The sequence below is a fragment of the Mesorhizobium sp. P2_E6 genome (assembly GCF_056403835.1).
The window spans coordinates 55,653-108,974 of record NZ_JBFUEQ010000012.1; the positions used below are offsets into that span (position 1 = coordinate 55,653).

Genomic DNA, 53,322 nt, shown 5'->3' on the forward strand with positions numbered 1-53,322 from the left:
CCGCTGCGACTTTCGACAAGATGCGTCAGATGATCAGCCCTGATCAGAAGCCAGCGCCGGTCAAAAGCGGCGGTTGAGCGGAACTGCCACCTCGCACGAGCCATGACACACCCAGTGATTTTCGCAACCCCGCGCCGGCACCCATCCTGACCGGTCGAGAAACAATCCAGATCCGTCTCTGTGTCGAGCCAGGATGCTCCTGTCGGTGCCTGTCAAGGCGTTGCCGAATCGCTTATCGTGAAGCGTCAAGCAGTCCGGCCAGTGCCGTCGGCGGGCCGATTGCAGATTGATCGCATTTTAATAAAATCTGGCGGAACGACCAGACGGTAAGCTCACCATTCGGTTTTCATGAATTTTAATAAGTGAAGTCTAATGTTCCTGCGTATGTGGTAGCGAGCAGTCGCTTACGCGGCGTGAAAGCGACGAAAGCAAAGTATGTCGCAACGCGCCTTTGGCAGGGGACATCTTATGAAAAATTCCGCAATGGGCGCGTTTCGCTCGGGCAAGAACAGCGCATTCATGATTGTGGCTGCGGTGGCGATCGCGATGGTTTCGGGTTGCCAGAGCGTCGATGCAACCAAGACCAATTCGGTCCTCGTCAAGCCTTTGGTCCACTCGCTTGGCAGCAAACCCGCGGTCCAGCCAGTCCGCGCCACGTTCATCGCTCATTCGTCCAGAAGCGAGCCTCTTGTCTATATGACGAGCGCGGTGCGGACCATTGAAAGAGCCTACGCTTTTGCATCGCCGCCGCGGATCAAGGTGCGTACGCCGGCGCCGGTGAAGGCCTCTTACAATCCGGGCAATGGCGGCACGTTCCTGGGGAACTCGCCGTATATCTGCAGCCCTAGCGGATTTGGCCAGCGCGCGAGCTGCCGCCCCCGCTATTCCTGAGCCACCGAGCGGCGACAGGCGCTGCCGTCTTGGTAGGCGGCAGTCTCGTCGGTTTCGCCTTCAGGCCAAAGAAGGGGGCAGCCGTCCTGACGATCGTGTCGATGTCGGAAAGCTCCGGCACGAAGCCGAGACGTTCGCGTGCGCTTCCCGGATCGGCGTAGAGCTCCGCCGGGTCTCCCGGGCGCCGGGTCCTGAAGACGGCCGGAACCGGTCTTGCCGTCATTCGGCTGACCGCCTGGACAATCTCCTTGATGGACACGCCCCGGCCAGTGCCGAGGTTGACCGCCAGGCTTTGTCCGCCGCCCTCGAGATGCATGAGAGCTTTCAGATGGGCGCGGGCCAGATCGCTTACGTGGATATAGTCCCGTACGCACGTGCCGTCCGACGTGTCGTAGTCCGTGCCGAAAACCTCGATCTCGTCGATGATGCCTGATGCGGCCATGAGCACTCTGGGAATCAGGTGCGTCTCGGGCGAATGCCACTCACCAAGCTCGCCGTCGGGGTCGGCGCCGCAAGCGTTGAAATAGCGCAGGATGGCAAATTTCATTCCGTATGCGGACTCATAGTCGCCGATGATCTGTTCGCCCATCAGCTTGGTGCGCCCGTAAGGGCTGATCGGATTTTGCGAGGACGTCTCGCGAACAGGCAACGCGTCCGGCACGCCGTAGGTTGCGCAGCTGCTGGAGAAGATGATGTTGTCGATGGCGTTCGCTCGCGCCGCATCGAGCACCGCGATGGTGCCGGTCACATTGGTCGAATAGTATTCAGCCGGCTCCTGAACGGACTCGCCGACATAGGCCAGCGCCGCAAAGTGGATGACCGCTGTCGGCCGGTACGTCTTGATTGCCCCCTGCAGCGCATCCCTGTCCCGGATATCGCCGACGACAAGCGGACCCCAGGCGACGGATTTCTCGTTACCGCGGCTCAGATTGTCGAAAACCACAGGCAAATAGCCGGCGCCGGCCAACTGCTTGCAGGTGTGGCTGCCGATGAAGCCGGCCCCGCCCGTCACCAGGATTGCCGGGCGAGTCATGACGCCGCGGCTCCTTTGACCAGTTTGCTTCCGTAGAGCAGGGTCTCAAAATAGTCGACGGTCTGCGCGAGCCCCTGGCTCAGGCCGATTTTCGGCTCCCAACCGAGATTGGCCCTGGCAAAGGAAATGTCCGGCTTGCGCTGTCTGGGATCGTCGACCGGCAGAGGCCGATGCACGATCTTCGATCGCGAGTTGGTATAGCTGATGACCAGCGTCGCCAGTTCCATGATGGTGAATTCGCCGGGATTGCCGAGGTTGACCGGATGCGCGGGCGCACTCGGCGCATTCATCAGCCGGACGAAACCCTCGATCAGGTCGTCGGCATAGCAGAAGGAACGCGTCTGCATGCCGCTGCCATAGACGGTCAGGTCTTGGCCGCGCAGCGCCTGGACGATGAAGTTCGAAACCACGCGCCCGTCATCGGGCTGCATGCGGCGGCCATAGGTGTTGAAAATGCGGGCGACACGGATATCGAGGCCATAAGTCCTCGAATAGTCGAAGAACAGGGTTTCGGCCGAGCGCTTGCCCTCGTCATAGCAGGACCGCGGTCCGTGCGTATTGACGTTGCCGAAGTAGCTCTCAGGCTGTGGGTGCACGAAAGGGTCGCCATAGACTTCGGACGTCGAGGCCTGGAATATCTTGGCGTTGTTCTGTCGCGCCAGTTCCAGAAGGTTCAGCGAACCAAGCACGCTTGTCTTGAAGGTATGGATCGGGTCTTCCTGGTAGTGCGGCGGAGAGGCTGGGCAGGCGAGATTGTAGATCTCATCGAACTGAAGACCCAAAGGCAGCGCATTGACGATGTCGTGCTCGATGCACGTGAATCTCGGATTACGCAGAAGGGCATTGAGATTGTATCTCTTGCCGGTGTGAAAATTGTCCAGCGCGACAACGTCATATCCGTCCCGCAAAAGACGTTCACACAGATGCGATCCCAAAAATCCCGCACCTCCGGCGACCAGGGCGCGGCTTCGGTTTTGGTTGGCGCCCCTTTGACCGCTCCCGGACTCCAGTTTCAGAACCTTGATGAGCTTACTCATGCTTTCCTCTCACGCACCGCGCACGCTACCGCCCGGGCCGGGACAAAAGCATTGCCCGGCCACGTCCTTCAGAACGTGGCAAACCTCCGCATCTGCGGAACCGCCATCATTGATGTGCGCTAATGTTCTTGGGCTCGCGGAGCTTGTGCTGCTACACGATCTGTATGCTGCTGTTCAGCATTTCTCTGCGCCCCGAAATCGCGATCACACGCCCAGTGTCATCATCGTCGATTGCTCGCCCAAATTGCACATCCCAACGCATTGAAAATATACCTGTGGAAATCCTAGTCAACTAAATTAGCGAAACCTTAACCGTGTCTGTTCGCGAATGGTTAATCATCAGCCGGTCGGACCCGCGCTGTTCCGGAAGCGGATCCTCGTTGTGAATCAATGTATTGGTTGGCTGCCGAAAAATCCGTCGACAGGCCTGGCAAGCTGTTTCCAGGCGATGTCGAAGCCCTGACGGCGAGGAAATGCCGGGATCGGCACCCATGGTCCAATTCAGCGTATAGTCCAGGAAAAATACAACTGAAAATAGACTTAAGCGATCTGGAGCGATCGTCAGACCTTCAGCGTGCAATGGGATTGTTGCCCAAAACCGCTCGGGATACAAATATAAAGATTCTGATGTCCATATTTCATCAATGCAGCTTGATAAAAAGCTGACGCATCACAGCCTGATATTGCAGAAATTATACAAAAAGCCGAAAAGCGATAAAAAAATTGCTGACCGGCGGTGAAGTTGGCTCTCACGCATTTTCCCAGTGTTGCTTGTAATACTCGTGCATCAAGCCACCTCTTCGCCAAGGCCGTGGCAATGGTCTCATTTTGTGGCAATGCGCGCATAGGTATACATTTCACAGGGGAGTATCGGTCATTTTAGCATGGCTTTTGAGCGCATAGGTAGAGTGTCGTATTCCACGGTTCCTTCGATCGGGCAGTGGGCGGAACGGCAGCCGGGTGCGACTGTGCGAAGGGACGGTGATGGCCGCATCCCGCGGGCCATCACAATCAGGAATAAGCGACGAACAAAGGCGACCACGCTATCTCGGATCGGTCCGGAATCGCTGCCCGTTTCGAGGGTCGGGATATGCTACTCCCCGCCCATTTCCTTCTTGAACGTGTCGAAATCGACCTGCATTCCGTTGAAGATGGTGCTCCAGTGGCGGGTTAGCGCAGCCATTGTCACGGCTTCCTGGATCTCTTCGTCGGTGGCGCCGGCGCGCTTGGCGTCCTGGGTGTCCGACCAGATGCAGTAGTTGCAAGGTATCTGCGCCGCCACTGCCAGCGAGATCAGCGACTTGACCTTTGGTGGCAGCGCTGTCTTGTCGCTGAGTTGGATGGCCTTGACCTCGGCCCAGGCCCCAGGCAGGCCGGCTTTGGGGAACTGCTTCACAAAGCTGGGCACACCGCCCATGGTCGACTGGATGTCCTTGATGGTTGCATCGTATTCATCGGCATGGGCCGGAGCCGCGCCGAGCGACAGGATGCAGGCTGCGGCGGTGAGCAGGAACGCACGGCGGATGGACGACTGCACGGATTTGAAAATGCGACGGTTCGACATGGTTTTCTCCTCTGGTCTTTGTTAGCCTTACTGTGTAAGGTAATGTCGAAGGTGAACCTTACAGTGTAAGTTGTCAAGCGACGCCATGGACTCATCGATCAAGAAAAAGAGAGTGCGCGGTCGGCTGTCTCGCGAGATGATCGAGGACGCGGCCTTCCAGGTGATCGAGCGTGAGGGGCTTGCCGGCTTTTCGATGCGCAAGCTGGCGGCCGCGCTCGGCTGCGAGGCGATGAGCATCTACCATCACTTCCCTTCGCAGGCGCATCTCTACGAGGCGCTGGTCGACCGGCAGATCAGCGCGATTGTTATCCCCGACGCCAGCATGCCCTGGCGCGAAAGGATCCGCGTCGGCATGCAGGAATACCGTCGCGTCGCGACCGAGCATCCGGCCTTCGCCCCGTTCGTTGTCGTCTACCGCATGAATTCGCCAGCATGTCTTGCCAAGCTGGATAGTGTCATCGGCCTGTTCGAAGCTGGCGGCTTCGGTCCGGAGCTGAGTGCAAGGCTGTTCCGCGCTGCGAGTTACTACCTTATGGGTGCGATCCTCGACGAGACAGCTGGTTACGCCAAGGGTCCTTCGGCGGTGACCACGGTCAGCGACGAGCAGCTGGCGCGGGATTTTCCCAGCGTCATGACAGCCGGGGCCTATTTTGGTAGGGCCGGTTTCGACAAGACATTCGAGCTCGGCCTTGAGATGCTGCTGGATGAAATGGAACGCCTGCGCGACAGCACCAATGCGAGCTAGTTGTCCGGCAGGGTACGATTACAAGGTGGCTGTCTGAATGCGCTTTCTGTTTGTCCTGATCTTGCTCGCCGGCATCGGCACCGGTTTCATCTATCCCTGGGCGATGAGCAATTTCTCCGGCCACGAGATCGGCACATGGCGTGTCTACGAGCAGGGCCGCTTCAAGCCGCTGACGGTGCCGCTCAGCAGCCGCGACGCACCGGTGCGGGTGCTGGTGGATCTGACCGCGAGGGCCGAGCGCATCGTCTCGCAGCAGCGCACGGTGTTGACGCTGACATCGGCCACCAATGGCCGAACGGTGCTTGCCTCGACGCTGCAGTTCAACCATTCGGACAACCCACGCCAGGCCAGCCCGCAGCTGCCCGACAAGATTTTTCGCGATGAGGCTGGCGTGATCGCGAGCGTCAGCCCGGGTCCGTATCTCTTCACCGTCGGCCCGGGTGATGCCGATGACATTCCGATGCGCGCGGTCGACCTGATCCTGCGCTCCGGTGCCGGCGAGATCGACGGCCGCGCGCGGCCGGTCGGCTACGCGCTGATGGCGGTCGGCCTGATCGGGTTTTTGTTCTCCCTGCGCAGTCGTGGCGGCCGGCCCGAAAATCCGAATTCGCAGCCGCCCCCGCCGCGCTGGGGCAGGGGCTCTAAGTGAACTACCGCCACGCCTATCACGCCGGAAATTTCGCCGATGTCGTCAAGCATGTCGTGCTGACGCGATTGCTCGACTACCTGAAGCAGAAGGACAAGGCGTTTCGCGTCATCGACACCCACGCCGGCATCGGCCGCTACGATCTGTCCTCGGTCGAAGCGCAAAAGACCGGCGAGTGGCAGGGCGGCATCGGCCGGCTGATCGATGCCTCGTTCGCCGCGCCGGTGACGGCACTGCTCGCGCCCTATCTGGAGACCGTGCGGTCGCTCAATCCCGAGGGCGGCATCCAGAAATATCCGGGCTCACCGCTGATTGCGCGCCATCTCCTGCGCAAGCAGGACCGGCTGTCGGCGATCGAGCTGCATCCCAAGGATGTCGCGAAGCTGAGAACCCTCTTTGCCGGCGATTTCCAGACCCGTGTCATCGAGCTCGATGGCTGGCTGGCGCTCGGCGCGCATCTGCCGCCGAAGGAAAAGCGCGGCCTGGTGCTGATCGATCCGCCATTCGAGGAGGCTGGTGAGTTCGAGCGCCTCGTCGACGGGCTCATAAGGGCGCACAAGCGCTGGCCTAGCGGCATCTACGCGCTGTGGTATCCGATCAAGGACCGCAAGGCGATCATCGCTTTCCGCAAGGCGCTGAAGCAATCCGGCATCCCGAAGCTGCTCGACATAGAATTCGAGATCAGGCCCGCCTCTTCGCAGCCCAGTCTCGACGGCAGCGGCCTGCTGGTGGTCAACCCGCCTTTCACGCTGGAGGGCGAACTGCGGACATTGATGCCTGCCTTGCACAGGGTGCTCGCCGTGGAAAAGCCGGCGCACTGGTCGCTGGAATGGCTGGCCGGCGAGTAGAGAGGGCGCGGGGGCTCGAGCTCTCTTTTCCGTCCGGGTCCCCACGTGCTGGAGCCGTTCCGGTTCCATGCGGGGTTCGGCTTTGGCCAACGTCGTTCCGAACTGGGAAACCATTGTTTCCGCAACCGCTTGACCACCGCCAAGCGAATCCGCAGAGTGCGCGCAATCGACCTTGAGAGGCTGCCATGACTCGCTTCGCCAAATCCGCACTTGCTGCCCTGATTTCGCTCTGCACTCCGCTTGCCGTGCCTCTCGGTCTTACCCAGGCCGTGCAGGCGGCCGACCTTGGCGTCTATTCCGACGACGATGGCGGCGTCTGCGGCGAGGCCTGGGTGTTGAACAAGATCACCAGCCGCTTTTCCCATCAGGTGCATCACGTGCCGCACCTGCCCAACGTGCAGATCACCGATTTCCGGCGCATCCACCAGCATCTGTATCTGGCGGCCAACGAGACCTGGCCGATCGGCCGCCGCTATTGCGGCGCCACCGTCAGCCTGTCCGACGGGCGCGATCGCACCATCTGGTACCTGATCGAGGAAGGCCAGGGATTCGCATCGATCGGCGACAATGTCGAATTCTGCGTCTCGGGCTTCGACCGCTGGATGGTCTACAACGGCCGCTGCCGCATCCTGCGCTAGAGCGCGGATCTCCGTTCCGATTCCTTTTCGCGCCTGCGGCTCTACCCGCTGCGGGCGCTCTTTTTGTGCTGTGTTGACAGAAGAGGCGATCCGTCGCATAAATATGAGACAGACCTGTCTCATCACTGGTAAGCGCCATGACATCGTCGCCTGCTTCCGACAAACGCCAGCACGTCGTTGAAACGGCCTACGGGCTGTTCAAGCGCGCCGGTTTCCATGCCACCGGCATCGATCGGATCATCGCCGAGGCCGATGTGGCCAAGATGACGATGTACCGTCACTTTCCCAGCAAGGACGAACTGATCGTCGAGGTGCTCGACTATCGCGCCAGGCGTTTTGATCGCCAACTCGACCGCCTCGCCGAGGAGGTCGCGACGCCCGGGAAGAAAATTGCAAAGATCTTCGACTGGCACGATCGCTGGTTCCGCAGCCCGGATTTCCATGGCTGCCTGTTCGCGCATGCGCTGGCCGAGTTCGGCGATCCGGAACATCCGGTGTTCAAGGCTGTCGCCAGGCAGAAGAACGGCCTCAAGAAGCGCATGCAGTCAATCCTCGAAGAAGAGATGCCGCGCGGTCGCGCCGAAAGCGTGGCTGCGGTCCTGCTGATGCTGATCGAAGGTGCGACGCTGCTGGCGCAGATGGGGCAGGCGGACACCGCCATTCGCGCCGCCCGCAAGACGGCCCTGGACATCATCGCCGCTTCGCGCAGGCCGCGATGAGCCCGCTGGTCATCGGGCTCGCGCTGTTTGCCGCGATCCTGCACGCCACCTGGAACGCCTTCCTGCGAACCGGGGGCGACAGGTTGTGGACCGTCACCGTCATGAGTTTCTCCAGTACGGCGCTCGCCATTCCCTTCGCCATCTTCCTCACCCTTCCGGCCGCGCCGGCCTGGCCCTATGTCGTGCTCTCGGCCTGCTTGCAGGTCGGCTACAGCGTGTTCCTGGTGGCCGCCTACCGATATGGCGAACTGGGACAGGTCTATCCGATCGTTCGCGGCAGCGTGCCGCTGCTTGTCGCGCTCGGTGGATTCCTCCTGGCCAACCAGCAGCTCACCCAGCCGCAGACCGTCGGTGTTGCGTTGGTCGCCGGCGGCATCATGGGCCTTTCGCTCGGCAGAGGCCGGGCCGCCACGACATCGATACTCTATGCACTGGCAACGGGAGCGATCATCGCCGCCTATGCGACGGTCGATGCGATCGGCGTCCGCGCGGCGGGAAATGCCGGCGCCTACACCGCCTGGGTTCTCGTGATCTATGGTGCATTGCTGTCGGCGACCTTCCTTGCCTGCCGTGGCCGGCTCATTGTCGACCTGCGGGCGCCGGAAACCTGGAAGGCGCTGGCGGGCGGCCTGTTCGCGCTTTTGGCCTATGGTGTCGTGGTCGCGGCCTTCGCGCTCGGGCCGGCCGCTCCCATCACCGCGATCCGCGAAACCAGCGTCGTCTTCGCCGCCTTCATCGGACGCCTGTTCCTCGGCGAGATGCTGACGCCGCGGCGGGTCGGCGCCTGCGCCGTTGTCGCCCTCGGCGCCATCTGCCTCGGCTATCAATGACCAAAATGCGCGTCGTGCGGAACCCGATAATTCCTGATGTTGCCGACAGGCAAAATCGGCTAGCCTAAACGCCCGAGAGCAACAGATCACTTTCGGGAGTCCTCATGGACCTTGCCACCATCCTTGCCTTCACGGCTGCCTTCTTCGTGTTCGCGGCCAGTCCCGGTCCGGACAACATGACGATCCTCGCCCGCACGATCTCCAACGGTGCCGCGTCGGGTATTGCCTATGGCGCAGGCACTGTGGTCGGCATCCTCATCTTCCTGGTCCTCGCCGTCTTCGGCCTGTCTTTCATCGCAGCCAAGATGGCGATCGCCATGACGGTGCTTCGTTATGGCGGAGCGATCTATCTGATCTGGATGGGCATCAGCTTGTGGACCGCCGTGCCCGTGGTGCCGGACCTGCAACCCATCTCTGGACGGCGCGGGCTGCTGGCGATCTTCGCGACGGGTATCGCGCTGAACCTCGGCAATCCGAAAATGCCGCTGTTCTACGTGGCACTGCTGCCGAACGTGGTTGGCACGTCGCTCGACGCTGGTCATCTCGGTGTGTTGACGATGGTGATCCTGGCTGTCGAGGTCGTGGTGATCGGCGGTCATGTCATCCTGGCGGGCCGCGCCCGCAGCCTGCTGCGCACGCCGAAGATCGTGCGCCGGGTCAACCGCGCGGCGGGCGGTGTGATGATCGGCGCCGGCCTCGCCGTGGTCGCCACGCGCTAGAGCAATTCCAGGAAAAGTGTGAAAAGCGCATAGCGCTTTCCCTCAGGGAATTGCGTCAAAACAAGAGATACAGAGATGTCGCGCAATCGCAGGGCTATTTTCTGCGCTGTGACGCTTCGGCCTGATCAATGATCTTGCGCAGGAAAGCGACGTGTCCGCGGAACGCGCGCCGTCCGCTCGTCGTTGCCTTGACGCGTGTCTGCGGCCGGCGGCCGACGAACAGCTTTTCGATATCGACATAACCGGCCCTGACCAGCGTATCGAGATGCGCGCCAAGATTGCCGTCGGTGGCGCCAACGATGGTCTTCAGCCGGGTGAACTCCAGCATCTCGCGCCTTTCCAGCGTGTTCAGGGTGGCCATGATCCTGAGTCGCGTGCTCTGGTGGATGATTTCGTCGGCGCTCATCGAGCGGCTCCGGTGCGGTCAAGCCAGACATTGTCATCGACGCGGCAAACGCCATGGCGCGCCGTCTCGACCGTCCCAGATAGCGCCGCCTGCTGTTGTGCGATCGACATCGAAGCGCTCCTGCGTCTGATGCAGAATACTCTGCAATCCAGAGCTATCTGTCAATTCATTTGCAAGGGTGGCGGGATCATGCTTGACAAGGTGATGCTGCGATCGGTCATCGCATTGCTCTCGTGATCTATGTAGATCGTCCGCCTGCACGAGATGATCAATCCAAACAAGCAGCAGGTGTTGATGTTCGCGGCCGAGGATCAATGCACAAAGCCGCTCGCTGACCTTCTGAGCTTCGCGGCGCGATCGGTCTAGCGGGGTGCGGAGAATGTCGGCGGTGAACTGCTGGCAATGATTGAAGATCAGCAGCGGATTTTTGTGATGATCAGCATGATCGTGAGCCATCGGTAACCAAAATTTAAGCTGCGAAAATCAGTCTATTGCTTCGCTGGCTAGAGAGCCGCGAGTCAGATATGCATTGCCCGTCGAGGTCATTCACGGCCGTCGGCGTAACGCAAGGGGCATGACATGGCGAAGCAGTCGTCTAAGGCGCCGGCATCCAAGACACCGGCAAAGAAAGCACCTGTGAAAGCAGCAACGGCGAAGGTCGCGGCAGCAGTGAAGAAAGCTGCACCCGCGGCCAAGCCGAAGGCAGCACCGGCAAAGGCAAAAGCAGCACCGGCCAAGAAGCCGGCAGCAGCCAAGGCCGTGGCCAAACCGGCAGTGAAAAAGGCAGCGCCGGCGAAGGCCGCGGCAAAGCCGGCCGCCAAGGCAGCACCGGCCAAGAAGCCGGCAGCCAAGCCGGCGGCGAAACCGGCAGCCAAGAAGGCAGCGCCCGCGAAGGCCGCGGCCAAGCCCGCCGCCAAGGCAGCACCGGCCAAGAAAGCGGCAGCGGCAGCGACAAAGCCCGCCGTGAAGAAAGCCGCGGCCCCCAAGGCCAAGGCAGCGCCGGCAAAGGCGAAGGCGCCGGCCAAGAAGTAGACCAGGTCTAGTTGGAGCGCTGTGTGTCCTGCTGGATGCGCGGAGAACGCTTTGACACTTGCGATCGACGCATGATCATTCCGGAAACCGCAACTGGTTTTCGGGCCGTGCGCAAGACGGTCGGCGAAGGGGGCCAGGGCAGCAAAGCGAGGCGCCGGACAGGCTGCCTCGCTTGCTCGCGCGGTTTGGTCTTCTTTCACACCTGGCCATGAAACGAATGCCCCGCCGCGAAGCCGGGGTTGCGGAGGATCAAAAGCAGATCGGATGTTCCGCTCTGCTGTAGTCTTCTTGCTCGATGTGGATCGCGTATCCGTCTGTAGCCAGGTCACGATGGTCATGGCAGGAAACCATCACCGGTTTTCTGGCAGTCGGTTTTTTGTTGCCTGGCCATTGCCGGGCAGCCGCTCCCGGTCAAAAGTGCCGGCCGGCAAACAGGAACCCGATCATGTCCAGACTGCTCTACGCTTCCACTTCTCCCTACAGCTCCAAGGTGCGTATGGCCGCGGCCTATGCCGGCATCGCCATCGATGCGGTGCCGGTCAAGACCGAGGACAAACCGGCGGTGCTGATCGAGGCCAACCCGCTCGGCAAGATTCCGGTGTTGGTGCTCGACGACGGACGCTCGATCCATGACAGCCGCGCCATTACCCAGCACCTCAACCGTGTTTCGAAGAACGCACTGTTTCCGCGCAACCCCGACAAGCGTCTCGAGGCGGAGGTGCTGGAGGCGTTGGCAGATGGCATTTGCGACTGCGCGCTGTCGATGGTCTATGAACGACGCACGCGGCCTGAAGAGATGGTCTATCAGCCCTGGCTCGACCGGCAGTGGGCGAAGATCACGGCAGCACTCGATATGCTCAACGCCAACCCGCCAAAGCTGCCGAAGAAGATCACCGCCGGGCAGATCGCGTTGCGCGCCTGCCTTGGCTATCTCGCCCTGCGCTTTGCCGGAAAGTGGGAAAAGGGCCGCGCCCGGCTGACGCGCTGGGCAGCGCGCTTCGATGAGAAATTTCCCGAGCTGAAAGGCTCCATCCCCGGGTGATCGATTGATTGCCCAAGGGTGATCGATTGATCACTGGGGATCGCCAAAGTGACCCATTGGACACAAAAAAAGCCGGGCGCGAGGCCCGGCTTTTTCGTGTCGTGGCTTGAACGACTTAGAACTTCATACCGACGCCGAAAGTGACGCGGTTGTCGGTGGCCTTGACGTTGCCGATGCCACCACCGAAGTCCTTGCTGCCGAAGTCGGTGTAGCGATACTCGACGCGGCCGAAGACATTGTCGGTCAGCTTGATGTCGGTGCCAAGACCGGCGGTCCAGCCGAGCATGGTAGCGCTATCGCTGGTGCCAAGGACATTATCTTCCACCTTCAGGTTTCTGCCGGCGAGACCGCCGGTGCCGTAGAGCAGGATTTCCGGGGTCACGGCATAGCCAAGACGGGCACGCAGCGAGCCTTCGAAGCCGGCCTTGGAGTCGATGCCGTTATCGTCGCCCTTGACGCCATTGTAGCCGAGTTCGGCTTCAGCACCGTAGACGAAGTTCTCCTGCTGCCACTGGTAGCCGCCGAAGGCACTCCCGACGAAACCCTTGGTATCGGTTTCAACGCCGAAATCCCTTTCCTTGGTACGGCCGCTGAAGCCATAGCCGAGGTTGATACCGGCATAGGGGCCGGCCCAGGACGCGACAGGCAATTCAGCAACCGGTGCGGGTGCCGGCGGCTCTTCCTGAACGACGTCGGCGGCATAGGCAGTTCCACTGAGGGCGAAGAGCCCGAGCGCCACGGCCAGCGGCCGTGCGAATTTGAGATTGGCTTGCATTGTTCTTTACTCCTTAAGCCACAGGACACAGGCTTGTTTCTCACGATCGCCATCGACCCGTCCGGGGGGTGAAACGGATCTGGCGTTCGTCGGTTCCAAATGTCGTGTCAAAATGCGGCTGAAGCGAACCTGAACTTGGGTCATTCCCCGGCGCGAATGAGGCTGAAACTTGACGTTGCATCTTCGCAACAGCGAAATGGCAGGAGCAGTGTCATGCTGCGCTGCACACCGCTTGGTGCAAGGAGTCCAGCGTCCTATACTGCGGTCGGACGGCTCCTGGTCCAGGACGAGTCGGAGTACCCAATCGGTGGGTTCGCCACAATGCTGCCCAAGGTGCGAACGCCATTTAACGCCTGCCAGGCCATATTTCGCCGGCATCGGGTTTTCGGGCCGAAATTGAGGATTGACACCCTATGAGCATAGCCACTGCCACGGCGCTGGTGACGGGCGGGGCGAAACGGATCGGCAGGGCGATCGTCGAGGATCTCGCCGCCCATGGTTTTGCCGTCGCCATCCACTGCAATCGGTCGCGCGACGAAGCGGATGCAATGGCCGGGCTCATCAACCGGAGCGGTGGCCGTGCCGCCGTGGTCGCCGCCGACTTGACCGACATGGACGCCGCCGGTGACCTCGTAGGCCAGGTGGAAGCAGCGCTCGGGCCGCTGTCCCTGCTGGTCAACAATGCATCGCTGTTCGAGGACGATTCGGTTCTGGACTTCGACTGGCGGGCCTGGGACCGGCACTTTGCCGTGCATGTGAAGACGCCGGCGCTGCTGGCGCAGACCTTCGCCCGGGCGTTGCCGCAGGGACAAGAGGGCCTGATCGTCAACATCATCGATCAGCGCGTCTGGCGGCCGACGCCGCGTTATTTCTCCTATGCGCTGTCCAAGTCGACGCTGTGGACGGCCACGCAGATGATGGCGCAAGCGCTCGGTCCCCGCATCCGCGTCAATGCCATTGGCCCGGGGCCGACCCTGAAGAACGCCAGCCAGGACGACAGCGATTTTGCCGCGCAGGTCGAGGGTCTGATTCTCAAGCGCGGCCCGGAATTGCCGGAATTCGGGGCCACCATCCGCTATCTCTGGGAAGCGCGCTCTGTCACCGGCCAGATGATCGCGCTCGATGGCGGCCAGCATCTTGCATGGCAGACGCCCGATGTGACAGGCATGGCGGAATGAGTCCCGTAGATCAGAAAAGCAAGCCACGCAGTGGCGCCGACGACATGCCTCCCGAAGTCGAACTCGACCTTGAGGACGAGGCGGTGGAGGAGATCGTCGAACCCGCCGGGCCCGACATAGCCTTCACCGCCATCGACTGGACGCCGCATGCCGGCGACGCCGAAGGCATGGTCGGCGCCGAGGTGATCCAGACGCTGGTCAAGCGGCTGCCCAACGCGCCTGGCGTCTACCGCATGATGAATGCCGCCGGCGATGTGCTTTATGTCGGCAAGGCCCGCAGCCTGAAGAAGCGCGTCACCAACTACGCACAGGGCAGGTTCCACACCAGCCGCATCGGCCGCATGGTTCGCGAGACGTCGACGATGGAGTTCGTCGTCACCCGCACCGAGATCGAAGCGCTGCTGCTCGAAGCCAATCTTATCAAGCGCTTGCGGCCGCGATTCAATGTGCTGATGCGCGACGACAAGTCGTTTCCCTATATTCTCCTGACCGGCGACCATGTCTCGCCCGGCATCTACAAGCACCGCGGCGCGCGGTCGCGCAAAGGTGACTATTTCGGCCCCTTTGCCTCCGCCGGTGCGGTCGGCCGCACCATCAATTCGCTGCAGCGCGCCTTCCTGCTGCGCAGTTGCACCAACTCCTTCTACGAGAACCGGACGCGGCCGTGCCTGCTCTACCAGATCAAGCGTTGCGCCGGCCCCTGCACCGGAGAGGTTTCGCACGAGGGCTATGCCGAGTTGGTCGGTGAGGCGAAGGACTTCTTGTCTGGCCGCAGCCAGAAGGTGAAGACGGAAATCTCGGCCGCCATGCAACAGGCCTCGGAAGATCTCGATTTCGAGCGCGCCGCCATCTATCGCGACCGGCTGGCGGCGCTGTCGCATGTGCAGAGCCACCAGGGCATCAACCCGGCGACCGTCGACGAAGCCGATGTCTTCGCCATCCATCAGGAAGGCGGCCAGGTCTGCATCCAGGTGTTCTTCTTCCGCACCGGCCAGAACTGGGGCAACCGCGCCTATTTCCCCAAGGCCGATCCGGCGCTGGAGGGATCGGAAGTGCTGGGCTCGTTCCTGGCGCAATTCTATGACGACAAGCCGACACCTCGCACCATTCTTCTGTCGCGCCCCGTCGAGGACCAGGACCTGCTGGCCGAAGCGCTCTCCACCCGCGCCGGCCGCAAGGTCGCGATTTCGGTGCCGCAGCGCGGCGAGAAGAAGGACCTGACCGACAACGCCCTGCAGAACGCCCGCGAGGCGCTCGGCCGCCGGCTGGCCGAGACCTCGACGCAAGGCCGGCTGCTCGCCGGTTTTGCCGAGACCTTCGGCTTGCCCAAGCCTCCGGTGCGCATCGAGGTCTACGACAACTCGCACATCATGGGCACCAATGCCGTCGGCGCCATGGTCGTTGCCGGGCCGGAAGGCTTCGTCAAGAACCAGTATCGAAAGTTCAACATCCGCTCGACCGAGATCACGCCGGGCGACGATTTCGGCATGATGCGCGAGGTGATGGAGCGGCGTTTCTCGCGGCTGCTCAAGGAGCATGGCGATGTCGTCGTGGCCGATGATGCCCCAGCAGGCGAGGCGGCCGATGATATCGAGGACGACATCTCCGGCAGCTTCCCGGCCTGGCCCGACGTCATCCTGATCGACGGCGGCCAGGGTCAGATGACGGCGGTGCGCAAGATCCTCTCGGATCTCGGCATCGAGGACCGCGTCGTGGCCATCGGCATCGCCAAGGGCCAGGACCGCGATGCCGGCCGCGAGCGCTTCTTCGTCAGGGGCAAGGACTCGTTTTCGCTGCCGGTTCGCGATCCCGTCCTCTACTTTGTCCAGCGGCTGCGCGACGAGGTCCACCGTTTCGCCATCGGTTCGCACCGTGCGCGCCGCAAGAAGGAGATGGTCAAGAGCCCGCTCGACGAGATCAGCGGCATCGGCCCCGGCCGCAAGCGCGCCCTGCTTATGCATTTCGGCACCGCCAAGGCGGTCAGCCGTGCCGCCATCGAGGATCTAAGGAAAGTCGACGGCATTTCCGAACAGGTGGCGAAACTGGTCTACAACCATTTTCATGAGAGCTAAGGGATTCGGTCGTTTTCGGCTGGCCAATCGATTTTGGCCTGTTGACCCCCTACATTGGCTTCTGATTTGAGTAGGCACGCAGAAAGAGTTCCCCAAAGATATGGCCAAGCGCGCGTTCAACCTGCCCAACATGCTCACCTACGCCCGCATCGTCGCGGTGCCGCTGGTGGTGCTGTGCTTTTTTCTCGAGGGACATCTGAAGTCGAGCGAGTTCGCCCGCTGGTCGGCGCTGATTATCTTCCTGCTCGCAAGCGTCACGGATTACCTGGACGGCTATCTGGCGCGCGCCTGGCAGCAGACCTCCAACATCGGCAAGATGCTCGACCCGATCGCCGACAAACTGCTGGTCGCCACCTGCCTGCTGCTGCTGGCGGCTGATACCGATCGCCATGCCGGCATCGCCGGCTGGTCGCTGTGGGCGGCGATCATCATTCTGTGTCGCGAAATCCTCGTCTCGGGCCTGCGCGAATATCTGGCGGCGCTCAAGGTCTCGGTGCCGGTGACGCAACTGGCAAAATGGAAGACCGCGATCCAGATGGTCGCCATCGCCTTCCTGCTGGCTGGGCCGGCCGGCGACAAGATCTTCCCGCTGACCACCCAGACCGGCCTGGTGCTGCTGTGGATCGCGGCGCTGGTCACGCTCTACACCGGCTACGACTATTTCCGCGCCGGCCTCAAGCACATCATGGACGAGTGAGATGACGACCCGGCTTATCTATTTTGCCTGGGTGCGCGAGCGGATCGGCCTGCCTGAGGAAGACGTCGACTTGCCTGCCGGCATCGAGACGGTCGCCGACCTCCTGCGCTGGCTGAAATCGCGTGGCGAGGGCTACGAGCACGCGCTGCAATATCCCGACGTGATCCGCGTCGCCATCAATCAGGAACATGTCGAGCACCGCGAGAAGATATCAGGGGCTCGCGAGATTGCGCTGTTCCCGCCGATGACCGGGGGCTGATCCATGTCGGCCGCCGTGGTGCCGACGGTGCGGATCCAGCGCGAAGATTTCGACGTCGCTGCAGAGATCGCCAGGCTGACGCAAGGCCGCGCCGATATCGGCGCCGTGGTGACCTTCTCCGGCCTCTGCCGCGATGAGCAGGGCGCGCTCTCGGCACTCGAACTCGAGCATTATCCCGGCATGGCGGAGGCCGAGATCAGCCGCATCGCCGTTGAAGCGGTTCAGCGCTGGCCGTTGCAAGGCCTGACCGCCATCCACCGCCACGGCAAGATCGCGCCCGGCGACAACATCGTGCTGGTGGTGGCGGCATCGGCGCACCGCCAGGCGGCGTTCGAGGCGGCAAACTTTCTCATGGACTACCTGAAATCGCGCGCGCCGTTCTGGAAGAAGGAGCATCGCGCTGACGGCTCCGAGGGCGGCTGGGTCGAGGCCAAGGAAGCCGACGCCAAGGCCGCACAGCGCTGGAAACCGTCCGAATAAAATCCTTTCGCAGCCATGCATTGACCGCAATCCTTTGGCCAATTGACCGCGGTTGGTCAGCCTGGGCATTGGCAGCCCGGGCGAGGGAGATGGTCATGCTGGACAGGATCGCGGAGTTCTTCGTCTTCGGTTTCGTGCCTCTGGTCGTCGGCATATTGGCCGTGCCGGAACTGTCTGCTGCCGCCGAAAATGCCGTGCGGGGCGAGGTGATCTATCGCGAGCGCATCGCCTTGCCGCCCAGTGCCGTGCTCTCCGTGCAGCTTGCCGATGTCTCGCTGGCCGACGCGCCGGCCACGATCATCGGCGAGCAGAATATGAAGCCGGCCGGCCAGGTGCCGATCAGCTTCGAGATCAAATTCGATCCCTCCGTCATCCGGTCGCAGATGACCTACGCCTTGCAAGCCCGCATTACCGTCGACGGCAAGCTCCTGTTCATCTCCGATATGCGCCATCAGGTCGATCCGCTGACCGACGTGCCGCAGACCATCATGCTGAAGATGGTCACGCCGAGCGCCGAGCAGACGGCTTCTGTCATTGGTCAGATCTGGCTGGTCGACTATGTCGACGGCATTGGCGCCATCGCCGCGCCGCAAGCCACGTTCAGGATCAGCGAGGCCGGTAAGGCGGGCGGCAGCGGTCCCTGCAACACCTATTTCGCCACCGCCAAGGTCGAAGGCCAGGCGATCGCGATCAGGGACATCGGTTCGACCTACAAGGCCTGCGCGCCCGAGGTGATGGCTGAGGAGAAGGCGCTGTTCGATGCATTGACCAAGGCGGCGTCATACAGCGTCGGCGACGGCAAGCTCGTCATATCGGACAAGGATGGCCGTGAGATCCTGCGCTTCAGCGCCGCAAGCTGATGCCCGGTCCGGCGTCACCCCGGCGCGGCGAGAGCCGATCGTTGCGTCAATGAAAAAGGCCGGCGAGACGCCGGCCTTTTTACAGGGTCCAAGGTCTGGACTGTCGTGTCAGCCGACGATCTCGGTGTCCGAGAACCAGTACTTGATCTCTTCTGCTGCCGTCTCCGGCGCATCGGAGCCGTGCACCGAGTTCTCGCCGATCGACAGCGCATGCACCTTGCGGATGGTGCCTTCGGCGGCATTGGCCGGGTTGGTGGCGCCCATCACTTCGCGGTTCCTGGCAATGGCGTTCTCGCCTTCCAGCACCTGCACGATGGTCGGTGCCGACGACATGAACTCCACCAGCTCGCCGAAGAACGGACGGTCCTTGTGGACGGCATAAAAGCCTTCCGCCTCACGACGGCTCATCCAGACCCGGCGCGAGGCGATGACGCGCAAGCCGGCCTCTTCCAGCATCCTGGTGATGGCGCCGGTGAGGTTGCGCCGGGTAGCGTCCGGCTTGATCATGGAAAAGGTGCGTTCGAGCGCCATGGGTCGTCCTTGTGATGAGAATGGAATTGAGAGTGGCGGGCTCTATACAAGCCGCCCGGCCCATTGCCAAGGGGTGAGGCCAAAGGGGCGAGGGACGGTCCGCGAAGCGGACAGAAAGCCAATTCCGAGCAATGAACGCCCGGAGCGATGTGAAGGGCCGGAGCAACTGTGCGTTTCTGTGTCAGGCCGGCGCCGATGAGGCGGACTCAGCAGGCGAGATCGGATGGCTGTCATGCGATGCTTTGCTTGCTATAGTTGCGTGTCGGCGCCGCGCTGAAGTCGGCCCGAAGGGAGACAACATGATCATGGCAGACGATCGGCAGGAACGCATTCGCAACCGCGCGCATCAGATCTGGCTGGAAGAGGGACAACCGGCCGGTCAGCATGATCGCCATTGGCATCAGGCGGTAGCCGACATCGACCAGGAGGATGCCGGGGGGAAGTCGGCAGCCAAAAAGGCAGCTGGCGCCGGCAAGGCAAAAGCCGCTCCCAAGGCAAAAGCCGCCCCCAAGGTGGCGAAGCCTGCCACAAAGACCAGCACGCCAAAAAAAGCGGCAGCCAAGTAGGCTTGGCTATCTCGCAGCTGGCCTTCCCCGCAAGGGATTGACAGCCTGCGTGGCTGCCCAGCGCCAGGTCAGGCGCGACGGCGTCACGCCGCCGCCACCTTTCGTGCCAGCCCGCCGTGCAGGTCGAGGCAGCGGGCGAACCATTGCGCCACCACGTCGCTGTCGTCGAGCAGCTGGTAGGGCGAGGCTATGCGCGCCCATTGCAGGGCGCCAAAAACGATGTAGTCGGCGAACAGCGGCGACGCGCCGCCAATATAGGGCTGGTAGCCGAGCATTGAGCGCAGCGGCTCCAATGCAGTGCGGAATGTTGCCAGCCCGGCGTCGCGCGCGGTGACGATATCCTCCAGCTTCCTGCCAAGGCATTGCTCGCGGCTCTGGCGGAAATAAGCGGCGTTCTCCTCGTCCTGCATGACGTGGAGGTCGATGATCGCCGCGGTGGTGACATAGGGATGGATGGTCAGCTGCGACCAGCGTTCGATGAAGCGCGCCATCGCCTTGCCGCCTTCGCCGCCAAACAGCGTCGGCCGATCCGGATAGGCTTCGTCGAGATAGAGCGCGATGGCGAAGGAATCGGCGACGACCGTCTCGCCGTCGCGGATCACCGGAACGGCTTTCGAAACGCCGCCCTCGACAGCGGGCACCTCGAGAAAGCGCGTCGGTGCGGTCGAAATGTCGAGCCCCTTGTGCGCAAGCGCCATCGCCACCTTCCAGCAATGCGGGCTGAACGGACGGCCAGCGTCGCGTCCGACGAGGTCATAGAGCAGAATGGTCATTGGCGTTGGGGCCCTCGCGGGTTAGGTAGGCCCCGCATCGATGCGAGCCGAGGGGAAGCCATGAGACAGCATTTCATGATGTTTGCGGCCTATAATCAATGGGCCAACAACCGCATCTATGATGCCGCGGCCGAACTCGACGAAGAGGAATTCAACCGCAATGTCGGCGCCTTCTTCGGCTCGATGATGGGTACGCTCAACCACCTGCTGACAGCCGACCGCATCTGGATGAAGCGCTTCACCGGCGAGGGCGACGCGCCGACGACGCTGGATGCCGTCCTGCACCGGGGCTTGCCCGGCCTGCGGATGGCGCGTGAAGCCGAGGACAAGAGGATCATCGACTGGGTCGGCGGCCTCAGCGACAAGGCTTTGACGGGCCGCTTCACCTATATGACGGTCTCGGACATGCGCACGGTCTCGCAGAGGCTGGCGCCGGCGCTCGATCATGTCTTCAACCACCAGACACATCACCGCGGCCAGGCGCACACGATCCTGACCATCCTGGGACGGCCAAGCCTGGGTCTGGATCTGATGCTCTTCCAGCGCACCGAGGAGGGCAGGGCTTTCGCCTGATCCCTGTTGGGGGCTGATCGAAGTTCAGCCGGCGGTCTCGCTGTCCAACTGGTTCTGCGTCAGTGCGGCTTCGGCTGCGATCCACTGCTTGAACAGCGATACCTTGCGAGCGTGCAGCGTCTTGTCGGGGCAGACGAAATACCACCCCGCCGTATTCGGCTGGTGCACCTTGAATGGAGCCACCAGCCTTTCGGCCCGGATATCGCTGGCCATATAGGCACGATTGGCTACGGCGAATCCCAGTCCGGCGCTAGCCGCCTCGTAGGACATCATGCAGGAATCGAAATAGATGCTTTTGGTCTCCCGGAGCACGAAGCCGGCGCCGGCGAAGTCGAGCCATGATTGCCAGTTCTGGGTACATGTGTCGGAATGCAGCAGCGTGAAGTGACGTAGATCTTCAGGCCGCACCTTCGACGGAGGCTTGTCGCCCAGGATTTCGCGGAAGAGCTTCCTGCTGCACACCGGCGTCAGGTCTTCCCGAAACAGCAAATCTGACTGCAGCCCGTGAAAGTGGCCGTCGCCATAGCGGATTTCGAGATCAAACTCGGAAGTCGTGAATTCATGCGTCGCGTAGGATGTCGAGACCCGCATGACAATATCGGGGTGCTGCCGCTGGAACAGTGGCAGGCGTGGAAAAAGCCAGCGTGCCGCAAAAGTCGGCAGCACCGATATCTTCAACACATGCTCCTGCGATTGCCCGGTCGCCTCCATGCTGGCGGCGACGATCCGCTCCAGCGCCTCGCGAACGCGCGAGACATAAGTCTCGCCCTCCGGCGTCAATGACACAGCATTGCCGCCGCGCTGGAAAATCTTGAAACGCAGTTGATCCTCAAGGCTTTTGACGCGCTGGCTGACCGCCGAAGCGGTGATAAACTGTTCTTCGCCGGCGCGCGTGAAATTCCCGTGCCTCGCAGCACTCTCCACGATTTTCAGCGAATTGAGGTTGACCTGACTGAGCAGACGCACGGTTTCGACCTTAAGCTGGGCTTACACTAGCACCAGCATTCCTAATTTTACAGGGGTGGGTGATCTAATCGACTGTTTCCCAAGTGTTGCCCCCGCCCCGGAGAAGTACAATGAACGCCCATACCATCCCCGAACTGCGTTATGCGATGAGCCGCGAAGCCATCATCGGTCACGAAACCGCCTGGAAGGTGTCGAGTTTCGGCGTCGCGCAATATCTGCACGGCTATGACCCGGCCCTGCTTGCAGCAATTGAGGAAGCTGCTCTGAAGCTCAAGGCCAGCCATGCCGTGCACAAGCACCTTGACTTGACCTTCATCACCGGCGCCGACCGTTTCATCCCCGAGATCAAGGAGTTGCTGCATGACAAGCTGCGCCTGGAGCGGCTGTCCGACATGATGGGCACCAAGCTGGAGCCCTATCCGCTGTCGATCGTCGGCTCGACGGTGACCTTCATGAATCCCAAGGACGGCGCCGTCGAATGGCATTGCGATGGCGTTCCGGTCACCGAGCTCATTCCGCTGTCGATCAGCAATCCGCTGGTCGGCGGGCACCTCGAAATCTACTGCGACGACTCCGAAACCGGCCGCGCCATCCTCGAATCCGGCCGCGAGATTCCGCGCAACCGTGTCATGCGCATTGATCACAAGATGAACTACGCCACGCTTGGGCAGTTTCTCGGTGTCCTGCACCGCACCGCGCCGATCCGGTTCGGCGAGCGCGTCACGCTGGTGCTCAACCAACGCTCCGTGGCCAAGCCCTATGTCGACGACAACCGCATGTTCTATCTCGCCGCCGACAACGACCATGACCGCGAATGGGTCAACGAGCTGGCCGAAGACGTCTGGACCAACCAGTTGCCGGCCTATCGCCGGTTCGAGCAAGAGCATCCCGTTCCGGCGTCGTCCGAGGCGCCGATTCCGGGCGGAGCCAGGGAATCATGGTAATGAGCCTTGATCCCGAAAAGTGGGAACCGACTTTCGGACAGGATCATGGTCGAACGCAGAGATAGAGCGCCACACCGGTTCCTTCGGCATGGATCCGGCTCGGCATCCGCGCTGGTCTTTGCTGCCGGCGCGGTGGCGTTGTGGTCGACCAATGCGCTGGTCGGCAAATCCCTGCTGGCCAGCCATCCGGTGTCGCAGGTGCAGTTCCTGCAATTTACAGGAGCTGCGCTCGTCTTCGCCGCCATCCGGTTGATGAGCCGGGAAAGGCCCGCGCCGGTCTCGGCCGGGCCCGCGCTCGTCTCGCTCGCGGTCGGCTTCATCGGTCTGGTCGGCACCATGGTGCTGCAATACATCGCTTTCGCTTCGATGCCGGTGATCGAGGCCAATCTGGTGGCCTACACCTGGCCGTTGATGGTCGCTGCGGCGGTCATCGCTCTGCAGAATCCACGGCGCCCGGCACTGCTGGGCCTCGCCGCGGTGGTGGGCTTCGTCGGCGTTGCACTGGTGATTTCGGGAGGGCGTAACCAATCCTGGCTCCAGGGCGATCTCGTCGGCTATGTCGCCGCATTCGGGTCCGCACTGTGCATGGCCTTCTATTCGGTCATGGTGGGACGGGTCGCCACCTCGCCGGATCGCCTGTTGCTGCCATCGTCGCTGATCGGTGTCGCCTTGACGTTCTTGTGGTGCGCTCGCGACGGTTTCGCCTGGCCCGTCGGCATGGACCTGGCTCTCGGCCTCTATCTCGGCGCCGGTCCGATGGGCTTGGGCTACTACTTCTGGTCACGCGCCTTGAAGCTCGAAGGCAGCGGCAAGGTCGCGGTCGTCGCTTATCTCACGCCGATCGCTTCGACGCTGCTGCTGACGCTGTCGGGCGAAAGGCTGACGATGACGGCCATTGTCGGAGCCGTCCTCGTCATCGGCAGTTGCGTCGCGGTCGGCGTGGAACGTTCGGAGGCCGAGAACCATGTTTGACGAAAACGAACGTCTGGCCAGGCAGGAAGCGCATTGGCTGATCAAGGAATTTGGCGCCGAGGCACCGCTTTATGCCGCCATGAAGGCCGAAAAGGCTATAGAGCAAAAGGACTTCAGCCGTTGCGCCCGTTGGAAGCGTATTCTAGAGATATTGGCCGACGGTCATGCTGCTAAGTCTGCTAGTCCCAAGTATTAGATTTTCTAATTTGCGCGACGTCGATTTCCCATGAAAAGTATTTTTGCGAGTCTTGGTTCCTTGTTGAGACTTGGCGGTCCGTTGGGGGGCGCGGTTAAAAAGATACAAAGACACAAGTCTTCACTGGGGTGGATGACTTTGTCGGAAATAGGGTGATAGAATTGTCAAATATCGATGATAAGACCGTTATCGAACTGACGGCCGATATTGTCTCAGCGTACATAGGCAACAATCCGCTTCCGGCTTCCGGTCTACCTGAGTTGATTGCCAGCGTCAGCGCTTCGGTGCGCAAGCTGGCTGGTGCACCTGTCGCGGAAAGCCCAAGCCTGGTTCCGGCCGTGAACCCGAAGAAGTCGGTGTTTCCCGACTACATCATCTGTCTTGAGGACGGAAAGAAGTTCAAGTCGCTCAAGCGACATCTCAGGACCGATTATGGCCTGAGCCCGGACGACTACCGGGCCAAATGGAGCTTGCCGCCGGACTATCCGATGGTTGCGCCAAACTATTCGGCGACACGGTCGGCGCTGGCAAAGTCGACAGGACTTGGCCGCAAGCCGGCAGCAGCGCCGGCCGTCGCAGCCAAGGCGACGAAGCGCAAGGCGACGTCCTGAGCGCTTCCTGGCTAGGTAGGCAGGCTGATCGGCTGCCTTGACGACGCCTTTGCGGGCGTCGTTTTCAGGCCTTGTGCGGCCAACTGGCCCGCAAGGTCTTGCGAAGCGTTGATGTCCGGTGCAAAAGCGCGGCCATGCTGATCATCAACGACCTTTCGCTCCGCATGGCCGGACGCCTGCTTCTCGACCACGCCTCGCTGACCTTGCCGGCCGGCACCAAGGCCGGTCTTGTCGGTCGCAACGGCACCGGCAAGACGACGCTGTTCAAGGCCATCACCGGCGATCTCGCCTCCGAGACGGGCTCGATCAGCCTGCCCAAAAACACGCGCATCGGCCAGGTGGCGCAGGAAGCGCCCGGCACCGAGGACCCGCTGATCGAGATCGTGCTCAAGGCCGATCTCGAGCGGACGGCACTCCTTGAAGAGGAAAAGACCACCACAGATCCGCACCGCATCGCCGACATCCACATGCGGCTGGCCGACATCGACGCGCACTCAGCCGAGTCTCGCGCGGCCACCATTCTTGCCGGTCTCGGCTTCGATGATGCTGCGCAGCGCCGCCCGGCCTCGTCCTTCTCCGGCGGCTGGCGCATGCGCGTGGCGCTCGCGGCCGTACTGTTTGCCGAGCCCGACCTTTTGCTGCTCGACGAGCCGACCAACTATCTCGACCTCGAAGGCACGCTGTGGCTGGAAAACTATGTGTCGAAGTATCCGCACACCGTTCTTCTGATCTCGCATGATCGCGACCTGCTCAACCGCGCCGTCAATTCTATCGTTCATCTCGACCAGAAGAAGCTGACCTTCTGGCGTGGCGGCTACGATCAGTTCGAGCGTCAGTATACCGAGCAGAAGGAACTGCAGGAGAAGGGCCGGGTCAAGCAGGAAGCCGCCCGCAAGCATATGGAATCCTTCGTCGAACGCTTCCGTGCCAAGGCTTCCAAGGCGAGACAGGCGCAGTCGCGCATCAAGGCGCTGGAGAAGATGAAGCCAATCGCTGCGATCGTGAACGATACGGTGCGGCCGTTCTCCTTTCCCGAGCCGGTGAAGACGGTGGCCTCGCCGATCGTGGCGCTGAACAACGTCAATGTCGGCTACACCGAGGGGCAGCCGATCCTCAAGAAGATGACGCTGCGCATCGACGCCGACGACCGCATCGCGCTGCTCGGCGCCAACGGCAACGGCAAGTCGACCTTCGCCAAATTGCTGTCCGGCCGGCTGAAGCAGGAGACCGGCACCATGACGGTGGCGCCCGGCCTGAAGGTAGCGATCTTCGCCCAGCATCAGCTTGACGATCTCCGGCCTGAGGAGAACGCTTATGAGCATGTCCGCCGGCTGATGCCGGAGGCGCCGGAATCCAAGGTGCGCGGGCGTGTCGCCCAGTTCGGGCTCACCACCGAGAAGATGAACACCGCCGCCAAGGACCTGTCCGGCGGCGAGAAGGCGCGGCTTCTGATGGGCCTGTCGGCCTTCGAGGGGCCGAACCTGTTCATCCTCGACGAGCCGACCAACCATCTCGACATCGACAGCCGCGAATCGCTGATCCATGCGCTGAACGAATTTCCGGGGGCCGTGATCCTGATCTCGCACGACCGCCATCTGCTCGAGGCGACCGCCGACCGGCTGTGGCTGGTCAAGGACGGCGCGGTCAACCCGTATGACGGCGACCTCGAAGACTACAAGACGCTGGTCACCGGTGTGTCCGGCGACCGCCGCGGCAAGCGCGAGGCGGACAAGGCGTCAAAGGCCGACCGCCGCCGCGATGCGGCAGCGCGTCGCGCCGCTTTCGAGCCGCTGGCCAAGGAAATCCGCGCCACCGAAGCGCTGATGGACCGCATCCGCAAGCGCATCGACGGCATCGAGGACGAACTGTCCAATCCGGCCGTCTACGAGAAGGATCCCTCGACCGCGACCCGGCTGGCCAAGGAGCGCTCGCAGCTGGCCCAAACGCTGGCCGGCCACGAGGAGAAATGGCTGAACATGTCGGCCGAATATGAGGAAGGCACGGCGGAGTAGGGGGAGAAGTTAAGGGCCTCATCTGGCCCTACACGCCGCATTCGATAGCCGCTAGACAACCCCCATGAACCAGCACGCCAAGCTCCACATCGGCCATTCGGCCTGTCCGCATGATTGCCCATCGACCTGCGCGCTCGAGGTCGAACTGCTTGACGGCAACCGCATCGGCCGCGTCCATGGCGCCAAGGCCAACAGCTATACATCGGGCGTCATCTGCGCCAAGGTCGCGCGCTATGCCGACCGCGTCCATCATCCCGACCGTCTGCTGAAGCCGCTGGTGCGGGCCGGTGCCAAGGGTGACGGTGCCTGGAAGGACGCCAGCTGGGAGGCCGCGCTCGACCTCGTCACCGAAAAGTTCATCGCGGCCGAGAAGACATACGGCTCGGAGACGGTCTGGCCCTATTACTATGCCGGCACGATGGGGCTGGTGCAGCGCGACGGCATCGACCGGCTGCGCCACGCCAAGAAGTATTCCGGCTTTTTCGGTTCGATCTGCACCAATCTGGCCTGGACCGGCTGGATGATGGGGGCCGGAGCCTTGCGGGGGCCCGATCCGCGCGAGATGGCGAAATCCGATTGCGTAGTGATCTGGGGCACCAATGCCGTGGTCACGCAGGTCAACGTCATGACCCACGCCATCAAGGCGCGCAAGGAGCGCGGCGCCAGGATCGTCGTCATCGACGTCTATGAGAACGCGACGATGAGGCAGGCTGACCTCGGCCTGGTGCTGAAGCCCGGCACCGACGGCGCGCTGGCCTGCGCGGTCATGCACGTGCTGTTCAGGGAAGGCATGGCCGACCGCGCCTATCTCGAAAAATACACCGATGACCCAAAGGGGCTGGAAGAGCATCTGCGGACGCGCACGCCGGAATGGGCGGCCAGCATCACCGGTCTGACGGTCGCCGAGATCGAGGATTTCGCCCGCCTCGTCGGCACGACCAAGAAAACCTATTTCCGTCTCGGTTACGGGTTTTCGCGCCAGCGCAACGGCTCGGTCAACATGCACGCCGCCGCCTCCATCGCCGCCGTCACGGGCTGCTGGCAATATGAGGGCGGTGGCGCCTTCCATTCCAATTCCGGCATCTTCAAGCTCAACCAGGAGGTGCTGGAAGGCACGAAGATGCGCGATCCCTCGGTCCGCCATCTCGACCATTCGCGCATCGGCCCGGTGTTGACCGGGGCGAAGGACGCGCTCTATGGCGGCCCGCCGGTGACGGCCATGCTGATCCAGAACACCAACCCTGTTAATGTCGCGCCCGAGCAGCGGCTGGTGAAGCAGGGTTTTCTGCGCGACGACCTGTTCACCTGCGTGCACGAGCAGTTCATGACCGACACGGCCAAGCTCGCCGATGTCGTGTTGCCGGCGACAATGTTCCTCGAGCATGACGACGTCTACAAGGGCGGCGGCAACCAGCACATCACGCTCGGCCCCAAGCTGATCGACCCGCCCGGAGGGCCACGCACCAACCATTTCGTCATCGAGGAACTGGCTGAGCGCCTCGGCGTCGCCGATCGTCCAGGCTTCGGCCTGACAGAACAGCAGCATATCGACATCATCCTGGGCAAGCGCGGGCTGGGCAGCTTCGATAGCTTGAAGGAAGACAAGTGGGTCGACCTGCAGCCGGATTTCGACACCGCGCATTTCATCAAGGGATTCGGCCATGCGGATGGAAAATTCCGCTTCCGCGCCGACTGGACCGGGCAGGCGGCGCCGAACCGGCCGCCGAAGAGCATGGGTCTGTTCGGCCCGGTGGAGCGGCTGCCGGAATTCCCCGACCATGTCGACCTGATCGAGGTCGCCGATGAGGCGCATCCGTTCCGGCTGACGACATCGCCGGCGCGCAATTTCCTCAACTCGACATTTTCGGAAACACCGGTGTCGAAGGCCAAGGAAGTGCGGCCGGAACTGCTTCTGCATCCGGACGATGCGGCGGCCCATGGGCTTGCCGATGGCGACCGCGTCGAGGTCGGCAACCAGCGCGGAGAGGTGGTGCTGCACGCAAGATTGTTCGACGGCATCAAGCGTGGCGTCGTCATTGCCGAGGGCATCTGGCCAAACAGCGCGCATGAGCGCGGCGAAGGCATCAACGTGCTGACCGGCGCCGATGCGCCGGCACCCTATGGCGGCGCTGCCTTCCACGACAACAAGGTGTGGCTACGCGCGGCAGACTGAGGCTGGACGAAGCACACGGTGGTCCGGAACCAAAATCATACCGGCAGGAATTCGGCCGCCTTCTTTCGGTCTCGCTGCAGCCGGATGTCGTCGGCGATCTGCCCTGCCTCGATCGAGATTTCGCGCAGCAATCCGGTGACCGGATTGTGAAAGCCGATGAGATAGAGGCCGAGTTCCGAAGCCCTCCCATTGGCGCCGCTGCGGCCCGGCTGGATGCCAGGCTGCAGCAACCTGGCGTAGCCCGGCCGGAAGCCGGTGGCGAAGATGATCGCATCGAACTCGCGACGCTTGCCGTCGGCAAAATGGGCGCCTTGCTCGGTGATCTCGGCAATGTCGGGTGCGACCTTGATTGCGCCTTCGCGGATCTTGGCGACCGTGCCGACATCGATCACCGGAATGCGCGACGCCACGGCGATCTGCTGCAACATCCCCTGGCTCGGTCGCTTGAGCCCGTATTTCTCCAGCGTGCCCAGTGCCAGATCGAGGATGACGGGGAACAAGGCATCATTGATGCGTTGCGGCATCAGGCGAGCCGCCATGCCGACTATCTGGATGGGCACGCCAAGCAACTCGCGCGGCACGATATGAACGCCGCCGCGCACCGAAATCGTCGGCCGCGCACCGCCTTCCACCAGATCGAGCGCGATCTCGGCGCCGGTGTTGCCCATACCGACGATCAGCACCGACTGGCCGGCAAAAGGCGTGGCGTTGCGGTAGTCGGCGCTGTGCAGCCTTTGACCCCTGAAGGCCTCGGCACCGGCAAATCCGGGCATCAGCGGCTCGGCGTTGTAGCCCGACGCGATCACCACGTGGGAGGCATGCAGGGCGCCGGATGTCGCCTCGACATGCCAGCCTCTGCCTTGCCGGGTGATCATCCGCACTGTCTGTCCAAAGCGGGGCCGCAGGTCGAAGCGTTGCGCGTAGGCATCGAGATAGTCGGCGAAGAGATCGCGCGGCACATAGCGCGGGTAATCCCTGGGAAAGGGCACGAAAGGCAGCGAGGAATAGCGCTTGGTCGTGTGCAGGTGGACGCGCTCATAGTGACGTCGCCACGCGGGTGCTGCCTGCGCCTCTTTTTCGAGAAGAACGAAGTCCACCCCGGCCTGCCGCAGGCATGCGGCAACGGCCAGACCCGCTGGCCCGGCACCGATAATTGCAACTGGGGTGGTGTCGTCCAAGCGCGCCTCCGCCAACAAATTCGCGTCCGGAGAATGTCAAAAGCATGGCAGCCGGGTCTGCCCGCCGGCAAAATCTCAACCGGGCAAGGGCACCGTCAGCCCGACCTTGACGCGGTCCATGGCGACGAAGGTGCGGAACTTCCGCACATTGTTGCTGTCGAAGAACAGTTTTCGCGTCAGCGCCTCATAGGCGCCCATGTCGGCGACGGTGATGAGCAGGATGAAATCGGCCTCGCCGGTGACGTAGTAGCATTGCTGGACTTCCGGCGCGGCCGAGAATTGCCGCTTGGCCGCATCGATGAGTTCGGTGCGTTCGCTCTCGAGCTCCACCTCGACGAAGATGGTGATGGGTTGGCCGACCGCCGCCGGCTCGACCAGGGCAACATTGGCGGCAATGACGCCGGTCTGTTCCATGCGCTTGATGCGGCGCTGCACTGCCGGCGCCGAAAGATTGACAGCCTCGCCAATCACCCGCTGGGGCGTCGTATTGTCCCGCTGCAGGATGGTAAGGATGGCGAGATCGAAACTATCAAGTGAGGATGGCAATACGGGCAATCGAGACATCCCTGACGAAACAAACTTGCATATCGAGGGTCGTATTACAGCGCTCTTTGCGCCAATCCTGCAATATGTTCTCGCTGAACTGCCAAGGAGGCCGCCAGTGTTCCTACCCGATCGCCCAGTGTTCCTGCCCAACCGCAATGCCTTGCACCGCCAGACGCTTGACCCGGCCGATGCCGAAACGCTCGGGGTCGCCGGGGCCGACACGGTCGAGCGTTTCCTTGCCCATCGGGACAATCACCGGATGACGCCGCTGCATGCGCTGCCGGCGCTGGCGACTGAACTCGGCCTCGGTGCCTTGCATATCAAGGATGAAGGCTTTCGCCTCGGCCTCGGCAGCTTCAAGGCGCTGGGCGGCGCCTATGCTGTCTTCCGCCTGGTGCTGGAAGAGGCAGGTCGGTCGCTTGGTCGACCCGTCGATGTGGCCGATCTTAGTCAGCCGGATGTTCGGGCGGTTGCCGCGACGATGACGGTTGCCTGCGCCACCGACGGCAATCACGGCCGGTCGGTCGCGCAAGGGGCGCAACTCGTCGGTGCGCGGGCAGTGATTTTCGTCCACGCCGGCGTCAGCCAGCAGCGTATCGCCGCCATCGCTCGCTATGGCGCAGAGATGATCCGCGTCGACGGCAATTATGACGACTCGGTCAGGCAAGCCGCCCAACTTTCGGCCGAGAAGGGCTGGACCGTGGTCTCCGACACCTCGTGGCCAGGTTATGAGCGCATTCCCGGCCTCGTCATGCAGGGCTATACGGCGATCGTGCGCGAAGCATTGCGCCAGCTCCGGGAGCCACCGACCCATGTGTTCGTCCAGGCCGGTGTCGGCGGCATTGCCGCCGCGGTCGCCGGCTATCTTGCCATCGTGCTCGGCAATGCCAGGCCGACCTTCATCGTGGTCGAGCCCGCGCGCGCCGCGTGCGTTGTCGCGGCCGCCCAGGCGGGGTGCGTGGTGAAGGTTGCGCATGGCCAGCCGACGGTGATGGCGATGCTGGAATGCTACGAGGCCTCTCCGGTCGCCTGGCGGGTGTTGGCGCGTGCCGCCGACGCCTTCATGACGGTGGATGAGGACGAGGCCATAGCGGTGATGCGGCGGCTGGCGCAGCCACGTGCCGGCGATCCGGTGATCGTCGCCGGCGAAAGCGGCGGCGTCGGCCTTGCAGGGCTGATCCGGGCGGTGGCCGACAACCAGGCCGACCTTGGACTCGACGGCAAATCCCGGGTGCTGGTGATCAACACCGAAGGCGCCACCGACCCGCATCGCTATGCCGAACTGGTTGGCATGAGCCCGGCCGATGTGCTGGCCGGCAAGATGCTTGCGGGAGCAGATTTGTGATCGCCGTCGACACGCAGCGCCTGCTTGGCCGTATCCGTGAACTCGGCGCCGTCGGTCGTGACAGCGAGGGCAGGCTGATCCGATTGGCCGCCTCCGACACCGACAGGCTGGGCCGCGACCTCTTCGTTGGCTGGCTGCGGCAGGCCGGGCTCGATGTCGCCATCGACCGGGTCGGCAACATTTTCGGCATCTGGCAGAGCCCGGACAATGCCGGGCAGGCTCCGCTGCTCGTCGGCTCACATATCGACACGGTCATCGATGCCGGCATCTATGACGGCTGCTACGGCGTGCTTGCCGGGCTGGAGGTGATCGAGACCCTCAAGGCATCGGGCTTTTCGCCGTCGCGCCCGGTCGCGGTTGCCGCCTTCACCAACGAGGAGGGCGTGCGCTATACCCCCGACATGATGGGCTCGCTGGTCCATGCCGGCGGCATCGGCTTCGAGACGGTGCTGGCGGCTGTCGGCACCGACGGCAGCGTGCTCGGGCAGGAGCTTGCCCGCATCGGCTATGCCGGTGACAAGGAGCCCGGCTTCCTCAAGCCGCACGCCTATCTGGAACTGCATATCGAGCAGGGGCCGGTGCTGGAGCGCGAAGGCGTGCCGATCGGCGCGGTGGAGAATCTGCAAGGCATCTCCTGGCAACGCATCACCATCGACGGCGTCGCCAACCATGCCGGCACCACGCCGATGTCGATGCGCAGCGACGCCGGCTACGCCGCCGCGCGGGTCATCACCTTCCTGCACGATAGGGCCAAAGCCTCGAACACGCCGACGGTCGCCACCGTCGGCACGATTCGCTTCGAGCCGAATGCCATCAACGTCATTCCCTCCCAGGCCGTCTTCACCGTCGATCTGCGTGATCCCGATGAGCAGCGCCTGCAGGCGGAGGAGGCCGCACTTGCTGCCTGTCTCGAACAGCTTGCCGACACCGAAGGCGTGACGATCTCGGTCGAGCGGCTGGCCCGCTTCGAGCCGGTGATCTTCGACATCCGCATTGTCGAACTGATCGAGGCTGCCGCGAAAAACCGCGGCCTCGGCGTCAAACGCATGACATCAGGCGCCGGCCACGATGCACAGATGATGGCGCGTATCGCGCCGGCAGCGATGATCTTCGTGCCGAGCGCCGGCGGCATCAGCCACAATCCGCGCGAGCACACCGAGGATGCCGAGCTTGTTGCCGGCGCCAACATCCTGCTTGATGTGGTCACGGAACTGGCAAGGTAGGTCGGGAGAGGCAAGAAGAAATGTCCGAATTCGATCATGACGCGCTGAAGCAGGAGATGATTGTCTGGCGGCGCGATTTGCACGCGCATCCGGAGTTCGGCTTCGAGGAAACGCGCACCGCGGCCTTTGTCGCCACCAAGCTGCGCGAATTCGGCCTCGATGGTGTCACTGAGGGCGTCGGCGGCACCGGCGTCGTCGGCACGCTGAAACGCGGCAGCGGCAACCGGGCGATTGCGCTAAGGGCCGACATGGATGCCTTGCGCATCACCGAGCAATCCGCCGCGCCCTACCGTTCCGCCAATCCCGGCATCATGCATGCCTGCGGCCATGACGGCCACACCACCATGCTGCTCGGTGCTGCAAAACGCCTGGCCGCCGAGGGCGGTTTCGACGGCACCGTGCGCTTCGTCTTCCAGCCGGCCGAGGAATGGGGCAAGGGCGCATTGGCCATGCTCGACGATGGCCTGATGCAGCGCTTTCCCTTCGACGAAATCTTTGGCCTGCACAATATGCCCGGCCTGCCCATCGGACATTTCGAGACCCGCGCCGGCCCGATCATGTCGGCAGAGGACAATTTCGAGATCGTGCTGAAAGGGCTCGGCGGCCATGCCGCGCGGCCGCATTCGGGGAACGAAACGCTGGTCGCCGCCTGCGCGCTGGTCACCAATCTGCAGACCATCGTCTCGCGCCGGCTGAGCCCGGCCGACATATCGGTGGTTTCGGTGACCGAGCTGATCACCGACGGCACCCGCAACGCACTGCCCGGTCTTGCCCGCATTCTCGGCGATGCGCGCAGCTTCCGCCCCGAGGTCAGCGCCGAAATCGAGCGGCAGATGCGCGTCATCGCCGAGGGCACCGCAGCCGCCTACAATGTTACCGCCGAGGTCAACTACACCCGCGAATTCGTGCCGCTAGGCAATGATGCCGAACTGGTCGATGCGGCGTTTGCTGCCGCGAGAAGCGTTTTCGAGCCCGGCAACATCGCCGTCGCCCGCGAGCCGATGACCGGCTCGGAGGACTTCGCCCGCTTCCTCGACCATGTGCCGGGCTGTTTCGTCTTCCTCGGCAATGGCGAGACGTCGGCGCCGCTGCACAATTCGGGCTACGACTTCAACGATGACGGGCTGCTGTTCGGCACCAATTTCCATGTCGCCATGGCCAGGCAAAGGCTGGGCGGCGAAGCCGGGAGTTGATTGCGTTTTGATTGCCAGGGCGCGCCCGCCGCTGGCCCAAACACCATCGCTATCGCCAGCCAGCTCCCGCGTTTACTGAAATTCCCCGCTGACGGAGATCGGACGCTGATGACCAGGATTTCGCTGCTGGGAATTCCCCACGACGACAACTCGTCTTTCTTCAAGGGCCCGGCACGGGCCCCTGCCCATATCCGTCCCGAATTGTTCTCCGATGCCTACAGCATGTGGAGCGAAACCGGTTTTGATCTGACCGACAGGCTTGTCGATCATGGCGACATCGGCTTCGACGCCGCCACCGATCCATGGGACCTGATCGAAGGTGAGGTCGGGCGCGTGCTGGAACTGGGCGATCCGCTGATCTGCCTCGGCGGCGACCACGCCATTTCCGGGCCGATACTGCGCGCGGTGCGCCGCCGACATCCCAGCCTGACCATTCTGCACATCGACGCGCATCCCGATATGTACGATGCCTATCAGGGCAATCCGCGCTCCCACACCTCGCCCTTTGCCCGCATCATGGAAGAGCGGCTTGCCGACCGTCTCATCCAGGTCGGCCTCCGGACCGTCAACGACCATCATCGCGACCAGTTCAAGCGGTTCGGCGTCGAGGTGATCGAGGCGGCGCGGTTCGGCGACGATCTGCGGCTCGATCTCAAGACGCCGGTCTACATCTCGATGGACCTCGACGGGCTCGACCCGGCCTTTGCGCCAGGCGTCTCGCACCGCGAACCCGGCGGTCTGACCACCCGTCAGGTCATCGGCCTGATTCAATCGGTCAACCAGCCGATCGTGGCGGCTGATATCGTTGAACTAAACCCGCCTCGCGACATCGCCAACCTGACCGCCACCGTGGCGGCAAAACTGCTCAAGGAAATTGCCGGGATGATGGTCAAAACACGCGCGTGATGCGGCGACGTGCAGGTCGGTGCGGGGTACGTGTTTGACGAAGACAATCACCCGGTGACGCAGGGGCAAGACTCAGCTAGCCTGTCACTTGCGGCGGACCTGATTTATCCGCTTGGCCGGCGCTTCATTCTTCCTCCCAAGCGGCGCCGGCCTTCTTCCCCAAAAGTCTTTTTTGCTGATGCCAGATGAGATCGACCCGCAGCGTTAGGCTGATCCTTCATACGCCAATTCATCCTCGCATCGGCGTTGCGAACAAAGCAGAAACGATGCTTGATGGGCGATGAACCTCGCCACCTCTGATTCGACCTTTCGGGACCAGACCGTCCAGCCTGCCTATCTCACACGGCTGAACGACGCCCAACGTCTGGCGGTCGAGCATGGCAACGGCCAGATTGCCGGACCGCTGCTGGTCATTGCCGGCGCCGGTTCTGGCAAGACCAACACGCTGGCGCATCGCGTCGCCCATCTGATCGTCAAGGGGGCCGACCCGCGCCGCATCCTGCTGATGACCTTTTCGCGCCGCGCCGCGTCCGAAATGGCCAGGCGCGTCGAGCGCATCGCCGGCGAGGTGCTCGGCCGCGACGCCGCGGTGATCACCGACGCGCTGACCTGGGCCGGCACCTTTCACGGCATCGGCGCCCGGCTGCTGCGCGACTATGCGCTGGAGATTGGCCTCGATCCGGCCTTCACCATCCACGATCGCGAGGATTCCGCCGACCTGATGAATCTGATCCGGCATGAGCTGGGGTTCTCGAAGACGGAAGCGCGCTTTCCGACCAAGGGCACCTGTCTTGCCATCTATTCGCGTGCCGTCAACGCGCAGGCGCCGCTGGGCGAAGTGCTAGGGGCCGCCTTTCCCTGGTGCGCCGGTTGGGCGGAGCAGCTGAAGCAATTGTTCGCCGGATATGTCGAGGCCAAGCAGGCGCAGAACGTGCTCGATTACGACGACCTGCTGCTCTACTGGGCGCAGATGGCGGCCGAGCCCGAAATAGCCGCGCATCTGGGTGGGCGGTTCGACTATGTGCTGGTCGACGAATACCAGGATACCAACCGGCTGCAGGCCTCGATCCTGATGGCGCTTAAACCCGACGGCGCCGGGCTGACGGTGGTCGGCGACGATGCGCAGTCGATCTATTCGTTCCGTGCCGCCGAGGTGCGCAACATCCTCGATTTTCCCAAGCAGTTCGCGCAGGCCGCCGACGTGGTGATGCTGGAGCGCAATTATCGCTCGACCGAGACCATCCTGGCCGCCGCCAATGCGGTGATCGGCGAGGCCTCGGAGCGCTTTACCAAGAACCTTTGGTCGGATCGCAAATCCACCGACAAGCCAAGGCTGGTGAGCGTGCGCGATGAGGTCGAGCAGGCCAATTTCGTCTGCGATACCATTCTGGCCGAGCGAGAAGCTGGCACGGCGCTGAAATCGCAGGCGGTGCTGTTTCGCGCCTCGCATCACAGCGGCCCGCTAGAGATCGAGCTGACCCGGCGCAACATTCCCTTCGTCAAGTTCGGCGGCCTGAAGTTCCTCGATGCTGCTCACGTCAAGGATGTGCTTGCGGTGCTGCGCTTTGCCGAAAACCCGCGCGACCGCGTCGCCGGCTTCCGCGTGCTGCAGCTGATGCCGGGCATAGGCCCTTCGGTCGCCGCGCAAATCGTCGAGACGATGACGACGGCGCTGGACGAGGCGATGGGGTTGGCCGGCTGGCGACCGCCGCAGCGCGCGGCCGATGACTGGCCGGGCTTCGTCGCGCTCTATTCCGGCCTGCGGGCCGGCGCCAAATGGCCGGCCGATCTCGAACAGGTCAGGCTCTGGTACGAGCCGCATCTGGAGCGCATCCACGAGGATGCGATCACGCGCCGGGCCGACCTGTTGCAGCTCGAGCAGATCGGATCTGGCTATGCCTCACGCGAACGCTTCCTCACCGAGCTGACGCTCGACCCGCCGGACGCCACCAGTGACCAGGCCGGACCGCCGCACCGTGACGAGGATTATCTGATCCTGTCGACCATCCATTCGGCCAAGGGCCAGGAATGGAAGAATGTCTTCGTGCTCAACACCGTCGATGGCTGCATTCCCGCCGATCTCGGCGTCGGCACCAAGGAGGACATCGAGGAGGAGCGCCGGCTGCTCTACGTGGCGATGACCAGGGCCAAGGACAATCTCAGCCTGGTCATGCCGCAGCGCTTCTTTCCTCACGGCCAGGCGGCGCGCGGCGACCGCCATCTCTATGCCTCGCGCACCCGTTTCATCCCGGCCTCGATCCTTGCAGCCTTCCAGCAGGTCTCGTGGCCGAGCGCGCAAGCGGCACAGGGAAGGGCGCCCCGGCCGGAGGTGCGCGTCGACATTGGCGCGCGCATGCGCGCCATGTGGAAATAGCCGCGAGATAGCGCCATGCCCCAACCACCGGTCAGGATCGCCATCGCGGGTGCACTGGGTCGCATGGGCCGCCAGATGGCGGACGCCGTCCAGGCCGATGCGCGGCTGGCGCTCGCCGGTCGCTTCCACCGGCCGGGCATTGTCGGCGAAGGGCTGGTGAGCCGCGACGAGGCACTTGCCGTGGCCGATGTGGTGATCGATTTCACCACGCCGTCTGCCTCGGCTGATCTGGCAAGGTTTTGCGCCGATCGTGGCGGGCCGGCGCTGGTCGTTGGATCGACAGGCTTCGATGCTGCTGAGCTGGCCGCCATCGCCGATGCTGCGAAAACCATCGCCATCGTCCGCTCCGGCAGCTTTTCGCTCGGGCTGAACATGCTGGTCGGACTGGTCGAGCAGGCGGCGCGAGCGCTCGCTCCCGAGGACTGGGATGTCGAGATTGTCGAGGCGCATCATCGCCACAAGATCGATGCGCCGTCCGGGACGGCGCTGATGCTGGGACAAGCCGCCGGGCGCGGCATCGAACTGGACACGGTCGCAAGGCACGTCCGCGATGGGGTCACAGGCGTGCGGCCGCCCGGTGAGATCGGCTTTGCGGTGATGCGCGGCGGCAGCATCGTCGGCGAGCACAGCGTCAGCTTCTGCGCCGAGGGCGAGACCTTGACCTTGTCGCATTCGGCCGGCGACCGCACCATGTTCGCCCGTGGCGCCATCGCCGCCGCGCTCTGGGTGGCCGGGCGCCCGCCCGGTGAATATGACATGCGGGACGTGCTGGGGGTTGGCGGCTGAGCGAGGGGACCCATCACGACGGGATCGGGTGACAGCGAACAATGACGATGACCTGTCGCTGATCCTCGCCTTCGGCAAGTTGCTCGTCCAACTATGATCGGCCAGCATCCGCTTACCGATCCGTAAGGTTTGCGGTGATTTTCGGTACGGCCTTGAAAGGTGAATGAAAGCTTGGTGCCATAAGTGTTGGGCGCGCGCCCCGTATTTGTCGCGGAAAGCGATGGGAGAGAGAGGGCGCGGGAAACGAACAAAGGGAAGAGGCCATGTCGCTCGCGCGAATACTGCTTGATTCAGCCGCCACAACCGCACTCGTCGCCGTCATGGCCTTGTCCGCGCCGTCAGCGCGCGCCGACGAAAAAGTCTCCATCATGGTCGGCGGCTATGAGAAACAGATCTATCTGCCCGCCAAGCTGACCGAAGCGCTCGGTTACTTCAAGGACGAGGGTCTTGACGTCGAGTTGCTGAATGAACCGGCCGGCGTCGATGCCGAAAACGAGATGCTCGCCGGTGCCGTGCAAGGGGTTGTCGGCTTCTACGATCACTGCATTGACCTGCAGGCAAAGGGCAAATTCGTTGAATCCATCGTCCAATTCAGCCAAGCGCCGGGCGAGGTGGAACTTGTTTCGACGAAACACCCCGAGATCAAATCGCCTGCCGACTTCAAGGGCATGAGCCTGGGCGTGACCGGTCTAGGCTCATCGACGAATTTTCTTACGGAATACCTCGCCGTCAAGAACGGTTTGAAGCTGGGCGACTTCACCTCGGTTCCGGTCGGCGCCGGCACCACCTTCATCGCCGCCATGCAGCAGGACAAGATCCAGGCAGGTATGACGACAGAGCCGACGATCACGCGACTGCTGAAGACCGGCGAAGCGTCTGTTCTCATCGACATGCGCACAATGGAAGGCACCAAGGCTGCTCTCGGCGGCACCTACCCGGCCGCCTCCCTCTATATGCAGACCGATTGGGTCGAAGCGCATAAGGACGTCGTGCAGAAGCTGGCCAATGCCTTCGTCAAGACGCAGAAATTCATCAACACCCATACGGGCGCTGAAATCGCCGACAAGATGCCGAAGGACTATTATGTCGGCGACAAGGAGGGCTACGTGAAGGCCCTCGATGCAGGCAAGGCAATGTTCACCCCCGACGGGATCATGCCCGAAGGCGGCCCGGAGACGGTGCTGACGGTTCTTTCAGCCTTCAAGAAGGAACTGCAGGGCAAGCAGATCGACCTCTCCAAGACCTACACCTCGGAATTCGTCAAGAACGCCAAGTAGCAGACAGTGCCGGCGCGATGAACGACATCGCGCCGGTACCCATCAGTTTTGACGTCCGGCGGCCTTGGGCCGACGGGCGGGCGTTTGCTCGTACCCAGGAGTTCCACCATGGCCATTGAAAAAAATGCACCGGCGATCGAGCTGATCAACGTCAGCCGGCGTTTCCTTTCACCCACCGGCAAATCGCTGACAGCACTACGCGATTTCACCATGACCGTTGAACGCGGCGAATTTGTCGCCGTTGTCGGCCCGACCGGTTGCGGAAAATCCACCACCCTCAACCTTGTCACGGGGTTGGCAAGCCCAAGTGCCGGCGAGGTTCGCGTCATGGGCGCCCCGGTCACGGGAATAGACCCGCGCATCGGTTTTGTTTTCCAAAGTGACGCCTTGTTTCCTTGGCGAACGGTGATCGAAAACGTGATGGCTGGTCCACTCTTTCGCGGTATAGCGAAGTCGGACGCTACGGCCGCAGCGCGCGACTGGCTGGCGCGTGTCGGCTTGTCACGTTTCGAGCAGCACTATCCGCATCAGCTTTCTGGCGGCATGCGCAAACGTGTGGCTTTGGCCCAGACTTTCATAAATGGACCCGAGATTCTTCTCATGGATGAGCCGTTTTCCGCGCTCGATGTTCAGACGCGCGTGCTGATGCACGAGGAACTGCTGCGCCTGTGGTCTGAGGCAAAGGCTTCGGTGGTCTTCGTCACGCATGACCTCGAAGAGGCGATTGCGCTCGCCGACAAGGTCTATGTCCTGACCGCCGGACCGGCCACGGTGAAATCGGTCTACACCATCGATCTGCCGCGCCCGCGCGTGGTCGCCGATATCCGCTACGAGCAGAGCTTCATCAATTACTCGCGCACGATCTGGGCCGACCTCAAGGAAGAGGTTGAAACCAGCTATGCGCGCGCCGCAGCCTGAGGAGGAACGCCATGACCGATGCCGCCATTGACATCAGCGCAGGAGCTTTCAGGCCGGGCACTTCGGATGCGGAAATCGAGGCAGCCGCCGCGAAGGCGGTACGGCACCGCCGCCGCACGGTGATCTTTTGGCGGGTCGCCATTCTGATCGCCTTTCTCGGCCTGTGGGAAATCGCCGCGCGCCAGGCCTGGATCGATCCGTTCTTCTACGCAATGCCGAGCGCGATCGCGCAGCGGCTGTACGAATGGACGACAGAAGGAACGTCGGAGGGGCCTCTGTGGTACCACCTCTATGTCACAATGGAGGAATCGGTCATCGGCTTTGTGACTGGCTCGGTTGCTGGGATCATCATCGGCGTCGCGCTCGGCCGTAACCGGATGGCCGCCGATATCTTCTCCATCTACATCAAGGTGATCAACTCCATTCCGCGCGTGGTTCTGGCGCCGATCTTCATCATGATTCTCGGCCTCGGCCTCGCTTCGAAAGTGGCACTTGCCTTCGTGATGGTTTTCTTCGTCGTGTTCCACAATGCCTTCCAGGGCGTCCGGGAAGCCGACAGGGCGATGATCGCCAATGCGCGCATCTTGGGTGCATCCAACTGGCAGTTGACCCGTTCGGTGATCGTCCCTTCGGCGATGAGCTGGATTTTCGCCAGCCTGCATGTCAGCTTCGGCTTTGCCATCATCGGCGCGATCGTTGGCGAGTTCGTCGGCTCGCGATACGGCATCGGCCTGCTGATTAACATCGCCAAGGGATCCTTCGACGCCGCCGGCATGTATGCCGCGATCGTCATCGTCATGGTGGTGGCGCTCGGTGCCGAATATCTGATGACCATGGTCGAGGATCGCTTGGCGAAATGGCGTCCCCAGCCACTGCATGAGACGCAGTGAGCGGCAAGCCTAGCTGCTCGCCAAAGGCAGCCTGACCTCAACCACCAGGCCGCCGGTCGCGCCATCCCCGAGGGCGACGCGGCCGCCGGTATTTTCGACGACCTCGCGCACGATGGCGAGGCCAAGGCCGCTGCCTTCCTCGGTCGATCCGGCAACACGGTAGAAGCGCTCGAAAACATGGTCTCGCTCGTCCACTGGGATGCCGGGCCCGTCGTCGGTGACAGTCAGCACGGCTTCGTCCTCAACGGCCGCCAGCTTCACCGTGATGCTGCCGCCGGCCGGCGAATAGCGCAGTGCGTTGTCGACAAGGTTGACGATCATCTCGCGCAACATGGTGCCGTCGCCGATCACCGGCACGGGTCCGGCCTCCTCGAGGCCGAGATCGATGTGGTGACCGATTGCTGTCGGCGCCTGCGTTTCCAGCACATGGCGGGCGGCTTCGGTCAGGTCGACGCGGTCGGCGCGCGGCCGCCGGCTGCCCGGCTCGGCGCGCGACAAGGTCAGGAGCTGTTCGGCCAGCCGCGCCAGTCTGCCGGAGCTTGCCTGCAGCGCCACCAACGCTTCCTGGCGCGCGTCGGGGACGGTTTCGCGCAGCGCGTAGCTCGCCTGCGTTGACAGCAACGCCAACGGCGTGCGCAGCTGGTGCGCCGCATTGGCGATGAAGCGCCGCTGCGCCGCCATCTGCGCCCGCACCCGCTCCATATAGGCGTTCAGCGCATCGATGAGCGGGCGGATCTCGCTTTGCGCGCCAGGAACCTCGACCGGGTCGAGGTCGCTGCGGCTTGGCGACCGCACGGCGTCGCGCAGCCTGATCAGCGGTGCCAGGCCGCGACGCAGGCCCAACAGCACGAAGATGCCGGCAATAGCCACCAGCGCCAGTTGCTGGGCGAAAGCGTTGAACCACAAATGCCGCACCATCGCATCGTGCCCGGCAAGCGTGACGCCAACGGTAACCGATATCGGCGAGTCGTCTCCGGCGCCGACCACGGTGTGGCTGAAAGTAAGCAGCCGCAGCCGGTGGTCGCGATAGGTGGCCTCGATGCTTGGGTGCTTTGGCGCTTCCGGCAGGTCGGGATAGCCGGTCAGCAGCCGCCCTTTGGCAGTCTTGACATGGTAGTAGACACTGTCGCGATCGCCGGTATCGAACATCTCGATCGCCGCCGGCGGTATCGAGGTATCGAGCACGCCGTCTGTCATGGCGACCTGCTCCGCGATGGTCCGTGCCGAACCCAACAACATCCGGTCCGTGACCAGGTCGGCGGTGGCCAGCGCGTTGCCATGGCTGGTCCACAGATTGATGGTGGCGAGCCCGGCGAGCGGCAACACCACCCAGGCCAGCAACTGCAAACGGAGGCTGCTAATCCTCATGGCGCAAGAGATAGCCGAGGCCACGCAAGGTGGCGATCTGGACGCGCGACCCTTCAAGCTTCTTGCGCACACGGTGCACATAGATCTCGATGGCGCTGGGGTCGGCATCGGTCTCGAAATCGTAGATCGCCGCCGACAGTGCCGCCTTGCTTACCGTGCGTCCGGCCTTGACCATCAGTTGTTCCAGCACCGCATGTTCGCGCGGTGTCAGCGCCAGCGTCTCGCCGGCCAGCGAAAACAGCCGCGTGTTGGTGTCGAAGACGAGATCGCCGCAGGCAACCACAGGCGCGGTGCGGTCATTGGCGCGGCGCAGTTGTGCGCGGATTCGCGCCTCCAGTTCCTCGATCTGGAACGGCTTGGCCAGATAGTCGTCGGCGCCTTCATTGAGGCCTTTGACCCGGCCGTCGAGACTGGCGTTGGCGGTCAGCACGATCACCGGGACCCGGTTGCCGCGCGCTCGCAGCGTGCGCAGCACTTCCAGGCCGCCCATACGCGGCAATGCCAGGTCGAGGATGACAAGCGCGTGGCCGCCGGCGGCCAGCGCGTGCTCGACATCCTCGCCGTCATGGACGACGTCGACGACATAGTTCGCCTGGCGCAGGGTCTTGCCCAGCCAGTCGGCCAGTTCGAGATTGTCTTCGACAAGCAGCAGCCGCATTTCTATCGCTGTCTCACTATCCGCCGCCTTCAGTCTTTCACCGCCTCGAGCCTGATCAGCCGCGGCATCCGACAATGCCGACTGAATGAGCGACAGTATCGATTTCAACGCAAGGTAAATGCGGTCTTGCGGCTGATGACAACGGTTTTTTCGGACAGGATCGGCTTATTTCGGCGCCGAAATCGAACTGAACGGATCGGCTTGCGCGCAAGCGCCACAGTCGATCGAACCGCCCGGTTCAATTTATGTTGACGGACCGTGATGAGATGGTGAACGCCGGCTCGGCGGACGAGCATACAGTCGGCCGAGCGCGTCTATTAACTATTTGATATTGATAAAGAAAATTCTTGCCGCTTCAGCTACTGGCTTCGTTTCAAGGTCTGGATTCGGAGTGCGGAGGAACATCTTCGTGATTGGAAGTCGGCGAACGGAAAACCCATTTCGGTGTGGTCCGAGCGACGCGAAATTCCTCCCAAGGGCACGCCACTAGACGGACTGAACTGAGAACTACTGGAAGTTAAGAAAATGACCAAGATCGCTCTTACCGCCGCCGCCATGCTCGTTGCCACGGGCACCGCTTTTGCCAGCAGCGACCATTATGGCGCCGACAATGTCAACCAGCCGGCCGTGTCCGCGCCCGCTGGTAGAATAGACCACAGCTTCACGGCTTCGATCCGTAGGCCGGTCGAGCACCACGGCTTCTGGCTGACGCCCGATTCGAACCAGCCGGAATCCGGCCAGGGCATCTGGGGCCGGTAAGCCGGCGTCTGTCCGGATCCTCCCAAACCAGAACCATCAACCTTCATTCAGGAGTATTTGAAATGACCAAGATAGCGCTCACCGCCGCCGCCATCCTCGTTGCCACCGGCACCGCCTTCGCCAGCAGCGACAACTATGGCTCAAGCAACGTCAACCAGCCGGTTGCCAGCCACTCGGTTTCCAACATGGACACCATGCACACCGGCTCGATCCTGAAGTCCGAAAAGGCCCAGGCTGACGCCAATGCGAACGTACCGCCTCAGTCTGGCCAGGGCATCTGGGGCCGCTGATCCACGACGCAGACCTTCACTACAAAGAGCGGTGGGCCTGGCCCGCCGCTCTTGTTTTTTGCGCACAAGGGATAGCCGTCAGCTAGTGCATGTCGCCCAAAAGCGGCCCGGTTTTTGGGCAACGACATGCTTAAAAACAAAGACTTAAGCGCGCCGCCTGAATCCGTTTCAACGCGACGCGCTTTAGGCCCGCGCTGGGCCAACCGACCTTCCCAGTCGGCAAAAAAGTTCAGCCTCAAGGAATAAAACCGCACTGCCTGGGGTCTTGTCCTTAGCGGAACCGTCCTCCCAAGACGCCGCCCAACCCAAGAACCAGGAGACTTGAAAATGAACAGGATTGCCCTCGCCGCCACCGCCATCCTCGTTGCCACCGGCAGCGCTTTCGCCGCCAGCGACCACTATGGCTCCGACAATGCCAACCAGACGGTTGCCCCGGTTGCCGGCGTCGATCATGCCGTTACCGGCGCGGTCAACAACACGGATATGGCTGGGTACAAGGCTGCCGATACCAAGACGAAAGCCACAATCGACTTGCCCGAATCTGGCCAGGGCATCTGGGGCAACTGATGTCCGCGGCGGTGCGGTGGCCGGCCGCGCCTGCCCGGCACCGGGTTCTAGCCTACATCCCTCGGTCGCAGACAGTGAGTGAGCCGGGCCGAGGACAGGCCCGACCAATCTCCCTCGAAGACGAAGCGCGCAAGGGCTGCAGTGGGGAACTTTTCCTCGAGCCTCTTGCGCGCCTTGGCCTCCGACTCCGGCGAGGCAAGCTGGTTTGCCAGATCGTCCAGCCCCGGATTGTGGCCAACCACCAGCAAGCTTCTGCTAGAAGCGTCGGCCTGCCGCAACTGGCTCAGAATATCCGCTGCCGACGCATCATAGAGCACATCGGCGAAGGTGACCCGCGTGTGCGCAGGCAACTCCGCCGCAACCAGCCGCCAGGTGTCGCGGGTTCGCAGCGCCGTCGACACCAGTGCCAGGTCCGGCAGCCAGTCGCGCGCCGCAAGCTCGCGCCCCATCAGCTTGGCGGCCTTCAACCCGCGCCCGGCGAGCGGCCGATCGAAATCAGCGAGACCCGGATCGTCCCAGCTCGACTTGGCGTGGCGAAGCAGGAGAAGCTGTTTCATCCCCATCTATCCGGCTTAGGGGGTTATCCGCGCCAATTGCTCGAGGTCGGCTTCCTCGCGCAGTGGGTCGGGCGCCATCACCACCGAGGTGGCATTGTCGGCATCGTCGGCAAAGTGGGCCAGCACAGTACGGCCGGCTGCCATGCGCGCCTTGCCCTCTGCGACCAGCCCAAGCGCCAGCGGATAGAGCTGGTGCTCGGCCTTCAGCACACGGGCGGCCAGTGCATCCGCGCTGTCGCCGACCATCACTGGCACGGCCGCCTGCGCGATGATCGGGCCGTCGTCCATTTCGGACGTGACGAAATGAACCGTGCAGCCGTGGATGCGCATGCCGGCGGCCAGCGCGCGCGCATGGGTGTCGAGCCCCTTGAACGCCGGCAGCAGGGCAGGGTGGATGTTGATCATGCGGCCCTGCCATTTCTGGACGAAACCGGGGGTGAGGATGCGCATGTAGCCGGCCAGCGCGACGATCTCGGCATTGAATGCTGCAAGTGCCGCATCGATCGCCGCGTCATGCGCCTGCTTGCTACCATGGTTGGCGCGGGGAATGATCTGTGTGGCGATACCGCGCGCCTTGGCGACACCAAGGCCGGCGGCGTCGGCCTTGTCGGAAATGACGCCGACGATCTCGGCGGGGAAGGCCGGGTCGCTGGCCGCCGCGATCAGCGCGGTCATGTTGGAGCCGCGCCCCGAGATCAGGACAACGGTGCGTTTCCTCTGCGCGCTCATAGGCCGATCGAGCCCCGGTAGATGACGCCGGCATCGCGGCGCGGCACGATGCGGCCGATCGGCGTCACTGTCTCACCGGCTTCCTGCAGCACGGCGGCGACCTGCGCTGCCTGGCCGGAAGCGACCGCCAAAATCATGCCGATGCCGCAATTGAAGGTGCGCATCATCTCTTCCGGCGCGACACCGCCGGTCCTGGCCAGCCACGAGAACACCGCGGGGACGTCGATCGCCTCGAGGTCGAGCTCGGCCGAAAAATCCTTGGGCAGCACGCGTGGAATGTTTTCGGGGAAGCCGCCGCCGGTGATGTGGGCCAGCGCCTTGATGCCATGCGTGCCGCGTATGGCCTTGAGAATCGACTTGACGTAGATGCGGGTCGGCTCGAGCAGCGCCTCGGCCAACGTCGCCTCGTCATTGAACGGCGCCGGATCGCTCCAGGCGAGCCCGCTGACGCCGACGATGCGGCGCACCAGCGAAAATCCGTTCGAATGCAGGCCCGAGGAGGCGAGCCCAAGCAGCACATCGCCTTCGACGATGTCGTCGGTCGGCAACAGCTGGCCGCGTTCGGCCGCGCCCACCGCAAAGCCGGCGAGGTCGTAGTCGTTGCCGTGATACATGCCGGGCATTTCCGCCGTCTCGCCGCCGATCAGCGCGCAGCCCGCCTGCCGGCAGCCCGCGGCAATGCCGCCGACGATCGCGGCACCCTGGTCGGGATCGAGCTTGCCGGTGGCGAAATAGTCGAGGAAGAACAGCGGTTCGGCACCTTGCACGACGAGGTCGTTGACGCACATGGCGACGAGATCGATGCCGATCGTGTCGTGCTTGCCGGCATCGATGGCGATCTTGAGCTTGGTGCCGACGCCGTCATTGGCGGCGACCAGCACCGGATCGGTGAAACCGGCCGCCTTGAGGTCGAACAGGCCACCAAAGCCGCCAATCTCGCCGTCGGCGCCCGGCCTGCGTGTGGCGCGCACCAGCGGCTTGATCTTCTCGACCATCAGATTGCCGGCATCGATATCGACGCCAGCCTCGGCATAGGTGAGCCCGTTCTTGCGCTTGCTCATTTCTGGCGCTTGCTCATCGTTGTTTCGTTTGCGGGCTCTTCGCATGAACGGCTTCGCCCCGCAAGGATGACGGTGGGATGCCGAAGTTTTGCCCCGATAAAAAGCGTGGAGAGCGGGTTTTTCGGCGGCGGTGGCGCCCCCTTGTGTGAAATCCCCGCTGTCCTTGCTTTTTATCGGAGGCAAAACCCCGTACCTCCGTCTGCGCCTTCACCCCTTTGCATCCTTGTGTCTGTCTGTTGTTGGTGCTCTGTTGCTTCGCATCAGGCATCCGGGGACAGGCCATGCCCAATCCGTCGCAACAGATCATGAGGCTAGGCTTTGGATTCGCCGTGTCACAGGCGTTGCGCGTAATTATCGAACTCGGCATCCCCGATCTCCTGGCTGTCAACGAGCAGTCGGTGGATAAACTTGCGGCTGCCACTCAGTCGGATGCTGACGCGCTTTATCGTGTAATGCGACTTCTCGCGCCGGAAGGCGTCTTTAGGGAAGTACTGCCCCGTCATTTCGAATTGACGGAGGTTGGCGCCGCGCTGCGCTCCGATAAGCCGGGTCCCCGTGACTTCGTCCGCATGATCAACGGTGAGGCCTATCTTGCCTTCGAGCAGCTCCTGCATTCTGTCCGCACCGGAAAGCCAGCCTTCGATAAGGTGTTCGGGAGCCCAAGGTTTGACTGGCTGTCGGAACACCCGGAGCAGGCTGCCTTGTTTCAGCGTGCAATGATCGCCTTGAGCCAAGGCAGTAACGAGGCCGTTGCCGAAGCTTATGACTTCAGGCCGTTCACACGGATCGTCGACGTTGGCGGCGGACATGGTCAGCTTCTCTCGGCGATCCTGGCCCGCACCCCCATTTGAGCGGCGTGCTTTTCGATCCGCCTTCGGGCGTCGCGGCAGCCCGCCAGGGTGCCGGAGGCGACCTGCCGCGCACCGAATTTATCGCAGGTGATTTCTTTGAAAGCGTTCCCACCGGTGACGTCTACGTCATCAAGAAGGTCGTTCACGATTGGGACGATGGGCGTGCCGCGGAGATCCTGCGAAATTGCCGCAAGGCAATGTTGCCGAACGGAAAGGTGCTTGTGGCCGAGACCCTCGTGCCGCCAGGTGACGAACCGAACCAGATCAAGGGTATCGACGTGGTCATGCTCGCCGTCACTGGCGGCCTGGAGAGGACGCAGGTCCAATATGCAAGCTTGTTCGACGTCGCTGGGCTACGCCTTGAGCGAGTGATTCAGACCCGAGGACCCATTTCCATCCTTGAGGCGTCTGCAGCCTAACCAGAGAATATCAATGTGAGCAGTCGCGGTGCCTCGCCGTCCAGCTACCTTTGCTATGGGTGGCGCTTCTCCCTTGCGATCCCCTCCGTCTCCCATCATCTATCAGCATGCAAACCCGACAGGCGCGCATTTGACCATCCCCAACCTGATCACCATCCTGCGCCTGGTTCTGGTGCCAGCGGTGGTGTTGGCGATGCTGCAGGCGCGCTGGGACTGGGCCTTTGCCGGCCTCCTCATTGCCGGCATTTCGGATGGCGTCGACGGCTTCATCGCCCGTCGTTTCAATCAGCAGTCCATGCTCGGCGCCTATCTCGATCCGATTGCCGACAAGCTGCTGCTGGTTTCGGTCTTCGTCGTCCTGGGCTTCATCGGGCAATTGCCGCTGTGGCTGGTCGTCACCATGGTGTCGCGAGACGCGCTGATCGTCTGCGCCGTTGTGTTGTCGTCGGTCATGGCCCATCCAGTCGAGATGAAGCCGCTTTTCGTGTCGAAGGCCAACACCGCTAGCCAGATCGTGCTGGCGGCGGTTGTGCTGGGCGAACTTGCCCTTGCCGTTCACCTCGACCCTCTGCGGCCAGCCCTCATATTGCTGTCCGGGGTCTTGACCGTGGCTTCGGCCGCGGCCTATCTCGTGGCTTGGCTGAGGCATATGAGCGGCTATGGCGAAGGCTCCAATCCGGGCATCTGAGAGAGAAGCGGCAGTTGAGAGAGAGGCTGCGGTGATCGAGGCTGCGGCTGCCGATCTCGCCGCATCATCCACCTTCCGCCGGCAGATCTTCTTCTGGCTGGCCGGCGCGGCCGTGCTCGCACTTTTCCTCTATGTCTTCAGTGCCATCTTGTTGCCCTTCGTTGCTGGCATGGTGCTTGCCTATTTCCTCGATCCGGTCGCCGACCGGTTGCAGCGGCTCGGCCTGTCACGCTTCATGGCGACGGTGGTCATCCTCATCACCTTCCTCATCGTGCTGGTGCTGGCCTTCGTCGTCCTCATTCCCGTGCTGGCGACGCAGATGGCCGATTTCGCCGGCAAATTGCCGGAATATCTGACCCGGCTGCAAAGTCTGATCACGTCATATGATCCGAAATGGCTGGAACAGAAATTCGGCGTCAACGCCAATAGCTTGCGCGACGGGCTGAATTCGCTGCTGACCTCCGGCTTCGGCCTGCTCACCACGGTCTTCACCTCGATCTGGAGTTCCGGCGTGGCGCTGGTCTCGGTGGTCAGCCTGTTCGTGGTGACGCCGGTGGTTGCCTTCTACATGCTGCTCGACTGGGACCGCATGGTTGCGGTCATCGACAGCTGGGTGCCGCGCGACAATGTCGCGACGGTGCGCGCGATCGCCAAGGAGATCAACACCGCAACAGCCGGCTTCGTGCGCGGCCAGGGCACGCTGTGCCTAGTGCTGGGCGCCATGTACGCCACCGGGCTGACGCTGACCGGGCTGAATTTCGGCATTCTTATCGGCCTGTTCGCCGGGCTGATCTCCTTCATCCCCTATGTCGGCTCGCTCACCGGACTGGTGCTGGCCGTCGGCGTCGCCTTCGTCCAGTTCTGGCCGGACTGGACGATGATCGTCGCCGTCGCGGTGGTGTTTTTCATCGGCCAGTTCATCGAGGGTAACATCCTGCAGCCACGGCTGGTCGGCAAGAGCGTCGGCCTGCATCCGGTATGGCTGATGTTCTCGCTGTTTGCCTTCGGCGCGCTGTTCGGCTTCGTCGGCCTGCTGATTGCCGTGCCGGCTTCGGCGGCAGTTGCCGTGCTGGTGCGGTTTGCCATAGCCCGTTATCTGGAATCGCCGCTCTACAAGGGCCACGGCAGCACCGCGCCGGAGCTCCCGGCCGATCGGCGCAAGGCCATCAAGCCATGATTCGGCCGGTGACCAGGTTCCTTGCCGGGCCGCATGGCTGAGTCCGTATGAGCGACCAGAAAGCCGACCCGCCGCGCCAATTGCCACTCGATCTCGGCCATGGCACCGGCTATTCGCGTGACGACCTCGTCGTCTCCGGCACCAATGCGCAAGCGGTGGCTTTGGTCGACCGTTGGCCGGACTGGCCCTCGCCGGTCGTGGTGCTGGCCGGTCCCGCCGGCTCCGGCAAGACGCATCTGGCTTCGATCTGGCGCGCGCGCGCCAACGCGGTGATGGTCGACGCCAGGCGTATCGGTGACAGCATCGCCAATCTCGGCGCCCGGCCGGCACTGATCGACGATGTCGATACCGGCGCGGTGGACGAGCAAGGCCTGTTCCATCTGATCAATGCGGTGCGTGGTGCGGGCTCGACGCTGTTGTTGACGGCGCGCCGCTTTCCCTCGGCTTGGGGTGTTGCGCTGCCTGATCTGGCCTCGCGGCTGAAGGCGGCGGCGACGGTCGAGATCCATGAGCCTGACGACGTCCTGCTCGCCGGCGTCATCACCAAGCTGTTCGCCGACCGCCAGGTCGAGGTCGAGCCGCATGTCGTGCAGTATCTGGTCCGCCGCATCGAGCGCTCGCTGGCGACCGCGATGCGTGTGGTGGAACGGCTGGACCGCACAGCGCTCGAGCGCAAGACGCCGATCACGCGGGCATTGGCGGCCGAAACCGTCAGCGCCATGGACGAGGGGCAGGGCGAGTTCGAGATCTAGGATTTCCCAATGGGGCAAGGCCCATAACCGGGATCGGCGCAACGTACCGTTCGTTGCACCAGCGGCGCCGACATTGCATGTCGATGAGAGGATGGTCGGAGTGGAGAGATTCGAACTCCCGACCCTCTGGTCCCAAACCAGATGCGCTACCAGGCTGCGCTACACTCCGAACGGTCTGTTGCCTATTCATTTCGGTGTTGCATGGCAAGTGCAAAAACCTTGCCGTGTTGCGCATTGCGCAGTAATGACGACGCAGGGTGGCGATGCTGCCTTGCACAATAACGAGGTGGCCATGTCCGCGCGCATTTTCAGCCCAGCCAAAACCGCGATGCAGTCCGGCAAGGCCAAGACCGGCCATTGGGTGCTGGAATTCGACCCCGAGATGCGCAAGAAGATCGACCCCTTGATGGGCTACACCACGTCGGGAGACATGAGGAGCCAGATCAGGCTCACCTTTGATACGAGGGAAGAAGCGGTGGCCTACGCCGAAAAGGAAGGATTCGCCTTCCGCGTCGAGGAGCCGAAAGAGACCAAGCGCCGCCAGATTTCCTATGCCGAGAATTTCCGCTATGACCGCAGGACGCCCTGGACGCATTGACCGGCGGCCAGCGTCAAGTAATCAGCCGGCCCGGCGGCCGGCCAGCGGTCCCGTAGCTCAGCTGGATAGAGCACCGGCCTTCTAAGCCGATGGTCACAGGTTCGAATCCTGTCGGGATCGCCAATAAACCGCTGAAATGATTACGAAATTAGACGGCACGATGACAGGGTGCTAGTGCGAGGTTCTGCTGTGTCAGCACGGTGTCAGCACCTGTCATCAAAAAGCCCGCCGCTGGTGCCAATTCTTTAGGGAAGCAGCAATGAGAGAGACACGCCCTTTCTATCGTGTTTTCACCGTGACCAAGCAGGAGGCAGCGGTTCAACAGATAGAGGGGGCTATTGCTGCCTTCCATGCTGGCCAATTCGCTCTTACGATAACTTTGGCCGGAGCTGCGGAAGATATGAGGCCCCACAAAGAGGGCGGCCTTTGGGTCAGCATTCGGGACAACCCAACTCGCCCAGTGGAGAAAAACAAGGATTGGATAAGGCGTCTCAACGAGACGCGCGACTGGCTCAAGCATGACAGACCCGAAGAAACCAGGGCCTTGGTCGCATTCGAGGCCGGCCTGTTCATCTTGCGGGCGATGGACAAGTGGGAGCCATGGACGCCGACGATGATCGCCTTCAAGGATCTGTGGTTCTCCTCGCCTAAGCTGATGCGCCCCGAGGATTATTCTCCCGAACAGTGAAAGCCCGCCACCGTGAGGCAGCGGGCATCACGCGGTTTACCGTTTTCAATTCGGCGAACAATCACTACTATCCGAACTATGAGACGTCATCTTGTTCTCGCCAGTTTGATGATGCTGTTCGGATGGACCGCAAGCGCACAGCAGATGCCCTGTCCCTTCGAATACCCGGACACTCCGGTCAATCGGTCTCGCGGTGTGGTCGGGTGCACGCTTCAATGCGACCAAAAGCTCACTTGTCCGGGCCAGCAGCCGGCGGAGCCGCAGAAGACTGCGCCGGCGAAGGCGTTGCCGCCATCGCCGGCGCAGCCCAGCAAGCCCACCGGTGAGAGCGGAGCATGCCCCGAGGGGAAATACTGGAATCCGAAGAGGAAAACTTGCGTCTCTTGTGCGGCGGGCGCCTCGTGGGATGCCAAGCGCTCGGCCTGCTCCTGTGGGGCGGGGCAGTTCGTCGATCCGAAAACTCGGCGCTGCGTGAGCTGCCCGGAGAATTGGGGTTGGGGAAAAGGGGCCTGCGTGTGCACGCGCAGCTTGAAGTCCACGTTGGCCGGAAAGTCCTGCTCGCCCAAACGCCCTGTCTGCATGACCGGCAGTTCCTGGGATGCCGCCAACAAACATTGTGTGGCCGTGCAGCTGCAGAAGCCGAAAGCGTCGCTTGAGATGGAATTCGCTGCGGCACCCGACGGGTGAAGTGGGCAAAGGGCTGGGCAAATTGAAAAGCCCGCCACCGAAGCAGCGG

General features: G+C 62.7%; 60 protein-coding genes, 2 tRNA genes and 1 pseudogene (1 of these 63 cut by a window edge). 43 read left to right on the forward strand and 20 right to left on the reverse strand.

The features are described from left to right. Positions 1-77 carry the end of a DUF995 domain-containing protein gene (locus AC1D08_RS26140; protein ID WP_457154388.1) on the forward strand. It extends 475 nt beyond the left edge of the window, so 77 of the gene's 552 nt are visible here — the last part of the coding sequence; the start codon falls outside the window, past its left edge; its stop codon occupies positions 75-77. 391 nt (positions 78-468) lie between these two features. After that, positions 469-891: a hypothetical protein gene (locus AC1D08_RS26145; RefSeq protein WP_457154387.1), complete on the forward strand. Its 423-nt coding sequence runs from the start codon at positions 469-471 to the stop codon at positions 889-891. Here the strand turns inward: AC1D08_RS26145 and galE are convergent. The 4 genes from galE to AC1D08_RS26165 all read right to left on the reverse strand — a co-directional run bounded on the left by galE (position 845) and on the right by AC1D08_RS26165 (position 4,525). Beyond that, the gene (galE, locus tag AC1D08_RS26150) at positions 845-1,924 is read right to left on the reverse strand and encodes a UDP-glucose 4-epimerase GalE (RefSeq protein WP_477424398.1); all 1,080 of its coding nucleotides are present in this window, start codon (positions 1,922-1,924) and stop codon (positions 845-847) included. The genes AC1D08_RS26145 and galE overlap by 47 nt on opposite strands. Beyond that, entirely contained in the window at positions 1,921-2,961 is a 1,041-nt protein-coding gene (locus tag AC1D08_RS26155) for a UDP-glucuronic acid decarboxylase family protein (protein WP_477226288.1), read from the reverse strand. Before AC1D08_RS26155 ends, galE begins: the two co-directional genes overlap by 4 nt. Positions 2,962-3,522: 561 nt before the next feature. Beyond that, a complete protein-coding gene (locus AC1D08_RS26160) occupies positions 3,523-3,807 on the reverse strand; it encodes a hypothetical protein (RefSeq protein ID WP_477424400.1) in 285 nt (94 codons plus the stop codon). 247 nt (positions 3,808-4,054) lie between these two features. Next, positions 4,055-4,525 (reverse strand): carboxymuconolactone decarboxylase family protein, encoded by a 471-nt coding sequence (locus AC1D08_RS26165; RefSeq protein ID WP_457154270.1) that lies wholly within the window; start codon positions 4,523-4,525, stop codon positions 4,055-4,057. An 85-nt stretch (positions 4,526-4,610) separates the two neighbouring features. Between AC1D08_RS26165 and AC1D08_RS26170 the strand changes: the two genes are divergently transcribed. From AC1D08_RS26170 to AC1D08_RS26200, 7 genes are all read left to right on the forward strand, one after another. Continuing rightward, a complete protein-coding gene (locus AC1D08_RS26170) occupies positions 4,611-5,270 on the forward strand; it encodes a TetR/AcrR family transcriptional regulator (RefSeq protein ID WP_457154271.1) in 660 nt (219 codons plus the stop codon). 37 nt (positions 5,271-5,307) lie between these two features. Further along, complete coding sequence (locus AC1D08_RS26175; RefSeq protein ID WP_457154272.1) at positions 5,308-5,919, forward strand: hypothetical protein; 612 nt, start codon at positions 5,308-5,310, stop codon at positions 5,917-5,919. Beyond that, a complete protein-coding gene (locus tag AC1D08_RS26180) occupies positions 5,916-6,764 on the forward strand; it encodes a 23S rRNA (adenine(2030)-N(6))-methyltransferase RlmJ (RefSeq protein WP_457154273.1) in 849 nt (282 codons plus the stop codon). Before AC1D08_RS26175 ends, AC1D08_RS26180 begins: the two co-directional genes overlap by 4 nt. Before the next feature lie 185 nt (positions 6,765-6,949). Beyond that, complete coding sequence (locus AC1D08_RS26185; RefSeq protein ID WP_457154274.1) at positions 6,950-7,402, forward strand: hypothetical protein; 453 nt, start codon at positions 6,950-6,952, stop codon at positions 7,400-7,402. A gap of 137 nt (positions 7,403-7,539) precedes the next feature. Further along, entirely contained in the window at positions 7,540-8,121 is a 582-nt protein-coding gene (locus AC1D08_RS26190; RefSeq protein ID WP_477418310.1) for a TetR/AcrR family transcriptional regulator, read from the forward strand. Then, positions 8,118-8,951, forward strand: coding sequence for an EamA family transporter (locus AC1D08_RS26195; RefSeq protein ID WP_477424403.1), 834 nt, complete (start codon positions 8,118-8,120; stop codon positions 8,949-8,951). The genes AC1D08_RS26190 and AC1D08_RS26195 overlap by 4 nt, the downstream gene beginning before the upstream one ends. A 104-nt stretch (positions 8,952-9,055) precedes the next feature. Beyond that, positions 9,056-9,670 carry a LysE family translocator gene (locus AC1D08_RS26200; protein ID WP_457154941.1) on the forward strand — a complete coding sequence of 205 codons (615 nt, stop codon included), beginning with the start codon at positions 9,056-9,058 and terminating at the stop codon, positions 9,668-9,670. 94 nt (positions 9,671-9,764) lie between these two features. Here the strand turns inward: AC1D08_RS26200 and AC1D08_RS26205 are convergent, their stop codons facing one another. The 3 genes from AC1D08_RS26205 to AC1D08_RS26215 form a co-directional block, all read right to left on the reverse strand. Beyond that, complete coding sequence (locus AC1D08_RS26205; protein ID WP_457154940.1) at positions 9,765-10,076, reverse strand: transcriptional regulator; 312 nt, start codon at positions 10,074-10,076, stop codon at positions 9,765-9,767. Between the two features lie 33 nt (positions 10,077-10,109). Next, positions 10,110-10,532 carry a hypothetical protein gene (locus AC1D08_RS26210; RefSeq protein ID WP_477424405.1) on the reverse strand — a complete coding sequence of 141 codons (423 nt, stop codon included), beginning with the start codon at positions 10,530-10,532 and terminating at the stop codon, positions 10,110-10,112. An 86-nt stretch (positions 10,533-10,618) separates the two neighbouring features. Further along, positions 10,619-11,446 carry a hypothetical protein gene (locus AC1D08_RS26215; RefSeq protein ID WP_457155114.1) on the reverse strand — a complete coding sequence of 276 codons (828 nt, stop codon included), beginning with the start codon at positions 11,444-11,446 and terminating at the stop codon, positions 10,619-10,621. Positions 11,447-11,553: 107 nt separating this feature from the next. On the opposite strand from AC1D08_RS26215, the gene AC1D08_RS26220 reads away from it, so the two are divergent. Then, positions 11,554-12,150, forward strand: coding sequence for a glutathione S-transferase family protein (locus AC1D08_RS26220; RefSeq protein WP_457155115.1), 597 nt, complete (start codon positions 11,554-11,556; stop codon positions 12,148-12,150). 115 nt (positions 12,151-12,265) lie between these two features. Here AC1D08_RS26220 and AC1D08_RS26225 read toward each other — a convergent pair whose 3' ends face one another. After that, complete coding sequence (locus AC1D08_RS26225) at positions 12,266-12,925, reverse strand: outer membrane protein (protein WP_477424407.1); 660 nt, start codon at positions 12,923-12,925, stop codon at positions 12,266-12,268. Between the two features lie 413 nt (positions 12,926-13,338). Here AC1D08_RS26225 and AC1D08_RS26230 point away from each other — a divergent pair, with 413 nt between their 5' ends. The 6 genes from AC1D08_RS26230 to AC1D08_RS26255 all read left to right on the forward strand — a co-directional run bounded on the left by AC1D08_RS26230 (position 13,339) and on the right by AC1D08_RS26255 (position 18,471). Continuing rightward, positions 13,339-14,103 carry an SDR family oxidoreductase gene (locus tag AC1D08_RS26230; protein WP_457154556.1) on the forward strand — a complete coding sequence of 255 codons (765 nt, stop codon included), beginning with the start codon at positions 13,339-13,341 and terminating at the stop codon, positions 14,101-14,103. Further along, positions 14,100-16,175, forward strand: a complete 2,076-nt coding sequence (gene uvrC, locus AC1D08_RS26235) for an excinuclease ABC subunit UvrC (RefSeq protein WP_477424409.1) — start codon at positions 14,100-14,102, stop codon at positions 16,173-16,175. Before AC1D08_RS26230 ends, uvrC begins: the two co-directional genes overlap by 4 nt. Before the next feature lie 100 nt (positions 16,176-16,275). Then, positions 16,276-16,872 (forward strand): CDP-diacylglycerol--glycerol-3-phosphate 3-phosphatidyltransferase, encoded by a 597-nt coding sequence (pgsA, locus tag AC1D08_RS26240; RefSeq protein ID WP_095086306.1) that lies wholly within the window; start codon positions 16,276-16,278, stop codon positions 16,870-16,872. Between the two features lies 1 nt (position 16,873). Further along, complete coding sequence (gene moaD, locus AC1D08_RS26245) at positions 16,874-17,131, forward strand: molybdopterin converting factor subunit 1 (RefSeq protein WP_095086303.1); 258 nt, start codon at positions 16,874-16,876, stop codon at positions 17,129-17,131. 3 nt (positions 17,132-17,134) lie between these two features. Beyond that, the gene (locus AC1D08_RS26250; protein ID WP_184871122.1) at positions 17,135-17,611 is read left to right on the forward strand and encodes a molybdenum cofactor biosynthesis protein MoaE; all 477 of its coding nucleotides are present in this window, start codon (positions 17,135-17,137) and stop codon (positions 17,609-17,611) included. Positions 17,612-17,706: 95 nt separating this feature from the next. Then, on the forward strand, positions 17,707-18,471 hold the full coding sequence (locus AC1D08_RS26255; protein ID WP_477424411.1) for a YbaY family lipoprotein: 765 nt from the start codon (positions 17,707-17,709) through the stop codon (positions 18,469-18,471). Between the two features lie 108 nt (positions 18,472-18,579). Here AC1D08_RS26255 and ndk read toward each other — a convergent pair whose 3' ends face one another. Continuing rightward, the gene (gene ndk / locus AC1D08_RS26260) at positions 18,580-19,002 is read right to left on the reverse strand and encodes a nucleoside-diphosphate kinase (RefSeq protein WP_027048827.1); all 423 of its coding nucleotides are present in this window, start codon (positions 19,000-19,002) and stop codon (positions 18,580-18,582) included. 131 nt (positions 19,003-19,133) lie between these two features. On the opposite strand from ndk, the gene AC1D08_RS26265 reads away from it, so the two are divergent. Then, the gene (locus AC1D08_RS26265) at positions 19,134-19,568 is read left to right on the forward strand and encodes a DUF2934 domain-containing protein (protein WP_457154578.1); all 435 of its coding nucleotides are present in this window, start codon (positions 19,134-19,136) and stop codon (positions 19,566-19,568) included. An 83-nt stretch (positions 19,569-19,651) separates the two neighbouring features. On the opposite strand, the gene AC1D08_RS26270 is transcribed toward AC1D08_RS26265, so the two are convergent. Then, a complete protein-coding gene (locus AC1D08_RS26270) occupies positions 19,652-20,341 on the reverse strand; it encodes a glutathione S-transferase family protein (protein ID WP_457154579.1) in 690 nt (229 codons plus the stop codon). Positions 20,342-20,401: 60 nt separating this feature from the next. On the opposite strand from AC1D08_RS26270, the gene AC1D08_RS26275 reads away from it, so the two are divergent. Then, positions 20,402-20,914: a DinB family protein gene (locus AC1D08_RS26275; RefSeq protein WP_457154580.1), complete on the forward strand. Its 513-nt coding sequence runs from the start codon at positions 20,402-20,404 to the stop codon at positions 20,912-20,914. 24 nt (positions 20,915-20,938) lie between these two features. Here the strand turns inward: AC1D08_RS26275 and AC1D08_RS26280 are convergent, their stop codons facing one another. Next, positions 20,939-21,880, reverse strand: coding sequence for a LysR substrate-binding domain-containing protein (locus AC1D08_RS26280; protein ID WP_477424414.1), 942 nt, complete (start codon positions 21,878-21,880; stop codon positions 20,939-20,941). 110 nt (positions 21,881-21,990) lie between these two features. On the opposite strand from AC1D08_RS26280, the gene AC1D08_RS26285 reads away from it, so the two are divergent. The 6 genes from AC1D08_RS26285 (at position 21,991) to AC1D08_RS26310 (ending at position 28,788) form a co-directional block, all read left to right on the forward strand. Then, complete coding sequence (locus tag AC1D08_RS26285) at positions 21,991-22,824, forward strand: hypothetical protein (RefSeq protein ID WP_457151393.1); 834 nt, start codon at positions 21,991-21,993, stop codon at positions 22,822-22,824. A 45-nt stretch (positions 22,825-22,869) separates the two neighbouring features. Then, the gene (locus AC1D08_RS26290; protein WP_457151394.1) at positions 22,870-23,796 is read left to right on the forward strand and encodes a DMT family transporter; all 927 of its coding nucleotides are present in this window, start codon (positions 22,870-22,872) and stop codon (positions 23,794-23,796) included. Beyond that, positions 23,789-23,992, forward strand: coding sequence for a hypothetical protein (locus tag AC1D08_RS26295; protein WP_095086282.1), 204 nt, complete (start codon positions 23,789-23,791; stop codon positions 23,990-23,992). Before AC1D08_RS26290 ends, AC1D08_RS26295 begins: the two co-directional genes overlap by 8 nt. 161 nt (positions 23,993-24,153) lie before the next feature. Then, a complete protein-coding gene (locus AC1D08_RS26300) occupies positions 24,154-24,603 on the forward strand; it encodes a Ros/MucR family transcriptional regulator (RefSeq protein ID WP_095086277.1) in 450 nt (149 codons plus the stop codon). 134 nt (positions 24,604-24,737) lie between these two features. Continuing rightward, a complete protein-coding gene (locus tag AC1D08_RS26305) occupies positions 24,738-26,615 on the forward strand; it encodes an ABC-F family ATP-binding cassette domain-containing protein (protein ID WP_477424416.1) in 1,878 nt (625 codons plus the stop codon). A gap of 64 nt (positions 26,616-26,679) precedes the next feature. Next, positions 26,680-28,788 (forward strand): molybdopterin-containing oxidoreductase family protein, encoded by a 2,109-nt coding sequence (locus tag AC1D08_RS26310; protein ID WP_457151397.1) that lies wholly within the window; start codon positions 26,680-26,682, stop codon positions 28,786-28,788. 35 nt (positions 28,789-28,823) lie between these two features. On the opposite strand, the gene AC1D08_RS26315 is transcribed toward AC1D08_RS26310, so the two are convergent. After that, positions 28,824-29,966, reverse strand: coding sequence for a flavin-containing monooxygenase (locus AC1D08_RS26315; RefSeq protein ID WP_457151398.1), 1,143 nt, complete (start codon positions 29,964-29,966; stop codon positions 28,824-28,826). A 75-nt stretch (positions 29,967-30,041) separates the two neighbouring features. Continuing rightward, the gene (locus tag AC1D08_RS26320; protein ID WP_457151399.1) at positions 30,042-30,521 is read right to left on the reverse strand and encodes an Lrp/AsnC family transcriptional regulator; all 480 of its coding nucleotides are present in this window, start codon (positions 30,519-30,521) and stop codon (positions 30,042-30,044) included. 127 nt (positions 30,522-30,648) lie between these two features. On the opposite strand from AC1D08_RS26320, the gene AC1D08_RS26325 reads away from it, so the two are divergent. The 9 genes from AC1D08_RS26325 (at position 30,649) to AC1D08_RS26365 (ending at position 41,424) form a co-directional block, all read left to right on the forward strand. Further along, the gene (locus AC1D08_RS26325) at positions 30,649-31,857 is read left to right on the forward strand and encodes a diaminopropionate ammonia-lyase (protein WP_477226443.1); all 1,209 of its coding nucleotides are present in this window, start codon (positions 30,649-30,651) and stop codon (positions 31,855-31,857) included. Further along, positions 31,854-33,080 (forward strand): Zn-dependent hydrolase, encoded by a 1,227-nt coding sequence (locus AC1D08_RS26330; protein WP_457151400.1) that lies wholly within the window; start codon positions 31,854-31,856, stop codon positions 33,078-33,080. Before AC1D08_RS26325 ends, AC1D08_RS26330 begins: the two co-directional genes overlap by 4 nt. A 20-nt stretch (positions 33,081-33,100) precedes the next feature. Continuing rightward, positions 33,101-34,273: a M20 aminoacylase family protein gene (locus AC1D08_RS26335; protein WP_477424418.1), complete on the forward strand. Its 1,173-nt coding sequence runs from the start codon at positions 33,101-33,103 to the stop codon at positions 34,271-34,273. Between the two features lie 108 nt (positions 34,274-34,381). Next, entirely contained in the window at positions 34,382-35,179 is a 798-nt protein-coding gene (locus AC1D08_RS26340; RefSeq protein ID WP_457151402.1) for an agmatinase family protein, read from the forward strand. Between the two features lie 280 nt (positions 35,180-35,459). Next, on the forward strand, positions 35,460-37,553 hold the full coding sequence (locus tag AC1D08_RS26345; RefSeq protein WP_457151403.1) for an ATP-dependent helicase: 2,094 nt from the start codon (positions 35,460-35,462) through the stop codon (positions 37,551-37,553). Positions 37,554-37,568: 15 nt separating this feature from the next. After that, positions 37,569-38,339 carry a 4-hydroxy-tetrahydrodipicolinate reductase gene (gene dapB, locus AC1D08_RS26350; RefSeq protein ID WP_457151404.1) on the forward strand — a complete coding sequence of 257 codons (771 nt, stop codon included), beginning with the start codon at positions 37,569-37,571 and terminating at the stop codon, positions 38,337-38,339. 320 nt (positions 38,340-38,659) lie between these two features. After that, positions 38,660-39,616 (forward strand): ABC transporter substrate-binding protein, encoded by a 957-nt coding sequence (locus AC1D08_RS26355; RefSeq protein ID WP_457151407.1) that lies wholly within the window; start codon positions 38,660-38,662, stop codon positions 39,614-39,616. Positions 39,617-39,724: 108 nt separating this feature from the next. After that, positions 39,725-40,534: an ABC transporter ATP-binding protein gene (locus AC1D08_RS26360; RefSeq protein WP_477226444.1), complete on the forward strand. Its 810-nt coding sequence runs from the start codon at positions 39,725-39,727 to the stop codon at positions 40,532-40,534. A gap of 11 nt (positions 40,535-40,545) precedes the next feature. Next, the gene (locus tag AC1D08_RS26365) at positions 40,546-41,424 is read left to right on the forward strand and encodes an ABC transporter permease (RefSeq protein WP_477226313.1); all 879 of its coding nucleotides are present in this window, start codon (positions 40,546-40,548) and stop codon (positions 41,422-41,424) included. Between the two features lie 9 nt (positions 41,425-41,433). Here AC1D08_RS26365 and AC1D08_RS26370 read toward each other — a convergent pair whose 3' ends face one another. Further along, on the reverse strand, positions 41,434-42,792 hold the full coding sequence (locus tag AC1D08_RS26370) for a sensor histidine kinase (protein ID WP_477226314.1): 1,359 nt from the start codon (positions 42,790-42,792) through the stop codon (positions 41,434-41,436). Continuing rightward, positions 42,782-43,450, reverse strand: a complete 669-nt coding sequence (locus tag AC1D08_RS26375) for a response regulator (RefSeq protein WP_477226315.1) — start codon at positions 43,448-43,450, stop codon at positions 42,782-42,784. The genes AC1D08_RS26370 and AC1D08_RS26375 overlap by 11 nt, the downstream gene beginning before the upstream one ends. A 525-nt stretch (positions 43,451-43,975) precedes the next feature. On the opposite strand from AC1D08_RS26375, the gene AC1D08_RS26380 reads away from it, so the two are divergent. The 3 genes from AC1D08_RS26380 to AC1D08_RS26390 all read left to right on the forward strand — a co-directional run bounded on the left by AC1D08_RS26380 (position 43,976) and on the right by AC1D08_RS26390 (position 45,066). Continuing rightward, complete coding sequence (locus AC1D08_RS26380; RefSeq protein ID WP_095086236.1) at positions 43,976-44,209, forward strand: DUF680 domain-containing protein; 234 nt, start codon at positions 43,976-43,978, stop codon at positions 44,207-44,209. 62 nt (positions 44,210-44,271) lie between these two features. Beyond that, complete coding sequence (locus AC1D08_RS26385) at positions 44,272-44,499, forward strand: DUF680 domain-containing protein (RefSeq protein WP_095086233.1); 228 nt, start codon at positions 44,272-44,274, stop codon at positions 44,497-44,499. A gap of 327 nt (positions 44,500-44,826) precedes the next feature. Then, positions 44,827-45,066, forward strand: a complete 240-nt coding sequence (locus tag AC1D08_RS26390) for a DUF680 domain-containing protein (RefSeq protein ID WP_457153225.1) — start codon at positions 44,827-44,829, stop codon at positions 45,064-45,066. Positions 45,067-45,113: 47 nt separating this feature from the next. Here AC1D08_RS26390 and AC1D08_RS26395 read toward each other — a convergent pair whose 3' ends face one another. Genes AC1D08_RS26395 through purM form a run of 3 tightly spaced genes read right to left on the reverse strand, consistent with a single transcriptional unit; the run spans position 45,114 to position 47,413 of the window. After that, a complete protein-coding gene (locus AC1D08_RS26395) occupies positions 45,114-45,623 on the reverse strand; it encodes a SixA phosphatase family protein (RefSeq protein ID WP_457153224.1) in 510 nt (169 codons plus the stop codon). Positions 45,624-45,638: 15 nt separating this feature from the next. Next, positions 45,639-46,352, reverse strand: coding sequence for a phosphoribosylglycinamide formyltransferase (gene purN / locus AC1D08_RS26400; RefSeq protein ID WP_457153223.1), 714 nt, complete (start codon positions 46,350-46,352; stop codon positions 45,639-45,641). Continuing rightward, positions 46,349-47,413 (reverse strand): phosphoribosylformylglycinamidine cyclo-ligase, encoded by a 1,065-nt coding sequence (gene purM, locus AC1D08_RS26405; RefSeq protein WP_457153222.1) that lies wholly within the window; start codon positions 47,411-47,413, stop codon positions 46,349-46,351. Before purM ends, purN begins: the two co-directional genes overlap by 4 nt. Before the next feature lie 305 nt (positions 47,414-47,718). On the opposite strand from purM, the pseudogene AC1D08_RS26410 reads away from it, so the two are divergent. The 4 genes and pseudogenes from AC1D08_RS26410 to hdaA all read left to right on the forward strand — a co-directional run bounded on the left by AC1D08_RS26410 (position 47,719) and on the right by hdaA (position 51,300). Further along, positions 47,719-48,683: pseudogene (locus AC1D08_RS26410) on the forward strand (methyltransferase). A gap of 130 nt (positions 48,684-48,813) precedes the next feature. Continuing rightward, positions 48,814-49,371, forward strand: a complete 558-nt coding sequence (locus AC1D08_RS26415; RefSeq protein WP_457153220.1) for a CDP-alcohol phosphatidyltransferase family protein — start codon at positions 48,814-48,816, stop codon at positions 49,369-49,371. Next, positions 49,343-50,548, forward strand: coding sequence for an AI-2E family transporter (locus AC1D08_RS26420; protein ID WP_457153219.1), 1,206 nt, complete (start codon positions 49,343-49,345; stop codon positions 50,546-50,548). Before AC1D08_RS26415 ends, AC1D08_RS26420 begins: the two co-directional genes overlap by 29 nt. 47 nt (positions 50,549-50,595) lie before the next feature. Continuing rightward, positions 50,596-51,300, forward strand: a complete 705-nt coding sequence (gene hdaA, locus AC1D08_RS26425; protein WP_457153218.1) for a DnaA regulatory inactivator HdaA — start codon at positions 50,596-50,598, stop codon at positions 51,298-51,300. 92 nt (positions 51,301-51,392) lie between these two features. Here the strand turns inward: hdaA and AC1D08_RS26430 are convergent. Further along, positions 51,393-51,469: transfer RNA gene (locus AC1D08_RS26430), tRNA-Pro, on the reverse strand. Between the two features lie 123 nt (positions 51,470-51,592). Between AC1D08_RS26430 and AC1D08_RS26435 the strand changes: the two genes are divergently transcribed. From AC1D08_RS26435 to AC1D08_RS26445, 3 genes are all read left to right on the forward strand, one after another. Next, positions 51,593-51,898 carry an ETC complex I subunit gene (locus tag AC1D08_RS26435; RefSeq protein WP_095086744.1) on the forward strand — a complete coding sequence of 102 codons (306 nt, stop codon included), beginning with the start codon at positions 51,593-51,595 and terminating at the stop codon, positions 51,896-51,898. Between the two features lie 46 nt (positions 51,899-51,944). Beyond that, a tRNA-Arg gene (locus AC1D08_RS26440) sits at positions 51,945-52,021 on the forward strand. A 136-nt stretch (positions 52,022-52,157) separates the two neighbouring features. After that, positions 52,158-52,586, forward strand: coding sequence for a hypothetical protein (locus AC1D08_RS26445; protein ID WP_457153216.1), 429 nt, complete (start codon positions 52,158-52,160; stop codon positions 52,584-52,586). Positions 52,587-52,798: 212 nt separating this feature from the next. On the opposite strand, the gene AC1D08_RS26450 is transcribed toward AC1D08_RS26445, so the two are convergent. Then, positions 52,799-53,167: a hypothetical protein gene (locus tag AC1D08_RS26450; protein WP_477397185.1), complete on the reverse strand. Its 369-nt coding sequence runs from the start codon at positions 53,165-53,167 to the stop codon at positions 52,799-52,801. Between the last annotated feature and the right edge of the window lie 155 nt (positions 53,168-53,322).

Coding starts and splice junctions, on each gene's coding strand:
- AC1D08_RS26375 (WP_477226315.1), bottom strand. CDS start 43,450: ATGCGGCTGCTGCTTGTCGAAGACAATCTCGAACTGGCCGACTGGCTG.
- AC1D08_RS26155 (WP_477226288.1), bottom strand. CDS start 2,961: ATGAGTAAGCTCATCAAGGTTCTGAAACTGGAGTCCGGGAGCGGTCAA.
- AC1D08_RS26385 (WP_095086233.1), top strand. CDS start 44,272: ATGACCAAGATAGCGCTCACCGCCGCCGCCATCCTCGTTGCCACCGGC.
- AC1D08_RS26435 (WP_095086744.1), top strand. CDS start 51,593: ATGTCCGCGCGCATTTTCAGCCCAGCCAAAACCGCGATGCAGTCCGGC.
- ndk (WP_027048827.1), bottom strand. CDS start 19,002: ATGGCGCTCGAACGCACCTTTTCCATGATCAAGCCGGACGCTACCCGG.
- AC1D08_RS26395 (WP_457153224.1), bottom strand. CDS start 45,623: ATGAAACAGCTTCTCCTGCTTCGCCACGCCAAGTCGAGCTGGGACGAT.
- AC1D08_RS26250 (WP_184871122.1), top strand. CDS start 17,135: ATGTCGGCCGCCGTGGTGCCGACGGTGCGGATCCAGCGCGAAGATTTC.
- AC1D08_RS26200 (WP_457154941.1), top strand. CDS start 9,056: ATGGACCTTGCCACCATCCTTGCCTTCACGGCTGCCTTCTTCGTGTTC.
- AC1D08_RS26295 (WP_095086282.1), top strand. CDS start 23,789: ATGTTTGACGAAAACGAACGTCTGGCCAGGCAGGAAGCGCATTGGCTG.
- AC1D08_RS26370 (WP_477226314.1), bottom strand. CDS start 42,792: ATGAGGATTAGCAGCCTCCGTTTGCAGTTGCTGGCCTGGGTGGTGTTG.
- AC1D08_RS26360 (WP_477226444.1), top strand. CDS start 39,725: ATGGCCATTGAAAAAAATGCACCGGCGATCGAGCTGATCAACGTCAGC.
- AC1D08_RS26215 (WP_457155114.1), bottom strand. CDS start 11,446: ATGACCATCGTGACCTGGCTACAGACGGATACGCGATCCACATCGAGC.
- purN (WP_457153223.1), bottom strand. CDS start 46,352: ATGAGCGCGCAGAGGAAACGCACCGTTGTCCTGATCTCGGGGCGCGGC.
- AC1D08_RS26285 (WP_457151393.1), top strand. CDS start 21,991: ATGAACGCCCATACCATCCCCGAACTGCGTTATGCGATGAGCCGCGAA.
- AC1D08_RS26270 (WP_457154579.1), bottom strand. CDS start 20,341: ATGACCATTCTGCTCTATGACCTCGTCGGACGCGACGCTGGCCGTCCG.
- AC1D08_RS26310 (WP_457151397.1), top strand. CDS start 26,680: ATGAACCAGCACGCCAAGCTCCACATCGGCCATTCGGCCTGTCCGCAT.
- AC1D08_RS26275 (WP_457154580.1), top strand. CDS start 20,402: ATGAGACAGCATTTCATGATGTTTGCGGCCTATAATCAATGGGCCAAC.
- AC1D08_RS26390 (WP_457153225.1), top strand. CDS start 44,827: ATGAACAGGATTGCCCTCGCCGCCACCGCCATCCTCGTTGCCACCGGC.
- AC1D08_RS26225 (WP_477424407.1), bottom strand. CDS start 12,925: ATGCAAGCCAATCTCAAATTCGCACGGCCGCTGGCCGTGGCGCTCGGG.
- AC1D08_RS26355 (WP_457151407.1), top strand. CDS start 38,660: ATGGCCTTGTCCGCGCCGTCAGCGCGCGCCGACGAAAAAGTCTCCATC.
- AC1D08_RS26220 (WP_457155115.1), top strand. CDS start 11,554: ATGTCCAGACTGCTCTACGCTTCCACTTCTCCCTACAGCTCCAAGGTG.
- AC1D08_RS26145 (WP_457154387.1), top strand. CDS start 469: ATGAAAAATTCCGCAATGGGCGCGTTTCGCTCGGGCAAGAACAGCGCA.
- AC1D08_RS26165 (WP_457154270.1), bottom strand. CDS start 4,525: ATGTCGAACCGTCGCATTTTCAAATCCGTGCAGTCGTCCATCCGCCGT.
- moaD (WP_095086303.1), top strand. CDS start 16,874: ATGACGACCCGGCTTATCTATTTTGCCTGGGTGCGCGAGCGGATCGGC.
- AC1D08_RS26210 (WP_477424405.1), bottom strand. CDS start 10,532: ATGGCTCACGATCATGCTGATCATCACAAAAATCCGCTGCTGATCTTC.
- AC1D08_RS26445 (WP_457153216.1), top strand. CDS start 52,158: ATGAGAGAGACACGCCCTTTCTATCGTGTTTTCACCGTGACCAAGCAG.
- AC1D08_RS26345 (WP_457151403.1), top strand. CDS start 35,460: ATGAACCTCGCCACCTCTGATTCGACCTTTCGGGACCAGACCGTCCAG.
- AC1D08_RS26175 (WP_457154272.1), top strand. CDS start 5,308: ATGCGCTTTCTGTTTGTCCTGATCTTGCTCGCCGGCATCGGCACCGGT.
- AC1D08_RS26420 (WP_457153219.1), top strand. CDS start 49,343: ATGGCGAAGGCTCCAATCCGGGCATCTGAGAGAGAAGCGGCAGTTGAG.
- AC1D08_RS26305 (WP_477424416.1), top strand. CDS start 24,738: ATGCTGATCATCAACGACCTTTCGCTCCGCATGGCCGGACGCCTGCTT.
- hdaA (WP_457153218.1), top strand. CDS start 50,596: ATGAGCGACCAGAAAGCCGACCCGCCGCGCCAATTGCCACTCGATCTC.
- AC1D08_RS26335 (WP_477424418.1), top strand. CDS start 33,101: ATGTCCGAATTCGATCATGACGCGCTGAAGCAGGAGATGATTGTCTGG.
- AC1D08_RS26450 (WP_477397185.1), bottom strand. CDS start 53,167: ATGCAGACAGGGCGTTTGGGCGAGCAGGACTTTCCGGCCAACGTGGAC.
- AC1D08_RS26195 (WP_477424403.1), top strand. CDS start 8,118: ATGAGCCCGCTGGTCATCGGGCTCGCGCTGTTTGCCGCGATCCTGCAC.
- AC1D08_RS26205 (WP_457154940.1), bottom strand. CDS start 10,076: ATGAGCGCCGACGAAATCATCCACCAGAGCACGCGACTCAGGATCATG.
- AC1D08_RS26185 (WP_457154274.1), top strand. CDS start 6,950: ATGACTCGCTTCGCCAAATCCGCACTTGCTGCCCTGATTTCGCTCTGC.
- AC1D08_RS26170 (WP_457154271.1), top strand. CDS start 4,611: ATGGACTCATCGATCAAGAAAAAGAGAGTGCGCGGTCGGCTGTCTCGC.
- dapB (WP_457151404.1), top strand. CDS start 37,569: ATGCCCCAACCACCGGTCAGGATCGCCATCGCGGGTGCACTGGGTCGC.
- galE (WP_477424398.1), bottom strand. CDS start 1,924: ATGACTCGCCCGGCAATCCTGGTGACGGGCGGGGCCGGCTTCATCGGC.
- AC1D08_RS26160 (WP_477424400.1), bottom strand. CDS start 3,807: ATGCGCGCATTGCCACAAAATGAGACCATTGCCACGGCCTTGGCGAAG.
- AC1D08_RS26380 (WP_095086236.1), top strand. CDS start 43,976: ATGACCAAGATCGCTCTTACCGCCGCCGCCATGCTCGTTGCCACGGGC.
- AC1D08_RS26255 (WP_477424411.1), top strand. CDS start 17,707: ATGCTGGACAGGATCGCGGAGTTCTTCGTCTTCGGTTTCGTGCCTCTG.
- AC1D08_RS26265 (WP_457154578.1), top strand. CDS start 19,134: ATGAACGCCCGGAGCGATGTGAAGGGCCGGAGCAACTGTGCGTTTCTG.
- purM (WP_457153222.1), bottom strand. CDS start 47,413: ATGAGCAAGCGCAAGAACGGGCTCACCTATGCCGAGGCTGGCGTCGAT.
- AC1D08_RS26230 (WP_457154556.1), top strand. CDS start 13,339: ATGAGCATAGCCACTGCCACGGCGCTGGTGACGGGCGGGGCGAAACGG.
- pgsA (WP_095086306.1), top strand. CDS start 16,276: ATGGCCAAGCGCGCGTTCAACCTGCCCAACATGCTCACCTACGCCCGC.
- AC1D08_RS26365 (WP_477226313.1), top strand. CDS start 40,546: ATGACCGATGCCGCCATTGACATCAGCGCAGGAGCTTTCAGGCCGGGC.
- AC1D08_RS26190 (WP_477418310.1), top strand. CDS start 7,540: ATGACATCGTCGCCTGCTTCCGACAAACGCCAGCACGTCGTTGAAACG.
- uvrC (WP_477424409.1), top strand. CDS start 14,100: ATGAGTCCCGTAGATCAGAAAAGCAAGCCACGCAGTGGCGCCGACGAC.
- AC1D08_RS26290 (WP_457151394.1), top strand. CDS start 22,870: ATGGTCGAACGCAGAGATAGAGCGCCACACCGGTTCCTTCGGCATGGA.
- AC1D08_RS26340 (WP_457151402.1), top strand. CDS start 34,382: ATGACCAGGATTTCGCTGCTGGGAATTCCCCACGACGACAACTCGTCT.